Here is a 56,815-nt window from a genome sequence, read left to right on the forward strand (position 1 = left end):
ACCCGCCGGTCAGCGCGGTTTCGTCGTCATCCCACGACGCTGGGCGGTCGAACGCAGCCTGGCCTGGTTGACCGCCCACCGTCGCTTGGCTCGCGACTACGAACGTCACCGGGCGACCTCCGAGGCGATGATCCGTTGGGCCGCGATCAACACCATGACCCGCCGCCTCGCCCGCGGCGGACCTGCCACCCGACAGCAGCGACGCACCTTCACCCAAACAAGTTGATCTTCTCAAACACGCTCTCAGTGTGGCGGCGGACGAGGTGAAGCGGCGTGAACAGTTCGTGCTGGTCGACGAGCAGAAGGTGGCCTACACGCTCGTCGAGCACGCCGTCGACCGCGCGCACCGGCACAACACGAAGACCGCGGTGATCGTCCTCGGTGGACCGGGCTCCGGGAAGAGCGTGCTGGCGCTGAGCCTGCTCGGCGATCTGTCCCGCAAGGGCCGGGAGGTCATGCACGCCACCGGGTCGAGCGCGTTCACCCAGACCCTGCGCAAGATCGTCGTCGGGTCACGCTCCGCGCGGTCGCAGAAGATCTTCCAGTACTTCAACAGCTTCATCGGGCTCGAACCGAACTCGCTCGACGTCGTCATCTGCGACGAGGCGCACCGGATCCGGGAGACCAGCGTCAATCGGTTCACGAAGGCCGAGAAGCGGGCGAAGGCCCGCCCGCAGGTGGACGAGCTGATCGGTATCGCCCGGGTGCCGGTGTTCCTTCTCGACGAGCACCAGGTCGTGCGCCCCGGCGAGATGGGCACCGAGGCCGAGATCCGGGCAGCCGCGGAACGCGCCGGGTGCCGGGTCGAGGTCGTCCGGCTCGCCGGGCAGTACCGGTGCGGCGGTTCGGAGTTCTACGAGCAGTGGGTGCTGCGCCTGCTCGGGCTCGATCCCCGCCCCCCGATCCGCTGGTCCGAGCTGACCGGGACCGCGCGGGACGAGACATACCGGGTCGCGGCGTTGCCGTCCCCCACAGCCTTGGAGGGATGGCTCCTCGCGAAGGCCGAGGGCACGTCCGAGACCGCACGGCTCGCGGCCGGCTACCGCTGGCGGTGGAGCGACCCCGTCACCGACGACGGCGGGCGCCGGCTCGTCGACGACGTCGTGATCGGTGGGTGGTCCCGGCCGTGGAACGCCAAACCCGAGAAGGCCGTGCCGGACGTCCCGCCGTCGCACTTCTGGGCCAGCGATAACCGTGGGTTCGGGCAGGTCGGCTGCATCTACACCGCGCAGGGCTTCGAGTACGACTGGTCCGGCGTGATCATGGGGCCGGACCTCGTACGACGGGGCGCTGCCTGGTTGGCCGACCGGTCGTCGTCGCACGACGGGCCGGTGCGGAAGGCGGGCGACGACGAGTTCCCCGCGCTCGTCCGCAACACCTACAAGGTGCTGCTCACCCGCGGCATGAAGGGCACGGCGGTGTTCTCCACCGACCCGCAGACCCAGGCGTTCCTCGAGGAGATGTGCCGCTGATCAACCCGGCTCGGCGCTGCCGCCCGCTCCCTTCCCGGCACAGTCCAGCGCGAGCCGGCTCAGGTCGGAGCCTCGCAACCCCGGCCACCCGTGCACATCCCGGCGCCACGGATCCGGTACCGCCGAGGCACCGAACCCGGCCCCGAGCAGCGCCCCGGCGATCGCGGCGACGGTGCCCGTCTCCCCACCACCGCGGACCGCGGTGACCACCCCCTCGGAGAACGACGACGCCGGCTCGACCGCCGCCCACGCCCCGAACAGGGCGGCGACCACCCAACCGTTGTTCCGCGCGTAGGACCTCGGCGGCAGGTACTCCGACTCCTCCACATAGACCGCCCACTGCGGATCGAGCCGGTCGAGTCCGACGCGCAGGTCCCGGGTGCCGGTACGCACGGCGTGGTCGACCGTCAGGCACCACAACGCGCAGGCCTCCCCCGCGACCGGGTCGTGGTGGGTCAGCGCGCTGACCGCGTGCGCGGCCTCGACGATCGCGGCCGGGTCGCCGAGGTGGGCGAGCGCGACCGGCGCGGTGCGCATCAGCGATGCGTTGCCGGCGCTGCGTCCGGTGCGCTCAGCAGCGCGGGCAGCCCCAGGACCGCGGCCCGCACGGTGCAGCTCGGCAGCCCGGTCCCGCATCCGCGCCGCCGACCCCGGACCGGGCTGCAGGCCGGTGAGCACCGCGCGGGTCCGGGGATCGACGGCCGTCGGGTCGGTGGCGAACCACTCCAGGAACCCGTCGGCGATCGCGTCGAGCGCCTCGGGACTGCGCAGGTCCGCGCCGGTCGCGGCGACCTGCGCGATCACGCACATCGTCGCGATGCCGTCGCTCCACTGCCCGGGCGCCCGGTCGCCGACACCGCCGCCGAGCATCTCCGGGGCATCGGTGAGTGCGCGCGAGCCGTGCTCGTAGGGCGCACCCAGCGCGTCCCCGACCGCGGCGCCCAGCAGTGCGCCGGCGGCCCGGTCGCGCACCCCGTCCACGCCTTCACCGGCCATGACGACGCGGACTCTACCGGCGCCTGCCCGACCCGACCCGGTTCCCAGCACGTACACGAGGCCGTCCTCGGCGGACGTCTGCAGACGAAACCCTTCCCCGGCACATGGCACCGGGCTCGGCGACCGGCGTGAGCACGGTCGGCAGGCCGGCCCGGACGTTCCGGCGGCGCGTTCCGCGGAACGCGCGCGCCGTACCCAGCAACGAGCCCGGCGGCGCGCGGACACCCCACCCCTACTCCCGACCTGCCCCGGTTTCCACAGACCGCACCTGATGTCTCGTGGCCCGATCCGCGTTCCGCGGAACGCACGCACCGGCCACGCCACGGGCCCGGGCACCACAAGGGAGCCCACCTCGCCATCTGACCGACCGACGTTCCGCGGAACGCACCCAGCCCCTCGGAGCCTCTCCCGACGACCAGCCCACCCGGCCTGGGTGCCGTGGACCGGACACACCGGCCGAACAACTCGGGCACCGCGAGGGCACCCCGCTCATGACCACGCTGCGTTCCGCGGAACGCGCCCAGTTTCGACCATGCCGCGTTCCGCGGAACGGACACACCGAGCCCTGACCGACCGAGAAAGGCGCGACTGCCGGCCGCATCGCGGCACCCGATCGGCCCCGGTGCCCCGCCCGTCTGCGTTCCGCGGAACGCATCCCGGACACGTGCAACGGCCTCCCGACCGGCCGATGCCTGGCGACCCATCTGCCTCCACCTCGTGGTCGTTCCGCGGAACGCGGGTCGATGCCTCCGGCGGCGCCGCGCTCGCCCCGGCTACACACACTCAGGGAGCCTGAGTTCACCGGGCCCGCGGACGTGCCCCGGCCGCTGCTGCAACCGGCTGCGCCGCGCGTCGCTCCCGTCGAACACGGCAGCCCTGCGTTGTTCGCTCAGCTGATGCAGCCGCCGGCTGACCGAGCGCCCTCATGTCGGAGCGAACGCACGACACGACATCGGGTCTGATCGATCGGCCGGCCGGATTTCCGGTCGCACGGCACAGCCTGGTCTGTGATGCCTCGCGAGGACGTACTTCGCCGGGGAACTGATCGAGAGACGCTCTCATTCGCCTGGAGAGCGCCGACCGGGAACCCGCGACCGGCCTGCCGACGTTGTCACGGCATGTACGAGTACAAGGTGGTCGAGCTCCGCGAGGGGCTCATCGGCGGCAAGATGTCCGGCGACAAGCTGGAGCGGATCCTCAACGACCATGCCGGCAAGGGCTGGCAGCTGAAGTCGATCACCTCGACCGAGGTGAAGGGCCGGGTCGGGCCCGGCGGCGTCGACGGCATCTTGGTGACCTTCGAACGGCAGCGCTAGCGAGGCTCCTCACCACGCCCAGCTCCCCGTCACCAGCGCGACGCCGGTGAGGGTGAGCAGCCCGACGACGATGTGCTCGCCCGGTCCGCCGGTCCGGAAACGCAGGAAGTCCGGCCAGCGGATCCAGGCCAGCGGCCAGAACGCGAACCGGTTCCCGGCCGAGGTCAGCTCGTCGCCGATCGCCCCGATCCAGCACCCGGCGCCCGCGGCGACACCCGTCCAGACCGCGGTGTCGCCGGGCACCAGGAACCCGGTCCCCCACCAGGCGAGCAGCCCGACCAGCGCCGCGAACGGCGGTGAGTGGGACAGGCCGCGGTGCGAGATCCCGGTGAGCCGTTTCGACAGCCACCGGATCACCCGGCACAGCAGCCAGGTGATCGGCCCCAACGCCCGGGTCGCGGTGCTGGACGGGTGGTCGAGGTCCGGCGCGAACGCCGCCAGTGCGCACACCACCACGACGACCGGGACCAGGATCGGCGGCGGTGGGACGACCGTGCAGACGGCCAGTCCCAGCACCGCCCCCGACAGCGCGTGGGTACGGCCCATCACCTCGTCATCACGGCGGCGGCACTCCCGGGGTCGGCGGACGGGTCACGGCGCGCGCGACCGGTCCCGGCCAGGGACGGCGGCCGGGCGGGCCGATACCCACCCTACGTAACCGTCACGGACGGTGACCGTCGCGACACGCGGGTGTCCTCCGCGGACCCGGATGATTCGGCCCGGGCACGCGAGGTACCCCGAGGGCATGACCGACGATCTGCCGATTCCCGACTACGACCAACTACCGGAGAACTCGATCGCCCACCGGGTGCGCACGCTCGACGCCGACGGGGTGGCACGCCTGCTGGAGCACGAACGCGGGCATGCGAACCGCGTCCAGGTCGTGCAGCTGCTCGAACGCCGGCTCGACGACCTGCGCTCCGGAGCCGCGGAGCCGACCGGCGGCGACCCTGCCGGTGCCCAGCCCGAGGTTCCGTCCACACCGGACCGCGGTTCGCCCGTCGAGGACAGCGACAAGCAGGCGAACAACCAGCCGCTGCGCCACGGCGTCGCGGGACAGACCCCGAACCGCCCGATCCGCTGAGCCGGCACCGCGTACCGAGGAGGACCGATGACCTTCCGCGACGACCTTCGTGTCGACAAGGCGCTGCAGGGCGCCGACTTCCCGCGCACCCGCCAGGAGGTGCTCGACTACGCCCGCGACCGCGACGCGGACGAGAAGACCCTGGAAGCCATGCGCGGGCTGCCGGAGCGCACCTACGAGAGCATCGGCCAGGTGGTCGACGCCGTTCCGCAGGAGCCCGAGGGCGACAGCCCGGGCGGCACCGACCGCTGAGTGCACGCCACCTGCCGTCGCGCCGGTCGACCGGACGCGACGGCAGGTTCCTCACGCGGGTGCGGACGTCACGAAACCCTCGTAGTCCTTCTGCGCGACGTCGTCACAGATCCCCCGGTACACCCCGACGCCGCCGACGTAGGGGTAGAGCCGGCGCGGCTTGCCGGGGATGTTGGCACCGACCCACCACGAGTTCGCCCGGGGCAGCAGTGTCGCCCCGCTGACCTCGTCGTGGTGGGCGATCCACTCCTGCTCCGCCTCCTCCGACGCCTCGATCCGGTGCTGCCCGTTGTCGCGCAGGTGCCGCAGCAGATCGGTGATCCAGTCGACGTGCTGCTCGATGGACACCGGCATGTTCGACAGGACCGACGGGCTCTGCGGACCAGTGATCATGAAGAGGTTCGGGAACCCGGCGGCGGCGACACCGAGGTAGGTGCGCGGGCCGTCCGCCCAGCGCTCGGCGAGCGGGACATCGTCGCTGCCCGTGATCCCCAGCTTGAACAGGGTCCCGGTCATCGCGTCGAACCCGGTGGCGTAGACGATCGTGTCGGCGTCGTACTGCTCCGCCGCCGTCCGGACACCGCTCGGGACGATCTCCTCGATCGGGGCCTGCCGGAGGTCGACCAGCGTGACGTTCTCCCGGTTGAACGTCTCGTAGTACCCGTTCTCCAGCGGCGGGCGCTTGGTGAAGAACGGATGGTCCGACGGGGAGAGCAGCTCCGCGACCGCCGGGTCCTGCACCCGCTCCCGGACCTTCTCCCGGAGGAACTCGGCCGCCGTGTCGTTGGCCGCCTCGTCGAGGAGCAGGTCGTTGAACGTGGTGCCGAGCCGGAAGCCACCGCGCTGCCACGCCTCCTCGAAGATCTGCCGGCGCTCCTCGTCGTCGACCGACAGGGCCGTCCGGTCCGGTGCGTCGTAGGGGAACCCGAACCCGGTCTCCCGGGTCCGGGCCCAGATGTCGGTGTAGTTCTCCTTGATCTCGCGGGCGTCGTGCTCGGTCATCGGGCGGTTGCCGCCTGCGATGTCGTAGTTGGGTGTGCGCTGCAGGACGTGGACGTGCTCCGCCTCGGCCGCGATCTCCGGCACCGCCTGCACCGCCGTCGCCCCGGTGCCGATCACGACCACCCGGCGGCCGGTGAAGTCCACGCCCTCGTGCGGCCACGCCCCGGTGTGGAAGCTGTCGCCGGCGAACGTGTCCCGGCCGGGGAACTCGGGCAGGTTCGTCGTCGACAGGCACCCGACGGCGGTGATCAGGTAGCGGGCCGAGAGGCGCCGGCCGTCGTCGGTGTCGACCAGCCAGCGCGTGCCGTCCTCGTCCCAGGCCGCGGACGTCACCGTGGTCCCGAAACGGATGTCGCGGCGCAGGTCGAACCGGTCGGCGACGTGCTGCAGGTAGCGCAGGATCTCCGGCTGCGCGGCGAACCGTTCGCTCCACGTCCACTCCTGCAGCAGGTCCTCGGACAGCCGGTCGGAGAAGCTGTAGAAGTAGCTCTCCGAGTCGCACCGCGCGCCCGGGTAGCGGTTCCAGTACCAGGTCCCGCCGACGTCCTCGGCCCGCTCCAGCACGAGCGCACGCATGCCGAGGGTGTCGCGCAGCCGGTGGAGCATGTAGAGCCCGGACATCCCCGCGCCGATGACGATCGCGTCCAGGTCAGCGGTGTCGATGGGCTGGTCGGTCATGACGAACCTCCGCACGTGCCTGCAGCACTCGGGGACGCCACCCCGTCGTGACGCCCGTCACCTTCGAATGTGCCTGACGGACGGCCGGTAGGCAATGCCGCCGGTGTACCCGGCCCGGGCGGACACGAGGTGAATTGACCGGGTCGGTCGTGATCCGGATGCTGACACCGTGACGGGGCGATGGCGGAACTGGGCGGGCAACCAGCGCACCCGGCCGGTCCGCACGGTCCGGGCCCGCGACACCGGCGAGGTCGCCGACGCCGTCCGCGCCGCGGCGCTCACCGGCCTGCGGGTGAAGGCGCTCGGCAGCGGTCACTCGTTCACCGGCATCGGGGTGCCCGACGGCGTCGCGATCCGGCCGCCGTCCGACCCGGCCGGGATCCGGGTGGACGGCGACCTGGTGCACGTCCCGGCGGGCGTCGGGCTGCGGGAGCTGAACCGCAGGCTCTGGGCGCACGGGCGGGCGTTGCCGAACCTCGGCGACATCGAGCAGCAGACCGTCGCCGGTGCGATCTCCACCGGCACGCACGGCACCGGCGCCGGGTACCGGAGCATCGCCGACGGCGTCCGCGGCCTGGAGGTCGTGCTCGCCGACGGGACCGTCCGCCGGGTCACCGAGGGTCCGCTGCTCGACGCCGCCCGGGTGGGCCTCGGCGCGCTGGGTGTGATCACCGAGGTCACCCTCGCCACGGTGCCCGCCTTCCACCTGCACGCGCTCGAGTCGGCCCGGCCGCTGCCGGAGGTGCTCGAGGGGCTCGACGACCTCGCCGCACGCCACGACCACGTGGAGTTCTACTGGTTCCCGCACACCGAGGTCGCCGCGCTCAAGGTGAACGACCGCACCGACGAGCGGGAACCGCGCCGCGGCCGTGCGGCCGCCTGGATCGGTGACGAGCTGCTGGGCAACGCCGGGTTCGGGCTGGTGTGCCGGGCCGGCGAGCTGCTCCCCCCGCTGGTCCCCCGGCTGAACGCGGTCCTGGCCGGCCGGATGGCGTCCGCGGAGTACGTCGGGCGGTCCTACGAGGTGTTCTGCAGCCCGCGCCGGGTCCGGTTCCTGGAGATGGAGTACGCGGTCCCCCGCGAGGCACTGCCCGAGGCGTTCGCCGGGCTGCGCGCCGCCGCCGAGCGGCACGCCCGCGACGTCACGTTCCCGGTCGAGGTCCGGGTGCTCGGCGGGGACGACGCATGGCTGTCGACGGCGCACGGACGGGACACCGCCTACCTCGCCGTCCACGTCCACTCCGGACGCCCGCACGATGCGTACTTCGGCGCCGTGGAGTCCGTGCTGTCCGCTCTGGATGGACGCCCGCACTGGGGCAAACTCCACGGCATGACCGCGGCGCAGCTGCGCCCGCGCTACCCCCACTTCGACGCGTTCGTCGAGACACGCGACCGGCTCGACCCGGAGGGCCGGTTCCGCAACGCCTACCTCGACCGGGTTCTGGGAGTGCCGTGCGCCTCGCCGACCTGACCACCCCCGCCCTGCTCGTCGACGCCGGCGCGCTGGAGGCGAACCTCGCCGACATGGCCGCGGCGCACCCGGGCCCGCAGCTGCGCCCGCACGTCAAGGCGCACAAGACGACCGCCCTGGCCGCCCGGCAGACCGCGCACGGCCACCACGGCTTCACCTGCGCCACGGTCCGCGAGGTCGAGGGCATGGCCGCGGCCGGGCTGGGTGCGGACCTGCTGCTCGCCAACGAGGTGCTCGACGCCCGTCGGCTCGGCGCCGTCGTCGCGGCCGGCGCCCGGGTGACATTGGCGATCGACTCCCCCGAGACGTTGCGGGCCGCGGTGGACGGCGGCGTGCGCGAGGTGCTGATCGACGTCAACATCGGGCTGCCGCGCTGCGGGATCGCACCGGAGCACGCCGGCGCGCTCGCCGACACCGCCCGGGCCGCGGGCCTGAGCGTGCGCGGGGTGATGGGTTACGAGGGCCACCTGCAGCTGCTCACCGACGCCGCCGAACGCGCCCGGCTGACCACGGAGTGCACCGACCGGTTGCTCGCCGCGCACGCCGACGTCGGCGGGGACGTGATCTCCGGCGGCGGCACCGGCACCCACGCACACAACACCGCGTGCACCGAGATCCAGGCCGGTTCCTACGCGCTGATGGACACCGCCTACACCGCCGCCGGACTGCCGTTCCGGCAGGCGCTGACCGTGCTGTCCACCGTGGTCTCGACGACCGCACCGGCCGGGGACGCGCCCGGCTGGGCCGTCGCCGACGCCGGGTTGAAGGCCTTCGGGATGGACCACGGGAACCCGTCCGTCCCCGGCGCGGCCGTGTGGTTCTGCTCCGACGAGCACCTCACGTTCGCGGCGGACGTCCCGCCCCGGGCCGGCGACCGGGTACGGGTCGTGCCCGCACACATCGACCCGACGGTCGCGCTGCACGAGCGGATGCACGTCGTCGACGGTGCCGGGCCCGACGCCGAGGTCCTCGACACCTGGGCGGTCGACCTCCGAGGCTGGTGACGGGGCCCACCGCTTCGTACCCTGGGCGGGTGCGCAACCCGCTCACCGGCACCGGCACCGGCACCGGCTCCGCCGACGTGGACACCCTCGTCCCGTACGAGGATGCCGTGACCGCGCTGGGGCGGGACGGCGACATGATCGAGTACCCGGACGACGTCCCGGTGGCACACATCGTCGGCACGGTCGGCCGGGCCGGTGACTTCGACGGGTCGTTCCGGCTGCGCAACCGTGACCTGCAGGAACGGTGGGACGCGGTCGCGGCGGCGATGGCGCGCCCGGGCGGCGTGCCGCGCGTCGAGTTGATGCGGCTCGGCGAGATGTACTTCGTGGTGGACGGGCACCACCGGGTCTCGGTCGCGCGCACGCGGGGGCACCTGGTCGTGCCGTCGCGCGTGCGCCGGATCTGCACGATCGCCTACGCCATGGCGTGCCTGCGGGCCGCGCACCTGCCGAGCAAGGCCGCGGAGCGGGAGTTCCTGCTCCGGATCCCGCTGCCCGACGAGGTGCGTACCCGGCTGTGGCTGGACCGGTCGTCGGACTGGATGCGCCTCGCCGACGCCGCGGAGGCGTGGGGCTACCGGGAGTCCCTGCGCGGCGACCCGGTCACCGACCGGCGGGACCTCGCGGCCCGGTGGTGGACGCGGGAGGTCGGGCCGCTGGTGGAGCACCTGCGCCGGGCCGGGATCGGGGTCGGCCTGCGCGACGTCCAGCTCTACGCCACCGCCACCGCGGCCCGGGACCGTCGCGGGCACAGCGGATGGCCGGTGCCGATCCGCTGAAGATCAGGCGTACCGCTGCGCCAGCGCGGCCAGCCCCGTCCCGAACACCCCGTTCGCGAACAGGTCGACCAGGCTGCCCTCGTCGGCGGCGTCGGCGTCGAACTCCACCCACCACTCGGCGAAGGTGTGCCCGACGGCCGTCACCGGGGCGAGCCGCACGGTGGACACGTAGCGGCGCACCGGGAACGGCGACTCGACGATCTCGTAGGTCAGTGCGTGCCCGCGGTCGTCGAGGGCGAGCAGGTCCTCGACGACGACACCGCCGTCGCCGAGGCGCAACCGGCGCTGCGCCCCGATGTCGGTGGCCGACGCGCCGCGGGTCAGCTCGCAGGACTCGATCGCGGGGTGCCAGCGGTGGATGCCGCCGAAGTCGCGGATGTGCGGCCAGATCTCGGCCAGCGGCGCCGGGATCACGGCGCTGGAATAGGGGCGGGGCATCGGGTCTCCTCCTCGGGAGCGGTCAGGTCGGTTCGGTGCGCAGGTGCGGGGCCTGCGCGGCGAGCACGTCGAGCTGGGAGCGGACGGCCTCGAAGTTGTTCCCGGTCCGCAGGTCCAGCGCGATGGACGCGGCGTGGGTGGTGGTGTCGTGGAACGCGGCCCGGGCGACCTCGAGCTGTGCCCCGACCGAACGGGCGACGTCGCCGCCCGGCGCACCGATCTCGACGCTCTCGCCCAGCTGGGCCGTCCGCAACGCCCGGGCGAGCTTTCCGTCCAGGCGGCGGCCGATGTCGAGCAGCCAGTCCTTCGCGGGACCGTCGGGCACGGTCCGGACGACGCCGTGGAAGGCGGTGACCGACCCGACACAGCCCTCGTAGGCGAGTGCCCAGCGAGAACCGGGCGTCAGCCCGTCCGGGAGGACCGCCGGTGCGTCCGCGGTGGCCTGCTGCATCGCCTGTCGCTCCTGCGGGCTCGCCGAGCGCAGGTACGAGCGTGCGAGGAACTGGCCGGGAAGCCCGACGAACAGCACCGACGGCACCGCGCAGAAGATCACTCCCGCGATCGCGGACCCGATCGTGCGCGCGATCAGCTCACCGGCCGGGTACTGCCCGGCTTCCGAGACACCGATGGCGATTCCGAGCACGATCCCGACCGCCACCCCGACCAGCAGGAACACCAGCCAGCCGTGCGCGGCGATCGTGTGCGACACGCGGCCACCGCGCACCGCCATCCGGCGCCGCCAGTCCCCGCCCGGCGGTGGCCCTGGCCGCTTCGTCGCCATCATCGCCCCAGCGCGTTCTTGAAGGCACGGGTCTGCTCGGTCAGTGCCCGCTCGACCGGCAGACGCTCCATCGACGAGGCCCCGTAGAACCCGTGGCAGACCCGCGCGTTTCGCAGCACGTACGCGGCGTCGTCCGGCATCGCGATCGGCCCCCCGTGGCACAGCACGAGCACGTCGTCGCGAACCTCCAGCGCGGCCGCGGCCCACTCGTCGACCATCTCGACGCACTCGTCCAGGCTCGGCGCGACCGCAGCACCGATCGAGCCGCCGGTGGTCAGGCCCATGTGGCACACCACGATGTCCGCCCCGGCCCGCGCCATGGCACGGGCGTCGTCGGCGGAGAACACGTACGGCGTCGTCAGGAGGTCCTTGGCGCGTGCCGCGGCGACCAGGTCGACCTCCAGCGCGTAGCCCATGCCGGTCGCCTCGAGGTTCGCCCGGAAGTTGCCGTCGATCAGCCCGACGGTCGGGAAGTTCTGGATCCCGGCGAACCCCAGCCCGGCGAGCTCGTCGAGGAACCGGTCGGTGAGCAGGAACGGATCGGTCCCGTTGACCCCGGCCAGCACCGGCGTGTGCCGCACCACCGGCAGCACCTCGGCCGCCATCTCGACGACGATGTCGTTCGCGTTGCCGTAGGCCAGTAGGCCCGCCAGCGAGCCACGGCCGGCCATCCGGTAGCGGCCGGAGTTGTAGAGGACGACGAGGTCGATCCCGCCCTCCTCCTCGCACTTGGCCGACAGCCCCGTCCCGGCCCCGCCGCCGACGATCGGCTCGCCGCGCGCCGCCATGCCGGCGAAGCGGTCCATCAGCTCGGCCCGGGTGAACCGCCTCATGCCTGCACCTCCCGCCACGCGGCCAGGACCGCGTCGGCGAACTCGGGATCGTTGACGTGGTGCGGTACCAGCCGCACACGGTCCGCATCGGACACACCGGATCCGATCACGGCGAACAGCGCGGCGTCGGCCTCGGGATCGTGGAACGCCTGCGCGGGCGCGTCCAGTGCGGACACCCCGCCCATCGGGAGCAGGAACAGCCACGGCCCGGTCAGCGCGTTCAGCTTGCGCGCCAGCCACTGCCCGATCGCCCGGTTCTCCTCCACAGTGGTCCGCATCAGCGTGACGTTCGGGTTGTGCTCGTAGACCAGCCGACCGGCGAAGCGCTCCGGAAGCGTCGCGATCCCGCCGAAGTTGACCATGTCCAGGGCTCCGCAGGACCCGACATAGGGCACGCCGGTGCGGGCGACGGCGTCGAGCCGGTCCTCGCCCGCCGCCATGATCCCGCCGACGAGCAGGTCCGCGACCTCGGTGGTGGTCAGGTCGAGGACCGAGTCGATCAGGCCGGAGCCGACCAGCTTCTCCATCGACGCCCCGCCCGAGCCGGTGGCGTGGAAGACCAGCGCGTCCACCCGGTCGCCGAGCCGCTCGCGCACCGCGTCGACACACGGGGTGGTGACGCCGAACATCGTCACGCCGACGGCGGGCAGGTCGGTGTCCGCGGGTGCCACCGGAGCCGCCACCGCCCCGGCCAGCATGTGCGCGGCGTTGCCGAGGACCCGTCGCGAGATCCGGTTCAGGCCCGCGATGTCGGTGACCGCGTACAGCATCGCGATGTCGCTCGCGCCGACGTAGGGGGTGGTGTCGCCGGAGGCGACGGTGGAGACCATCACCTTCGGCACGCCGACCGGCAGCGCACGCATCGCGGGTGTCACCAGCGCCGTCCCGCCGGAGCCCCCGAGCCCGAGCACCCCGCCGACGTCCTCGCGGGTGGCCAGCAACGCCCGCAGTGCCTCCGCCATGGCGACGACGGCGCTGCCGCGGTCCCCGGTGAACACCGCCGCAGCGCCGTCCGGGTGGTGCGCGGCGACCTCGGACGCCGGGACGTCGACCCGCGCCGCCGCCCGCTGCGGGTCGTGCGTGGACACGTCGACCCGGCACACGGGCACCCCCGCCGCGGTCACCAGGTCCGCCACGAACTGCAGCTCGTCGTGCTTGGTGTCGTACGTGCCGATCACGTATGCGGTCCCCACACCGGAGTTCTACCGGTACTGCCCACTCCGGGGCGAGGATCGGGACCGGATCGACGCAGGGCACTATGACACCAGCGCCCTCGTCCCCCGGGCTCGCGACTCGTGGCCCCTGACGTCGTTGGAGAGACATGCTCGGTCACCCGGACGACCCACGTGGCATCGTGCTCCCGCTCGACGGGCGGCCCGCTGTGGCCGACGCCCCGGAACGCAACGGCGGTCCGCGACCCGCACGGGGCTTCTCCCCCGGCCCCGCGCTGCTGCTGAGCTGGCAGCAGGCCGGTCCCGCGGAGGCGGACCGCAGCTGGGGCACGACGCTCTCGCCGTCGAGTGAGCTGGCGCGCCGGCTCGGCCCGAGCCCCTCGCGGGGCCCGGAGCGGGGCCTGACCTTCCGGCTCACGCTCCCCGAGGCGTTCGGCGCCGAGCCGCTGCTGCGCCTCGCCGGGGCCGAGCCGGCCATCGCGTACCCCGGCCCGTCGGCGCTGGTCCCGGTCGGCGTGCCCGGTTCCGGCCCGGGCCCCGGAGCGGACCTCGGCCTGCTCGCCCTGACCCTCGCCGTGGAGATCGCCGCGACCGACACCCAGCACCGGGTGCTCGACGAGCTGACCGCCGCCGTCGGGGACCTCGCCCCGTCCTGCGGGACGGGGCTGGACTCGCGGCTGCGCGCGGCCGAGGAGTCGCTGCGCGCTGCGCAGACCGAGCTGCTGGAACACGGGGCGATCACCTCGGCCGCCGGGCTGGACACCGCGGTCGCGAACCTGTCCGTGCTGCGCCACCGGACGCACGCGTGGATCGCCGGGTGGGAGCGCGTCGTCGCCACCACCGACCACGCGGGGACGCCCGGGATCGGGCTGCGCGAGCTGCTCGGCGAGGTCGGCAAGCTGGGCTGGACGGGCTTCCCGGGTGCCGTGCACAGCGCCTACCAGGGGCTCGTCCTGGACGCGCGGCGGATCCTGCTCACCGCAGCCGACGACCTGCTGCGCTCGCCGAATCGGTCGTTGCCGGCGCTGCGGCCGATCGTGGAGTCGGATCTCGCCGGGCGGGTCGCGGACGTCGGGCGGCTGCACCGGCTCCTCACCCAGCTCTCGGTGCTGCCGCTGACCGTGCGCAAGCGCTCCGGCGCGATGATGCCGAACCTGATCGCCGACCAGGCCGCCGCGAACGCGCGCACCCAGGCGCTGTTCACCCGGATGGCGAACGCGTTGCGCCCGCCGTCGTGGTCGGGCCATGTCGCCGTCGAGGTGCGGTCGCTGGAGACCGGCGAGCTGCAGGTCCTGCGCCCCGCCTGAGTCCGGCGCACAGACGACTCGATCCGGCGCACAGACGGCTCGAGGAGCCCCGGTCCGGCGACGACGACCGGTCCGGAGCTCCTCGGAGCCGAACGGAGGGGGCTCAGCGAGCGGCGGCCTCGGCCCGCTTGCGGGCGTCCTTCGCGGCGCCCTTGGCCTGCTTCGCCGCGTCGGCCCCGGCCGTGGCGGCGCGGTCGGCCAGGTCCGAGCCGAACCTCGCGGCCTGCGCCTGGGCCTGGGTCGCGAGCGTGGAGATCCGGTCGGCGTACTCCGGGGCACGCTTCTCGGCACGGGCGACGGCCTTCTGTGCCTGCTTCTCCCAGCGGGCCCGGCGGCGCTCCGCCTCCTGGATCCACCGGTCACCGGTCCGGTCGGCCGCCTTGCGGTAGTGCGCGCCGCGCTTGTCGACGGCCTTCTCCAGCTTCGCGCCCTTCTTGTTCGCGACCTTGGCGAGCTTGGCGCCCTTCTTCTCGGCCACCTTGGCCCGCTTCTCCGCCTTCTTCGCGGCGCTCTCCGCCGCGACCGAGAGCTGGTCGGACCAGGTCGACGCCTTGGTCGAGGCCACCTCACCCAGGTGCGCCGCCTGCTCGGACGCCCGCCCGCTCCACTCGGTGGCGCGCTCGCGCACGACCGGGCCGTACTCGTCGACCGCGTCGTGCAGCTTCTCCCGGCCACCTGCCGCGGCCGCCGCGATGGACGAGCCCGCCCCGGCCAGCCCGGCCGCGAGCTGGGCACCGGTCTCGGAGTCGGCGTCGGAGGAGAACCGCGCCTGCACCTGCTCGGCGGTCCTGCGGGCCCGGTAGGCGTTCGACGGTTTGCCGTGGGTGTCGGCCGCCGCGATCAGCAGCCCGCCCAGCAGCCCGACGTTCTTCAGGAAGTGGATCTGCTGGTCGGCCCGGCGCTGCTGGTCGGTCTCCTCCCAGAAGCGGTGCGCGGCGAGCGTCGTGGGGATGATCGACGCCGCGAGCGCGGTGGCGGCGAGCCGGGGGCACTTGCCCACGGCCAGCAGCGAACCGGCGGCGATCTTCACGCCGGCGTCCACCTTGATCAGGGTCTCGTTGTCGGGGCGCCGGTCCATCGGCGCGTTCTCGACCACCCGGTCGATGACCGGGGCGGCCTGGTCCAGGACGGGCTTGGCGGCCTGCGCGTGGCCTTCCGCCTGACGGAACGCGTTGACACCGCCGTAGATGAAAATGGCCGCGAGCATGGGCCGGGCAACTCGTCGCAAGACTGGCATGGGTCACCTTTCCCCGGTCTGGCACGTCCGCAAACCCGGGGCCGGGTGTGGCACCACGACAGTGGTGTCGCAATCATGGCTCGGGTGACGAACGGACGGCGGGCGATCGGGCTCGACATCGGAGGAACGAAGGTCGCCGGAGCGATCGTGAGCGAGGATGGCACGGTCCACGCCGAACTGCGGCGCAACACCCCGGACACGTCCGACGCGGGCACGATGAACGGTCTCCTGCGGGACATGGTCTCCGAGCTGCGCGCGCACGAGGCCGGTACCGGCGTCTGCGCGATCGGGGTCGGTGCGGCCGGGACCGTGGAGTGGCCGGACGGACGGATCCGCTGGGCACCCAACAGCAGCTACCAGGACTGGGACCTGCGCGCGGACCTCGAGGCGGCGACCGGGCTGCCGACCGTGGTCGACAACGACGGCAACGTCGCCGGGCTCGCCGAGGCCCGGCTCGGGGACACCCGCAACGACGACATGGTGCTGCTGACCGTCGGCACCGGCGTCGGTGCCGGGATCATGCTCGGCGGGCGGATCTACCGCGGGCCGCACGGGCTCGGCGCCGAGGTCGGGCACATGACGATCAACCCGGACGGCCCGCGGTGCGGCTGCGGCAACCACGGCTGCCTGGAGTCGATGGCCTCGGGCACCGCGCTGGCCCGGATGGGCCACAACGCCGCCGCGCACGACCCGGACGGCATGATCGCCGGCCTGGCCCGCGAGGCGGACGGCGAGGTGACCGGCCGGCACGTGACGACGGCCGCGATGGCCGGCGACCGGACGGCGCAGTCGTTGTTCGAGCGGCTCGGCCGGGCGCTCGGCATCGGGATCGCCGGCATCAACGCGATCTTCGAGTTCGAGGTCGTCCTGATCGGCGGCGGCCTGGTCGACGTCGGCGAGCTGCTGCTCGGGCCGGCCCGTCGGGCGGCCAGGGAGTTCCACTACGGCCCGCCGGGGGTCCGCCCCGTCCCGCCGGTCCTCCCGGCCACCTACAAGGGCGACGCCGGCAAGATCGGCGCGGGCCTGCTGGCACTCGAGGAGGCGTGAGCACGGAACAGGGCTACGCTCCTCCGGGTGACACTTCTGCTCGGACCGGTCCTGCGCCACGTCGACGAGACCTCCGCGCTGGTCTGGGTGCAGACCGACCGGCGCTGCCGGGTCGAGGTGCTCGCCTGCGCCACCGAGACCTTCGAGGTCGCCGGGCTGCACTTTGCCCTCGTCGTGGTCACCGGGCTGGAACCGGACACGCGCTACCCGTACGACGTGCACACCGACGGCACCCGGGTCTGGCCGCAGCCCGGCTCACCGTTCCCGCAGAGCGTGATCGCGACGCGGGGGCCGTCCACCGAACGGAACCAGCGGATCGTCTTCGGGTCGTGCCGGTACGTGAAGCTGGCCGATCCGCGACAGGCCCGGCGGTACGGCCTGGACGCCCTCGACGCCTACGCGACCCGGATGACCTCGCTACCCCCCGAGGAGTGGCCGAGCGCGCTGCTGATGCTCGGCGACCAGGTCTACGCCGACGAGCTCACCCCGCAGACCCGGCGCCGGATCGCCGGGCGCGGGGAGCGGCATCCCGAGTGGCCGGACGACGAGGTGGTGAGCTTCGGGGAGTACTCCGGGCTCTACCGGGACTGCTGGTCCGATCCGGAGGTGCGGTGGATGATGTCCACCGTCCCGACGGCGATGATCTTCGACGACCACGACGTCCGCGACGACTGGAACACCTCGGGCACCTGGCGGGCGCAGGTGGCGCAGCTGCCCTGGTGGCCCGACCGGATCCGGGCCGGGCTCGTGGCGTACTGGGTGTACCAGCATCTGGGCAACCTCGCGCCGGCCGAGCTGGCCGCCGACACCGACTGGCAGGCGGTCCGCGCGCACGAGGGTGACGCCTGGCCGCTGCTCGCCGAGCGGGCCGACCGGTGGGACACCGAGACCGGTGAGGGCCCGGACCGGCACAAGGACGAGCGGTTCACGTTCTGCTGGGAGCTCGGCCGCACCCGGCTGATCGTGATCGACTCCCGGAACGGCCGGATCGTCGAGTCGGTGCCGCGCAAGATGGTCTCCGACGAGGAGTTCGACTGGATCACCGGGCGGGCGCTGGGCCCGGACGAGATCGACCACCTGGTGCTGGCGACGCCGATCCCGTGGCTGCTGCCGCAGGTCATCTCGGACCTGCAGGCCGCGGTCGAGAAGGCCGCGTACCGGCCGGGCCGGATCGGGCGCTTCGCGGAGTCCCTGCGCCAGGAGGCGGACCTCGAGCACTGGCCCGCGTTCGGGCACTCGTTCGCGCGGATGGCCGACCTGGTGCGCGAGGTGTGCCGGCCGCACGACGGGCGCCCGGCACCGGCCACGGTGTCGATCGTGTCCGGCGACGTCCACCACTCCTATGCCGCGGTCGCCGACGTGCACACCCGCGCCCCGGGTGACCGCCCCGGTCGCGGTGCCGACGGCACGCGGGTGCACCAGCTGACCTGCTCGCCGGTGCACAACATCGTCCCCGGGTTCATGCGGGTGCTGTTCCGGATCTCCTGGTCCCGGGCGATCGCGCGGTTCTCGAGGGCGTGGCTGCGCGGGACCAGGGCCGGTCGGGCCGGGGTGTCCTGGGAGCGGACGACGGGGCCGTTGTTCGGCAACCTCGTCGCGACGCTGGAGCTGGACGGCCGCCACTCCGCGGTCCGCTTCGAACGACCGCGGACCGCGTCCACCCTGGACACCGCGGCCGAGGTGGTGCTCACCCCGCAGGCCCCGGCACCCCGCACCCCGCTGACGGCCGCAGGCGCTTCCTGACGCGGTCCGCCGCGGTAGCGCTCAGCAGGTCGCGGTAGGACTCAGCACGTCACGGTAGGGCTCAGCACGTCGCGCGGTCGCTCAGAACTCCGTGCCCGACAGCCAGCCGCGCCAGACCTGCGGGTCACCGAGGACCTGGAGCCGGTCGTCGTCGGCCGGGATCCGGCGCAGCACGCCCTGCAACAGGTCGGCGGCGGTGCCGCGCACGGCGGCGTCACCCTTGCCGTGACCGTGCTCCCACCCGATCCGGCCGCCGTCGGCGCGGATCATCCACTCCCCGGCGACGCCGAGCTCGTCGTCGGTCGCGTGCAGGTGCAGCGTCGCGCCCTCGGCCAGCGGCGGTTCGGCACCGGCCGGGCGGGCCGCCACCAGGTCCAGCCACTCCGACAGGCCGTCGGCCGCGAGCTCCGGCGCGATCCGGAACGGCTCACCGAGCGCGATCGCCGCGTCCGCCCGGTGCACCGTGGCCTCGTGCAGCCGGCGCCGCACCCACCAGGCGGCCGGCCGCGGCCCGGTGAACGTCCACACCGGAGCCTGGGGACCGGCCTGCGTCACCGCGTCGAGCAGCTCCGTGACGCCGTCGCGCAGCCACCGCGCGGCCACCTCGGGCCCACCCTCCGGTGGTTTCCCGCCCGCGACGTCCCGCGGGTTCAGCACCTCGGTCGCCCCGGAGGCGATCATCTGCGCGGCCCAGCGGTGGCCGCGGCCGACGTGGCGCAGCAGCTGCTGCAGAGTCCATCCAGGACAGGTCGGCACCTCGAGCGCGGGGTCGGCCGTCGCGAGGAGGACGGCCAGCCGGTCGTTCTCCGAGATCAGGACTTCCGCGTAGGGGTCGACGGTGCTGCGATCCGGTGTCTCGGACATGAATTCACCCTCCTATTCGCCCGGACCCCGGCGCGTCGTGCATAAGGATCTTGCCGGTCGGGTAGTGATAGATCATGCCGCCTCACCGCGACTGGACGCGACGGGGAGCCGGGCGTGCGCTGTTGTACTGGCCGCTGGTCGCGTTCCTGCTGGCGGCGGCCTTTCCCGCTCTCGCGATACCGCTCGTCGTCGGCTCCGGGGTCGGGCTGCTGACCATCGGCATGATCGGCGGCGCCGCCGGGAGGCGTTGGCGGGCCCGGAAGCTGGCCAGGGCGCGCCGGGCCGTCGCCGAACTCGGCGAGCAGGCACGGCCGGGTTCCGGCCGCACGGCCGCCGCCGACGCGCGGGCGCGGACGGCCGAGCAGGTGCGGGAGCCGTGGCCCACCGGGCGGCACGCCCGCCGCCCGCGCACCCGGCCCGCCCTGGCTCCGGCGGTCGCGGCGACCCCGGCACCCGAGGCCGCCGAGGAGCCCGTCCGGCGCGACGCGGCCTGACCCTCGCCGACGCTCTACCCCGGGTGATCGCGATGTGACGCGCGCCTATTTCCTTGTACGTCCGATACTAGGATGTCAAACTAAATTGGCCGGGATCACCGCCGTCACCCCGGCGCGAGGAGCGGGCCATGGTCGAGAGCAGTGCAAGCGGAACGGGCGTCAGCACCGAACTGCACGTCCCCACCCACCCGGTCCGGTTCGTCACCGCGGCCAGCCTGTTCGACGGGCACGACGCGGCGATCAACATCATGCGGCGGATCCTGCAGAAGCAGGGCGCCGAGGTGATCCACCTGGGGCACAACCGCTCGGTGGACGAGGTGGTGACCGCCGCGATCCAGGAAGACGTCCAGGGCATCGCCATCTCCTCCTACCAGGGCGGCCACGTCGAGTACTTCTCCTACCTGGTCGAGCTGCTGCGCGAGCGCGGCGCGGGCCACGTGCGGGTCTACGGCGGGGGCGGCGGCGTGATCGTCCCCGAGGAGATCGAGCTGCTGCACTCGCGCGGCGTCGCCCGGATCTTCTCCCCCGAGGACGGCCAGAAGCTCGGCCTCCCCGGGATGATCAACATCATGATCCGGGAGTGCGACACCGACCTCACGGAGCAGGAGGCGTCGGCGGGTGGCTACGCGAGCCCCGCCTTCGCCGACGCGATGCTCTCCGGCGAGACGGCCACCCTCGCCCGCGCGCTGACCCTCGCCGAGGCGGGGAAGCTCCCCGACGAGGTCCGGGAGCGGATCGCCGCCTCCGAGCGGCCGGTCCCCGTCCTCGGCATCACCGGTACCGGCGGTTCCGGCAAGTCCTCGCTGACCGACGAGCTGGTCCGCCGCTTCCGGCTCGACCAGGAGGACAAGCTCCGGATCGCCGTGCTGGCCGTCGACCCGACCCGGCGCAAGGGCGGCGGCGCGCTGCTGGGCGACCGGATCCGGATGAACGCCCTTTCCGGCGACAGGGTCTTCTTCCGCTCGCTGGCCACCCGCGGCAACGACGGCGGGTCGCTGCCGGAGAAGCTGGGCGACACCATCTCGGTGCTGCGCTCCGCCGGGTTCGACCTGGTGCTCGTCGAGACCCCGGGCATCGGCCAGGGCGACGCGGGCATCGTGCCGTTCGTCGACCACTCGCTGTACGTGATGACGCCCGAGTTCGGCGCCGCGTCGCAGCTCGAGAAGATCGACATGCTGGACTTCGCCGACGTCGTCGCGATCAACAAGTTCGAGCGTCGCGGCGCCGAGGACGCCCGCCGCGACGTCGGCCGCCAGCTGGTGCGCAACCGCGAGGAGTTCGGCGCGAGCTGGGAGGACATGCCGGTCTTCGGCACCTCCGCCGCGACCTTCAACGACGACGGCGTCACCGCGCTCTACCAGAACCTGCGCGACATGCTCGCCGCCGACGGCCTCACCGTCGGCGAGGGCCGGCTGGCCCGGGTCGAGACCAAGACCTCGAGCGACTACGCCGCCGTCATCCCGCCGGAGCGGGTGCGCTACCTGGCCGAGATCTCCGAGGCGCTGCGCGGCTACCACGCCGACACCGAGCGGCACGCACAGGCGGCCCGGACCGCGCAGCACCTGCGCACGGCTCGCGAGCTGGTCGGCGAGTCGGTGCAGGAGGCGCTGGACCGGGCGGAGAAGGAACTGCCCGCCGAGTCCGCCGAGCTGCTGGCGCAGTGGCCGTCGCGGGTCGCGGACTACTCCGGCGACGAGTACGTCTACACCGTGCGGGACAAGGAGTTCCGCACGAAGCTGACCCGGGAGACGCTGTCCGGCAACAAGGTCCGCCGGGTCGCGCTCCCCCGCTACGACGACCACGCGGAGCTGGTGCGGTTCCTGCGCCGGGAGAACCTGCCGGGCCACTTCCCCTTCACCGCGGGCGTCTTCCCGTTCAAGCGTGCGGGCGAGGACCCGGCCCGGATGTTCGCCGGCGAGGGCGACCCGTTCCGCACCAACCGCCGGTTCAAGTACCTGTCGCAGGACTCGGACGCGAAGCGACTGTCGACGGCGTTCGACTCGGTGACCCTCTACGGGCACGACCCGGACACCCGGCCCGACATCTACGGCAAGGTCGGCACCTCCGGCGTCTCGATCGCCACCCTGGACGACCTCAAAGCGCTCTACGACGGCTTCGACCTGTGCTCGCCGACGACGTCGGTGTCCATGACGATCAACGGCCCGGCGCCGACGATCCTGGCCTACTTCCTCAACACCGCGATCGACCAGCAGGTCGAGCAGTTCCGCGCCGAGCACGACCGGGAGCCGGACGCCGCCGAGCGCGAGGACCTGACCGCCTACGCGCTGGCGAACGTGCGCGGCACGGTGCAGGCCGACATCCTCAAGGAGGACCAGGGGCAGAACACCTGCATCTTCTCCACCGAGTTCTCGCTGCGGATGATGGCCGACATCCAGGAGTGGTTCATCGCGCACCAGGTGCGCAACTTCTACTCGGTCTCGATCTCCGGCTACCACATCGCCGAGGCCGGGGCGAACCCCATCTCCCAGCTCGCGTTCACCCTCGCCAACGGCTTCACCTTCGTCGAGAGCTACCTCTCGCGCGGGATGGACGTCGACGAGTTCGCGCCGAACCTGTCGTTCTTCTTCTCCAACGGCATGGACGCCGAGTACACGGTGCTCGGCCGGGTCGCCCGGCGGATCTGGGCGGTCGCGATGCGGGAGCGCTACGGGGCCAACGAGCGGTCGCAGAAGCTGAAGTACCACGTCCAGACCTCCGGACGGTCCCTGCACGCGCAGGAGATGAACTTCAACGACATCCGCACCACGCTGCAGGCGCTGTGCGCGCTCTACGACAACGCGAACTCGCTGCACACCAACGCCTACGACGAGGCCATCACGACGCCGAGCCAGGAGTCGGTGCGGCGCGCGATGGCCATCCAGATGATCATCAACAAGGAGTGGGGCCTGTCGCTGAACGAGAACCCGCTCCAGGGCTCGTTCGTCGTCGACGAGCTGACCGACCTGGTCGAGGAGGCCGTGCTCCAGGAGTTCGAGTCGATCGCCGAGCGCGGTGGCGTGCTGGGTGCGATGGAGACCGGCTACCAGCGCGGCAAGATCCAGGACGAGTCGATGCTCTACGAGCACCGCAAGCACTCGGGCGACCTGCCGATCATCGGCGTGAACACCTTCCTCAAGCCCGATAACGGCGACGAGGAGCCGCAGGAGATCGAGCTCGCCCGGGCCACCGAGCAGGAGAAGCGCTCCCAGCTCGACCGGCTGGAGGACTTCCAGTCCCGCAACCGCACCGAGGCCGAGCAGGCGCTGCGCCGGCTACAGGACGTGGCCACGGGTGACGGCAACGTGTTCGACGAGCTGATGAAGGCGGCCCGGGTGTGCTCGCTGGGTCAGCTCACGACCGCGTTCTTCGAGGTCGGTGGGCAGTACCGCCGCAACATGTGACCGCGACCGGTGCGGCCGCCCGCTCGGGCGGCCGCACACCGGCGGTGACACCGCCGGGACCGTTTGATTGCTTAACGCTAAGCAACTAGTGTCGGCGTCACCCTTCAGGAGGTGACACCGACCCGTGTCCGACACCCTGCGCGGCGTTCCGTCCGGCAGCCCGGCCCCGCGACCGGACGAAGGCCCGCCGGCACCGCTGCCCCGCCGCCATCTCGTGTTCGGTGCGGTCTCCCTCGCCCTGTTGATGTTCTCCCTGGACCAGACGGCGGTGGCGACGGCGCTGACCACGGTCAGCGACGACCTCGGGGTCGACCTGGCCTGGACGGCCTGGATCGTCACGATCTACGCCGTCGGCCAGATCCTCGCCCTGCCGCTGGGCGGCCGGCTGGCCGACCGGTTCGGGAGCCGCCGGGTGTTCCTGGTCGCCGTCGCGTCGTTCGTCGTGTTCTCCTGCCTCTGCGCGGTCGCCGGCTCGATCGGGCTGCTGATCGGGGTCCGGTTCCTGCAGGGTGTGGCGACCGGGCTGATGCTGCCGGCGGCGAACAGCATCGTCGCGCACCACTACGGCCGGGACCGGGACCGGGCGCTCGCGGCGTTCGTGAGCGTGATCCCGATCGGGGCGATCCTGGGCCCGCTGGTCGGCGGGCTGGTCCTGACAGTGTGGTCCTGGCACGCGATCTTCCTGGTGAACGTGCCCCTGGGGCTGGTCGCGGCACTCGTCGGCGCGGCGCTCGTGCAGGAGCCGCCACGCCGCTCGACGGCTCCGGTCGACGTCCGCGGGATCACGCTGCTGATCGTCACGCTGGTCGCGGCGATGGTCGCGATCACCGGGACCGGCCGGGGTACCTCCGGGCTCGCGATGACCGGGATCGCCGCCGCCGTCGCCGTGGGGGGCGTCTGGGCGTTCACCCGGCACGCGCGGCGCCGGGAGGACGCGGTGGTGCCGTGGCGGCTGATCACCGGCGGCGGGCTCGGCATCATGAACGTGACCAACGTCCTCTTCGGTGCCGCGGTGATCGGGTTCTCCGCGGTGCTGCCGCTCTACGCGCAGACCCGGTACGGGCTGGCACCGTTCGCCGCCGGCGCGCTGCTCACCGGGCGGGCGGCAGGGACGATCGCGTCGTCCGGGGTGTCGGTCGCCCTGCTGCGGCGGACCGGGCACCGGCCGCTGCTGATCGGCGGGATGGCGGTCATCGTGCTCGGGTTGCTGCTCAGTGCGATGTCGCCGGTCGCCGCGACACCACCGGAGATCTGGCTGCTCGTGGCGGCGACGGTGCTCGGTGTCGGACTGGGCCTGACCGGCCCGGCCGCGAACAACGCCGGCATGCACCTCGTCCCGGACGACGTCGCGGCGGTGACCGGCCTGCGCATCATGTTCCGCCAGATCGGCGGCATCGCCGCGGTCTCCGCGACGACGGCGGCGATCGCCGCGTCCGCGACACCCGGCCTCGCGGGTGCGGGCGCGATCGTCGTGCTGGCCGTGCTGCTCGCCGGTGTCACCCTGCTCGCGGCGCGGATCCCCAACCAGCGCGGCCGGTGGTGACCGGCGGCCCCTCCGACCCTCCGACGCCGTCAGCGTCGGGAGCGCGGTGCCCACCCGCCCCGACCCGGGCGGACACCGATCAGCTCAGCGCCGTGTCCTGTTCCGGCGACGACCGCGGTTCCAGCCACCGATGATGCCGATGGCCTCGACGAACGACTCTGCGGCCTTGGAGAACTTGCGACCGGCCTTCCGCATCGGTTCCTCCTGGGGATGTTCTGCTGGGGGCGCCATCACGGTCCCAGGCCCCGGTTCGTGAGGAACACGGGGGCCTTGGGGCATCCGGGTGGCGAACCACCCACCGTTGCTTCCATATCGGTAGCGTCTTCCCTCTCACGGAGCACACCCGTCCGGCGTGTCCTGCTCGCGTCCCGTCGCCCGGAGCAACGCTCCCCGGCACTCGACAGCACCTCGCGTCCGTTCGGGGGTAGTCCGTTCAAGTCGGCCTGTTGGTCCGGCGCCGCACCCGGGTGCGGCGCATGCTGGCCGTACGGGTGAACCGACCGGAGGGAGTCACCGGGTGTCACCGGACGTAGTGATGTGGGTCGTCGTCGCGGCCGTCGTGCTGCTCGTGCTCGGCGTGGTGCTGGTCGTGGGGTCGCGGATCCGCGGCCGGCGCCGGACGGCCGCCCTGCGGCGGCACTTCGGGCCGGAGTACGACCACGTCGTGGAGCAGTCGAGCGGACGCTCGCAGGGCGAGGCGGAGCTGCGACGACGGCTGAGCCGCCGTCGCGAGCTGGACGTCCGTGAGCTGGACGCCGACGAACGCGAGCGGTTCGCCACCCAGCTGCAGCAGGCCCAGAACTCCTTCGTCGAGACCCCGCGCACCGGGCTGCGCGACACCGACCTGCTCCTGCAGCAGGTGCTGCGCGAGCGCGGGTACCCGGTCGAGCACTTCTCCGAACGCGAGGCGATGGTCTCGGTCGACCATCCCGACCTGGTCGGGCACTACCGCGACGCGCACGCGATCGCCGTCGCGGACACCCGGGACGACGCGGACACCGAGCAGCTCCGGCAGGCGATGGTCGACTACCGGTACCTGCTCGACGAGCTCATCGGGCCCGGGCACCCGGAGAGCACGCAGCGCGGCCTGCCGGCGTCGTGACGGGGACCGCCGCGCTGCCCGACCCGGATCGCGGCGGTGACACCGGCGCGGCGGCCGCCGAGGGCGATGTGCTGGACGGTCGCTACGAGCTGCGGGAGCTGGTCGGCGAGGGCGGGATGTCCCAGGTGCACCTGGCCCACGACCGGGAGCTGGACCGGCCGGTCGCGGTGAAGATCCTCCGGTCCGACGATCCGGACGAGCGGGCCCGGCTACGCGACGAGGCCCGCGCCGTGGCCGCGGTCGACCACCCCGGCGTGGTGGCGGTGCACGACGTCGGCGAAGGTCCCGGCGGCGTCCACATCGTCATGTCCTACGTGGCCGGTGAGACGCTCGCCCGGCGGCTCGACCGCGAGGGCCCGCTGCAGCCCGACGAGGTCGTGCGGATCGGGCTGGCCGTCTGCGACGCGCTCGGCACCGCCCACCGGGCCGGGATCGTGCACCGGGACGTGACCCCCGGAAACATCATCCTGGGGGCGGGCGGACGGGTGACCGTCGTCGACTTCGGGATCGCCAGGATCGGCGAGGGCGCCGGGCGCACCCGCACCGGGCACGTGATCGGGACGCCGCTCTATCTCGCGCCGGAGCAGGGACGGGCGACCGGGACCCTGGACGGGCGGACCGACCTCTACTCGCTGGCGTGCACCCTGTTCACCGCACTGACCGGGCGGCCCCCGTTCACCGACCCGGACCCGTTCACCGTGGTGCTCGCGCACCTGCGGGAGACGCCGCCACGGCCGTCGTCGTTGCGTGCGGGCGTACCGCCCGCCCTGGAGGAGGTGCTGTTGCGGACCCTCGCGAAGGACCCCGCGCTGCGCCCCGCCGACGCCGACGCCCTCGCGGCGGGCCTGGCGTCGAGTGTCGGCGCCGCCGCCCCGGGGCGGGCCCGCACCCGCGAGTTCCCGGCCGGGGAACCCGGGGCGGCGGACGTCGATCCGCCGCCCGCATCCGGGCCGGCCGGGCGTGCCGGCCCCGGAGCGACCGGGCCGCACGCGCTCGAACACACCCTCGCCGATGTCGAGCACGACGACGGCAGACGATCCGACCGCCGCCGGGGAGCCGGGCTCGTGCTCATCTCGCTGGCCGTGCTGCTCGTCCTCTGCGTGCTCGTCGCGGTGGTCGTGTTCGGCTGACGCACCGACGGGCCTGCGTGCTCAGGACGGGTCGACGAACGTGTCGAGGGCGATCCCGGCCGACAGGATCGGCCCCACCAGCGCCTGCATCCCGCGCCGCGGCAGTGCCTCGATCCGGGCGGCGAGCCCGGGCAGCGCACGGTGCGCACCGGCCTCGACGACGTGCGCGACGTTCAGGGCGGCGAGCTGGTGGTTGTCCGTGGCGCTGTGCCCCTGGGCCGAGAGCGGGACGAGGACGGCGTCCGGCAGCCGCGCGACGACGCGCTCGGCGATCGACCGGGGCGTGCGGACGTCCCGCTCGCCGGAGATCACCGCGACCGGCCAGGTGAACCCCGGCAGCTCGGCAGCCAGGTCGTACGGCGGCGTGTGCCCGGTCTGCCCCGGGTGGTCGCCGTAGGTGCGCTGCAGGTCGAGCACCTCGCCGTCCGGCGGGACCGCGAAGCCGAGCTCGCCGAGCCCGATCGGCCGGACGAGATCACCGTCGAAGATCATCGGGATACCGTCACCGGTGGTCTCGCCGGCGCCCAGCCCGGCGATGCGCGCCCACGAGCGGCGTGCCCCGCCGCGAACCCGCGCGGCGAGCAGGCGCTCCAGCCGGGCCGGGCCGGCGAACTCGTGCACGGTCCGTACGACGGCGGTCAGATCGCGCGGATCCTCCCCGTGCTCGGCGAGCGTCGCCACCAGCTCCGCGGCGCGTGCGGTCCGCGGGTCCCGCCCGTCCCGGTAGAGCCCGCGCAGGTGCGCGCGGACCGCGGGCACCGCGCCCGGGCCGGTGGCGGGCGAGTCGAGCACCATCGCCGCCACCCGGCCCGGGTGCCGCACCCCGAAGACCTGGGCCAGGTAGGCGCCGTAGGACGTGCCGAGCACGACCGCGCGCTCGACACCGTTCGCGTCGAGGACCGCGGCGAGGTCGTCGGCCGCGGCACAGGTGGTGACGTCGTCGGTCGTCAGGTCGGCCCCCGTCGCGTCGGTACGCGAGAGCCCCACCCCGCGGTGCTCGACCATGATCACGTCGAGTCCGCGGGCCTGCGCGGCCCGGCGCAGACCGCTGTACGGCAGCACGCTCGCCAGACCGGGCCCGCCGGGGACGACGACGATCGGCGTCCGGTCCCCGGCCCGGGCACGGACCCAGGCCAGCGGCAGGGTGCGGCGGCCGTCGAGGGGGCGCTCGACGACACCACCGTGCTTCGCCACCTGGTCGCGGGCCGAGCGCAGCCGGACGGCGGCCGCGCGCTCGGCCCGCCGATCCCGTTCGGCGTCGGCGGTACCGGCCCCGCTCCCCTGCCGGTCCTGCCGCTCCGCCGCCCCCGTCGCGCTCCGCACCACTGTGGTCTCCCCCCGGTTCGTGTGTCCCCTGTCCACGAACGGGATGCGGCCGCGGTTCCCGGAGCGCTGTGTCCCCCGTGCCGCGCCGCCGTGGTGTGTCCTCGGCTCGGCGCAGCGGTGGTGTGTCCTCGGGCCGGCGCGGCCGTGCTGTGTCCCCGGGCCGGGCGCGGCCGTGCTGTGTCCCCGGGCCGGCGCGGCCGTGCTGTGTCAGGCCGGGGCCGGTGTCCGCCGCAGTACCAGGGCGAGCGCGAGGGCGCCGGCCAGCAGCGCGCTGACGTAGCAGACCACGCCGAGCCAGCCGGCCTGGTCGTAGGCGATCCCGCCGACCGCTCCGCCGGCGCTGGAACCGGCGTAGTAGCCGACCAGGTACAGCGACGACGCCTGGGCCGGCACCGCCCCGGTCAGCAGCGCGGACCGGCGTCCGACCCAGCTGCTGGCGACCGAGTGCGCGCCGAAGAACCCGACGGTCACCAGGAGCAGCCCGAGCAGGACGGTCACGAGCATGTCGGCGACGGTCACCCAGATGCCGGCCAGCGCGAGCAGGGTCGCGACCCACAGCACCGGACGGCGGCCGAACCGGTCCCCCAGCCGCCCGGCCCCTGTGGAGGCCCAGCTACCGGCGAGATAACCGAGGAACACGAGCCCGACCAGCGTCCCCGGCAGCGCGAACGGCGGCGCCAGCAGCCGGAACCCCAGGTAGTTGTAGACCGTCACGAACGCGCCCATCAGCAGGAACGCCATCCCGGTCAGGCACAGCAGGCCGGGATCGGCGAGGTGGCGGCGCAGTGGCCCGCCGACCTCGCGCAGCCGGGTCGGCGGCGGGGTGGGTGCGGTCGCGGGCGGCAGCAGCACCCGGAACAGGACCGTCGCCGCGACCGAGACCGCACCGACCGCGGCCAATCCGGCCCGCCATCCGCCGAACTCGGCCACCCAGGTCGCGATGAGGCGCCCGGAGAGCCCGCCGAGGGTGTTGCCTGCGATGAGCAGCCCGACCGCGCCGCCGAGATGCCGGGCGGCGACCTCGTGCGTCAGGTGCGCCATCGACAGGGCTGGCAACGCGGCGAGCGCGATCCCCTGCAGCGCGCGGACGACCACGAGCACCTCGAAGGTGGGCGCCAGCGGTGCGAGCAGCGCCAGGACCGCGGACACGCCCAGCGCCCACGTCATCACCCGGGTCCGGCCCCAGGACTCCAGGACCGCCGACAGCGGGAGGACGGCGAGGGCGAGCGTGCCGGTGGTCGCCGACAACGCGAGGCTGGCCGCCGACGAGCTGACGCCGAACTCCGCCGAGAGCGTCGGCAGCAACCCCTGCACGCTGTAGACCAGCACGAACGTCGCCATGCCGGACAGCCACAGCGCCGCACCGAGCCGCCGGAAGCCCGGGGTGCCGCGCTCGTGCGCGGGCGCGAGACGGGAGGCGACGCCCGCGGGATGTTCGGTCGTTGTCATCGCACATGACCGTAGAGGCGCCTCAGAGATGCGTCCAATGCATACGTCCGTCAAGTAGCATGCAGATGTGCATGAGTCGTTGGCGCCCGCGCTGCACCGGTTCGCCGCCGTCGCCCGGACCGGGCACCTCACCCGGGCCGCGGAGGAGATCGGGGTTCCGCAGCCGACGCTGTCCCGGGCGATCGCGCGGCTCGAGGACGAGCTCGGTGTCGCGCTGTTCCACCGCGTCGGGCGCGGCCTGCGGCTCACCCCGGCCGGCCGGACGTTGCTGCCGCGGGCCGAGGCCGCGCTCGCCGAACTGGCCGCTGCCGCGGCGGAGCTCGCCGGGGACGCCGACCCGGCGAGCGGACGGGTCGCGTTCGGTTTCCTCGGCACGCTCGGCACCGAGGTGGTGCCGCGGATCCTGAGCGGTTTCCGGCAGGCGCATCCACGGGTCCGGATCGAGCTGGTGCAGAACCCGCACGCGGAGCTGCTCGACCGGGTCCGGGACGGCACCGTCGACCTCGCACTGACCTCGCCGATGCCCGACGAGCCGGGCCTCGCGGCCACGGCGCTGGCCGAGGAGGAGCTGCGCCTGGTGGTCCCCGCGGGGCACCGGCTGGCCGGGCGCTGTGCGGTGGACCTCGCCGAGGTCGCCGAGGAGCCGTTCCTGCTCTTCGCCCGCGGGTACGGGCTGCACGGCACCGTCGAGGCCTGGTGCGAGCAGGCCGGGTTCCGGCCGCGCCGGGCGTTCGAGGGTGGCGAGACCGGCACCCTGCGCGGGCTGGCCGGGGCGGGGCTCGGCGTGGCGTTGCTGCCGCTGGGCCCGGACGTCCCCGGCGTGGTCCAGCTGCCGGTGCGGGCGCCGCGCACCGTGCGCACCCTGGGCATGGTGCATCCGGCGGGCGACCGGCCGGTGCCGCCGGTGCGCGATCTGCGCGCGTTCGTCGCCGAGCACGGGCCACGGTTGCTGGCGCACGGGTTACCGTCGTCGTCGTGGAACGCGTGATCGACGACGAGGGCCGCGAGGTCCCGGTCCCGGCCCGGGTGCGCCGGGTGGTGTCCCTGGTGCCGTCACTGACCGAGGCCGTGGAGGCGACAGCGCCCGGCCTGGTGGTCGGGGCGACCGACTGGTGCACCCATCCCGCCGACCTCGCCGCCGAGCGGGTCCGCGGCACCAAGAACCCGGACGTCGGGAAGGTCGTCGCGCTCGCCCCGGACCTGGTGCTCGCCAACCAGGAGGAGAACCGGCCGCCCGACCTGGACGCGCTGCGCGAGGCGGGCCTGGCCGTCTACGTGACCGACATCCGCGACGTCGACGGCGGCATCGCCTCGCTCGCCCGGATGCTCGCCGCGTGCGGGCTGCCCGAACCGGCCTGGCTGCGCGAGGCCCGGGCGCTCTGGGACGCGATCGAGCCCGCGTCCCCGCGACGGCGGGCGGTCGTGCCGATCTGGCGCAAGCCGTGGATGGCGGTCGGCTCGGACACCTTCACCGGCGCCGTCCTGGACCGGCTCGGGATCGACAACGCGCTCGCCGACTCCCCCGAGCGGTACCCGAAGATCGACCCCGCCGCGCTGCCCGAGCACGACCTGGTGGTGCTGCCCGACGAGCCGTACACCTTCACCGCCGATGACGGCCCGGAAGCCTTCGCGGCACCGTCCGCCCTGGTCAGTGGCCGGTTGCTGACCTGGTACGGGCCCAGTCTGGTCGACGCGGCCCGCGAGCTCCCGGCGGCGCTCGGGCTCGCCGACCCGGGACCCCCGTCTCGCTGATCCGCGTCCGACGGGCCGTCCGGCGTCCGCGGGGAGAGTTTCGACGAGCGCGACCCGTCGCTGTCGCTGCCGTCGTCGTCGGCGCTCGGCGCGACCTGGGACCCGGCTGCCGCTCGCCGGTACGGCTCCGCGCTCGGTGCGGAGGCCCGGCGGCAGCACGTCCACGTCGTCCTCGGCCCGACGATCAACCTGCACCGGGCCCCGTACGGCGGGCGGCACTTCGAGTCGATGTCCGAGGACCCGCTGCTGACCGGTGAGCTGGCCGCGGCCTACGTCGAGGGCCTGCAGGCACACGGCGTCGCCGCCACCCCGAAGCACTACGTCGCCAACGACGCGGAGTCCCAGCGGTTCACCGTCGACAACCACGTCGACGACCGTGCCCTGCGCGAGCTGTACCTCGCCGCGTTCGAACCGGTCGTCACCCGCGCCGGGGCGTGGGCGGTCATGTCCGCCTACAACGCCGTCAACGGTCCGACGATGAGCGAGAACCCGCTGCTCACCGAGCCACTGACCGGTGAGTGGGGGTTCGACGGGCTCGTCATGTCCGACTGGGGTGCGGTCCGCAGCACGGAGGCGTCGGCGAACGCCGAGCAGCACCTCGTCATGCCTGGCCCGGTCGGCGCGTGGGGCGAGCGGCTGGTCGCGGCGGTCCGCGCCGGGCGGGTGCCCGAGGCGGTCGTCGACGGCAAGGTGCGACGGCTGCTGCGCCTCGCCGCCCGGGTCGGCGCACTGGACGGCGTGACGCCGGCGGACGGCACGGCGCCGGAACCGGTGGCCAAGCCGGGGCCGGAGTCGGGGGCTGTGCCGGGGCCGGAGGATGGCGCCACGGCCGCCCGCGAGCTCGCCGTCGCCGGGAGCGTGCTGGTGCGCAACACCACAGGGAGCCGCGCGAGCGACACCGCGGCCGGCCGCGTGGGCAACGCCGCCGAGCTTCCCTGGGACGCTGCCTCGCTCGGTTCGGTCGCGGTGCTCGGCCACAACGCCGCGCTGGCCCGCACCCAGGGCGGCGGCAGCGCGACCGTCCGGCCGGCCGCCGTCGTCTCACCGCTGGAGGGGCTGCGCCGGGCCCTCGGTGAGAGCCGGGTGCACTACCGGCTCGGCGCCCGGGTCGCCGAGGGGGTCCAGCCGTTCGACCCCGCCGCGATGACCAACCCGGTGAGCGGCGAGCCCGGCCTGCGTGCGCTGTTCCGCGACGCCGCCGGGACCGAGCTGCGGGTCGAGGACCGGCGGGGCGCCTCGCTGATCTGGATGGGTCCCGAGGTCCCGTCCGGTACCGACCACGTGGAGGTCGCGGTGCGGTGGGACGGGCCCGGCGGCACCCACCGGCTCGGCGCGTCCGGCGCCGGGCACGTGACGCTGGAGGCGGACGGGCGGACCGTGCTCGACGCCGAGGGAGTGCTCACCGGCGACCAGGGGCCCGGAGCGGCGATGTTCGAGGCACCGTCGGTGACCACGGAGCTGTCCACCGACGGCCCGGTCGATCTCGTCCTGCGGTTCCGACCGTCCGGATCGGAGGCCGGGATGCCGCTGGTGGCGGTGACGCTGGGCGAGGAGACGGTCGTCGAGGACCCGGCGGCCGAGATCGCCGAGGCGGCCCGGCTCGCCGCGGAGTGCGACGTCGCGGTCGTGGTCGTCGGGACGAGCGACCGGATCGAGAGCGAGGGCTTCGACCGGTCCTCGCTGGCCCTGCCAGGGCGTCAGGACGACCTGGTCCGCGCCGTGGCCGCGGCGAACCCGAGGACCGTCGTGGTGGTCAACTCCGGGTCGCCGGTGCTGCTGCCGTGGCGCGGCGACGTCGCCGCGATCCTGCTCGGCTGGTTCGGCGGGGAGCGGTTCGGCGAGGCGGTCGCCGACGTGCTGCTCGGCGCCGCGGAGCCCGGCGGACGACTGCCGACCACGTGGCCTGCGACCGGTGACGAGCGCTCCGTGCTGTCCGGGGTTCCGGACGGTGGTGTGCTGCGCTACGCGGAAGGCATCCACATCGGGCACCGGAACTGGCTGCGCCACGGCGAGACGCCGGCGTACCCGTTCGGGCACGGCCTCGGGTACACGAGCTGGACCCTCGACGGCGCGACCGTCACCGGGCACGAGGTCGAGGTGACGCTGACCAACACCGGCGACCGGCCCGGGCGGCAGGTCGTGCAGGCCTACCTGTCCCGCCCGGACTCCGGCGTCGAGCGCCCGGTGCGGTGGCTGGCCGGCTGGGCCGTCGTCGACGCCGCGCCGGGACCGACGACCGCCCGGATCACCCTGCCGGACACCGCGTTCCGCCACCGCGAGCACGACCGCTGGGTGACCGAGCCGGGCGTCTACACCCTGCACCTGGGGTTCTCGGTGACCGACGTCCCGCTGCGGGCCGAGGTGGTCGTGGAGGCAGCGTGACCGGACGAGGGGCACAGGAGCGCTGTCATCGCTTGATCGACAGCGTCTCCTGTGCCCCTCGTGGACCCGTCAGGCGCGCAACAGGTCAGAGCACTTCTCACCGATCATCATCGTGGTGATGTTCGGGTTGATCGCCGGCAGCAACGGCATCGCCGAGCCGTCGGCGACGCGCAGGTTCTGCACGCCGCGCACCCGCAGCTGCGGGTCGAGGACGGCCATCGGGTCGTCGTCGGTGCCCATCTTCGCCGTGCAGGCCGGGTGGTAGACGGTGTTGTGGGTCTTGGAGATGTAGTCGGCCAGGTCGTCGTCGGTGACGGCGTCCGGGCCGGGGGCCAGCTCGGCGGCGATCCACTCCTTCAGCACCGGCTGCTCGGCGATCCGCCGGGCCAGCCGGATGCCCTCGGTCATCACGCGCATGTCGTGCCCGTCGGGGTCGGTGAAGTACCGCGGGTCGACGCGCGCCCGGTCGCGGAAGTCGCGGGTGCGCAGCCGCACGGTGCCCCGTGACCGGCCGCGGGTGACGTTCGGCGTCAGGCAGAACCCGTTGTCGGTGGTCGGGTAGCCCCAGCGCACCGTGTTCATGTCGAACGGCACCGACCCGTAGTGCATCATCAGGTCCGGCCGGTCCAGGCGCGGATCGGTGCGGTGGAACAGCCCGATCTCCCACCACTGGGTCGACTCGGTGACCATCGGCTTCGCCGCGTCCCAGAAGACCAGGCCCTCGACGTGGTCGTCCAGGTTGGACCCGACGCCCGGCAGGTCGGAGCGCACGTCGATGCCGAACTCGCGCAGGTGATCGCCCGGCCCGATACCCGAGAGCATCAGCAGCTTCGGGGTGTCGATCGCGCCGGCGGAGAGGATCACCTCGCGGTCGGCGTGCACGGTCTCCCGGCCCGGCGCGATGCCCCGCTGGTACTCCACCCCGGTCGCCCGGGTGCCGTCGAAGAGCACCTGCGACGCCCAGCAGTCGGTGCGCACCTCGAGGTTCGGCCGGGAGTCCAGGATCGGGTGCAGGTAGGACACCGACGCCGAGGACCGGGTCCCGTCCGGCTTCGAGTTGATCTGGAAGTAGCCCGCGCCGTCGGTGACGGTGTGCCCCTCGTTGAAGCGCGTGGTCGGCATCCCGACCGCGGCGGCGGCCTCGAGCACCGCGTTGCCGCAGGGGTCGCGCGGCGGGACCTGCACGAGGTTCACCGGGCCGGAACGCCCGTGCCCGTCCCACTCCCCGTCGTTGGTCTCCAGGCGGGTGATCAGCGGCCAGCACTCGTCCGCGGACCAGCCGGTCAGTCCCATCGACGCCCACTCGTCCAGGTCCTCACGCGGGGTCCAGAACGCGATGCAGGAGTTGTGCGACGAGCAGCCCCCGAGCACCTTCGCGCGGGCGTGGCGCATGTGCGAGTTGCCGCGCTCCTGCGGCTCGATCAGGTAGTCCCAGTCGTAGCCGGAGTCGAGCAGGTTCATCCAGTCGGCGAGCTTCAGGATGTTCGGGTCACCGACGTCGGACGGTCCGGCCTCCAGCAGCAGCACCCGGGTCGACGGGTCCTCCGAGAGCCGCGCGGCGACCGCGCACCCGGCGGAGCCGCCACCCACGACGACGTAATCGAATCGCCCACCCACGGCCCGCCCGCTGTCGAAACGGTCGCTCATGCCTGCTGCCCCTCGGTGCCCCCCGCGAACCAGCGCTGCGGCTCCGGCTCGGTGTTCTGCCAGATGTGCTTGATCTCCTGGTACTCCGCCAGGCCGGTCGGGCCGAGCTCGCGGCCGTTGCCCGAGCGGCCCATGCCGCCCCATTCGGCGGCCGGGAAGTACGGGTGGAAGTCGTTGATCCACACGGTGCCGTGGCGCAGTGCGTTCGCCACCCGGTTGGCCCGGCCCATGTCCTGGGTGAACACCGCGCCGGCGAGGCCGTATTCGGTGTCGTTACCCAGCCGGATCGCCTCGGACTCGGTGCTGAACCGTTCGACGGTGAGCAGCGGGCCGAACGTCTCCTCCCGGATCAGCCGCGAGTCCGGCGGCAGATCGGTGATCACCGTGGGCAGGTAGAAGTAGCCCTTCTGCAGCTCCGGCGCGTCCGGGCGGGCACCGCCGCAGCGGATCGTCGCGCCCTCGGCCCGCGCCGAGGCCACGAAGTCCTCGATCTTGGCCAGGTGCGCCGCCGAGACCAGCGGACCGACCTCGACGCCGTCCGCCAGGCCGTCGCCCAGCCTGATCAGCCGGGCCCGCCGGACGATCTCGTCGACGACCGCGTCGGCGATCGAGTCCTCGATGATCAGCCGGGCACCCGCCGAGCAGACCTGCCCGGAGTGCAGGAACACCGCGAGCATCGCGTAGTCGACCGCGACCTCGAAGTCGGTGTCGGCGAAGATGATGTTCGGGTTCTTCCCGCCCAGCTCCACCGCGGTGCGCTTCACGGTCTCCGCGGACGCCCTGATGATCGCCTGCCCGGTGCTCAGGCCACCGGTGAACGACACCATGTCCACGTCCGGGTGCGTGGTGAGCGGGGCGCCCACCGACGGCCCGTCACCCAGCAGGATGTTGACGACACCGGCCGGGATCCCCGCCTCCGCGCAGAGCTCGACCAGCGTGACCGAGGTCAGCGGCGTGACCTCGCTGGGCTTGATCACCATCGTGTTGCCGGCCGCGATCGCCGGGGCGACCTTCCAGGACAGCTGCAGCAGCGGGTAGTTCCACGGCGTGATGAGCGTGCAGACGCCGACCGGCTCGTGCACGATCCGCGACACGACCGTGTCGCTTCCGGCGTCCACGATCCGCCCGGAGTCCTTGCCGGCGAGGCCCGCGTAGTAGCGGAAGACGGCAGTGACGTCGTCGACGTCCTGGCGGCCCTCGGCGATGGTCTTGCCGGTGTCGAGGGTCTCGGTGCGGGCGATCTCCTCCCGGTCCCGCACGAGCAGATCCGCGATCCGTCCGAGGATCGCGCCGCGCTCGCCGGCGGACGTGGCACGCCACGGACCGGTGTCGAAGGCGCGCCGGGCGGCGGCGACCGCGCGGTCGACGTCGTCGGGTCCCGCCTGGTCCACCTCGGTCACGATGGACGCGTCGTAGGGGTTGATCACCGGCGCAGTTCCCGCGGACCCGGCAGTCCAGATTCCGTCGATGTAGAGGCTCGGCACCGCAGCAGCGTTCACCTGCGGCGGAGCGAACGCAACCCGGGCTCCACCGTGGATGATCATGCTCACCTGAGCGAGGGTATGACGCAACCTCGGCGACACCCCACCCGGCGCGCTAGGGTTGCGCCATGAGCAACCCGGTGCGCAGCCGTGAGTCGGGGGTCCAGTCCGTCGACCGCGCGATCACCGTCCTGGAACTGCTCGCCGGGCGGGGCGAGGCGGGGGTCAGCGAGCTGGCCACCGAGCTCGAGGTCCACAAGTCCACGGCGTTCCGGCTGCTCGGCGCGCTGGAGGAGCACGGCCTGGTCGAGCAGATCGGTGACCGCGGCAAGTACCGCCTCGGCTTCGGGTTGATCCCGCTCGCCGGGCGCGTCGCGGAACGGCTGGAGGTCACCACCCAGGGCCGCCCGGTGTGCGAGGAGCTGGCCGCCCGGCTCGGCGAGACCGTCAACATCGCGATCCCGGACCGCGGCTACGCCGTGAACGTCGACCAGGCCCGCGGGCCCGCGATGGTCACCACCTACAACTGGCTCGGCCGGATCACCCCGATGCACAACACGTCCAGCGGAAAGGTCCTGCTCGCCGCCGCCATCGCCGACGACCCCGCGGCCATGCCGGACGACCTCGGGCCGAGGCGGCGCGCGGCGCTCGCCGCGGAGCTCGTCCGGGTCTCCGAGCTCGGCTACGCGTGGTCGATCGAGGAGTTCGAGACCGGGCTCAACGCCGTCGCCGCGCCGGTGCACGACCACGCCGGGACCGTCATCGCGGCGCTGTCGCTGTCCGGGCCCGCCTACCGGATGCCCGCCGAACGGATCGAGGAGATCACCCCGGACGTCGTGGCGGCCGGCCGGGAGCTCAGCAAGCGGATGGGCTTCTGGAACGGGTGAGGAACCGTGCTCAGCCGGGGAGCCGCTCGAGCACCGGTGGCAGGAGCCGTTCCACCTCGTCGCCGTGCCGCTCGAACTCGCGCCGCAGCAGTGGCGCGGCGAGCTTCAGCAGTCCCTTGAACTTCCGGTCGGCCCGGTAGGTCACGGTGCTGCCGCCGTCCTCGGTCGGCTCGACGAGGAGGTCGTCGGTCGCCGTGACCGTGCTGTTCTCACCGACGAACACGAGCCGGGAGCCGCTGCGGTCGACCAGGGTGTAGGTCAGCTCGGTCTCCCGGCCGTTGAACACCGAGACGTTGTGCCAGGTGGCACCGGCCTCGATCGGACCACCGTCGTCGGACCGGGTGCAGGACTTCGTCCAGGGGTCCCAGACCTCGCTGTGCCCGAAATCGGCAAGATAGCCGAGCACGGTCTCCGCAGGGGCGGACACCGTCATCACCCGCGCGACGCCGACCACGACGCTCCTCTCACCCCGACCCGGACGGCGAGGATGGTCTCACGTCACCCGACCATGATCGAGAGCGACGCCCCCGTTCGGGCGAGGTGATCGCGGCCGTGACCCGGACGGGCCGTTCCGCCGCGGGGGCGGTGCCACCCGGCGCACACTCCGGACCGCCCGGTGGGTCGTCCCGCGAACCCGCCGGCGGAGCGGGAGGAGCGCCGGTGCACCACGGGTACGGAACCGGGTCGTCGCCCGCGGAGTCACGGGTGGCACGGGTCGAACCGGACCGGCTCGACGCGGCCGCGGTCCGGTTCGCCGAGATCGCGGCCGAGCTGGAGGCAGGCTCAGCGTCCGTCCCGGTGTGGGCGCCGGCCGCCGGGTTCGCCTCCGCCGCTGCCGCCGCGGAACGCGACGCCGACCTGGTCGCGGCGACCCGCGCGCACGCCGGCCGGGCACGGGCCCTCGGCGACGCGCTCCGCGGAGCGGCGGCCGCGTGGCGGACCGCCGACGACGCCGTCGCCGCGACGTTCACCCGCTGAGCCCGCCGTGCCGTCGCTCGCCGACCTGCTCGCCGCCGATCCCGGTGCCTGGCTGCGCCGGGCCGCCGCATGGGACGCGCTGGCCCGGTGCCTCTCGTCGGGCGCCGACGATCTGGACCGTCGCGGCTCCGCGGCACCGCCCGCGGACTGGCAGGGCGCCGATGCCGACCGGGCCCGCGCCGGGCGGGACGAGCTCTGCCGGCGGCTGCGCGCCGATGCCGGAGCCGCCACCCGCTCCGCCGAGGTACTCGGCAGGCACGCCGGGGAGGTACTGGCCGCACAGCGCCGGGTCGTGGTCACCGCGCTGACGGTGCACCCGCTGCTCGACATCGACTTCGCCACCGGAGCGGTCGGCGCCTCACGGGTGGCACGGTTGCTCGGCGGGGCCCTCCCGGCGCCCTGGCTCGCGGCGCAGCTCGCCGGGGACGCGACGCGGTTCGCCGCCGCGGTCCGGGCGGCGGTCGCCGAGGCGGCCCGGTCCGACGCCGACGCCGAGGCGGCGCTGCGGGCGCTGCGGCCCGGACCGGCACCGGGCACGCCCGCGGTCGCCGTGCCACCGGGCCCGGTAGCCGCCCGCAGCTGGTGGGCGGGGCTGACGCCCGACGAGCGGGAGCGCCTGACCCGCACCCGTCCGGATCTCGTCGGGGGCACCGACGGCCTGCCGGCCGCCGCCCGGGACCGGGCCAACCGGCTCCGTCTCGAGTCCGAACGCGACCGGCTGCGCCGGCTCGTCGCGCGGGAGCGCGGGACCGGCGACGCGGCCGGGGCGGCCCGCGCCGGGGCCTCGCTGGCCGGGCTCGACGCCGTGCACCGCAGGCTCGACGCCGGCGACGCGTTCCTGCTCGATCTCGCCCCCGGTGCCGGCGCCGGGCGGGTGGTTCTGGCGGTCGGCGACCCCGAGCGGGCGGCGCACGTCGTCACGCACGTCCCCGGGACGGGTGCGGGCTGGAGCTCGGTGCCCGAGGACCTGCGCCGGGTCGAGGCGACCCGCGCCGCAGCCGTCGCGGCCGCGCCGGGCGCCGACGTCGCCGCCGTGCTGTGGGTCGGCTACGACGCGCCGACCGGCCTGGGCGCCGCCGCGGACGACGGACCCGCCCGGCGCGCCGGCGAGGACCTGCGCGGGTTCCAGGAGGGGCTGCGCGCGGGACACCGGGGCGGTCTGCGCGCGGAGGACGACAGTCCCGCGCACCTGACCGTCGTCGGGCACTCGTACGGCTCGGTGGTCACCGGCCGGGCCGCGGGACCGGGCGTCGCCGCGGACGACGTCGTGTTCGTCGGGAGCCCGGGTGTGGGGGTGCGCGACGCCGGGGAGCTCGGCGTCCCGGCGGAGCGGGTGTGGGCGACGACCGCGCAGCACGACCCGATCTCCCGCGTCCCCGGCAACGAGCTGTTCGGCACCTCGCGCGGGCTGGGCGAGACCGGCCTGGCGCACGGGGCGAACCCGGCGGCCCCGGGGTTCGGCGCCCGGGTGTTCGACTCCGCCCCGGGCTCCGCGGTCCCGCTGCCGGACGATCCGGCGACCCCGACCGACGAGTCCGCGTTCGCCGCGGCACACAGCGCGTACTGGGATCCCGGCTCACCCGGTCTCGCGATGCTGGGACGGATCGTGGCCGGGACCGCCCGCCGTGACCACGAGTGACCGTAGGACCTCTTTGCGATACGCCCGTCCCGCCGTCCGGCCGAATGAGCGACCGCTCAAAGAACCAGCGATGGTGCAGGTCACAGATAGTCGTCAGATCGTGCGCGACTACCCTCCCATCCGGTCGGGACCGGGCAGTAGCATGCGGGCGTGACCGACACCGAGAGCAGACCGGCGCGGCGTACCGGGCGGCCCCCGCTGACTGACCGGGCGACCTTGCTCGCGGCCGCACGCGAGATCGGCTTCTCCGATCTGACGGTCGGCGCGGTGACCACCCGCGTCGGAGTCAAGTACTCCACGTTCTACCGGCACTTCCCCAGTCTCGAGGCGCTCGTCGCCGCCCTGGTGGACGATGTCGTGACCGACGCCGTCTTCCCCGACGTCGAGGGCCGCTGGCAGGAGCAGCTGCTGGCGTTCGCCGCGGCGACCTTCGACCTGATGGCCGAGCACCCGGGGCTCGCACCCGCGATGGTCCGGCTCCCGGACGAGCCGGACGCGATCATGACCGCGTTCCGCAGGCTCTCCGACCAGCTGCTCGCCGTCGGCTTCACCGCCGAGGACGCCGTGCTCGCCGCCGGCACGGCCGCGCAGATGGGCATGCAGCCGTGGCTGTGCTCCAACGGCCGGGGCGCGGGCGACCTGCGCAGGCGGGAGCAGGTCCTGGAGTCGGCGCAGGCGTTCGACCCGCAGGTCCGCGGGGTGTTCCGCGACCGGATCGACGACCCGCCCCGCAGCTGGACGCTGCGCCGGGTCGAGCTGGTGATCGCCGGGCTGGAGACCCGGCTGCCGGCCTGACGCGAGGCACGACGTACGAACGCCCGGGGTGCTCAAGGCACCCCGGGCGTTCTGCTTCGATCAGCCGATCAGGCGGGCACGACCTGGTCCGCCTGCGGGCCCTTCTGACCCTGGGTGACCTCGAAGGTCACGGCCTGGCCCTCGTCCAGGCTGCGGTATCCGGAGGACTGGATCGCGCTGAAGTGGACGAACAGGTCCTGCCCGCCCCCGTCCGGCGTGATGAACCCGTACCCCTTCTCCGCGTTGAACCACTTGACGGTTCCCTGTGGCATCCGGATGTCTCCTCGCGTCTTGCCGGTACCTACCGGATCGACCCTAGCCGTCCATCCCCCCGAGAGGGATGTAGCGACGGCATCAAAGTACGGCGCGTCGCCGGAAAGGTCCGCTTCGTCCTGATCTTGTGCAGGGCCGCACCGCCGCTCGGCCGAGTGATCACGACCGGTCCGCCGCGACCGGCCCCGACGGTCCGGCGAGTGCCCGGATTCCGTACACGGCGGAGGGCCCGGGCCGTCCTAGCGTCGGTGCCCCGAGGGTCGACGCGGACCCCGGGAACACCGGGAGGTCCGATGTCGACACGAGGGACGTCCGTGAACGCCGCGGCCCGGGTCGCCCGCGCCGTCGCGGCGATCGGTGCGGGACGGCCGGTGGTCGTCGCCGACGACGCCGACCGCGAGGACGAGGGCGACCTGGTGTTCGCCGCCACCCACGCCACGGCCGGGCTGCTGGCTTTCACGGTGCGGCACACCTCCGGGTTCGTCTGCGTGGCCCTGCCCGACGACGAGTGCGACCGGCTCGCGCTGCCGCCGATGGCCGCCCGCGGCGGGGACCGGTTCGGCACCGCCTACCGGGTCACCGTGGACGCCCGCGGGACCGGGACCGGGATCTCGGCCACCGACCGGGCACGCACCGTCGCGCTGCTCGGCTCGCCGGCAGCCGCCGCGGAGGACTTCGTCCGCCCCGGGCACGTGGTGCCGCTGGCCGCGCGGCCCGGTGGCGTCCTGGAACGTCCCGGGCACACCGAGGCGGCCGTGGACCTGGCGCGCCTGGCCGGGCTGCCGCCCGCCGGGGCGCTGTGCGAGATCGTGTCCACCGAGCGGCCCGGGGCGATGGCGCGCGGCGCGGAACTGCACCGCTTCGCCGCCGAGCACGACCTGGTGCACCTGACGATCGCCGACCTGGCCGCGGTCCTGGGCGAGCGGCCGCGCCCGGTGCGCCGGGCCGCGACGACGACGCTGCCCACCACGCACGGCACCTTCCGGGCGATCGGGTACGCCGACGGTGCCGCCGAGCACCTCGTGCTGGTCGCAGGCCGGCCCGCACCGGGTGTCGCGGTGCACGTCCACACCGAGTGCCTCGCCGGGGACGTGCTGCGTTCCACGGGCTGCCGGTGCGGCGCCGAGCTGGACGCGGCGCTGGCGGAGCTGGCCCGCGACGGCGGGGTGCTGGTGCTGCTCCGCCCGACCGGGCGGGCGCGGGCCTGCGGCCTCCTCGGTGACGGGCCGGGCACCGGGGACCCGGCGGTGGTGCGGGCGATCCTGACCGACCTCGGGGTCGGCCGGTACCCGGCCGGTCAGCCGGTCTCGACGTGGGCGCGCACCGCGGTGCCGTCCGAGCTGAGCCAGCCCTTCCGCTCGGCGTAGGCGAGCATCCCGGCGAAGCCGTCCTCCCACTCCGGCCCGACCCGGCCGGTGGCGAGCTCGCGGACGGCGGCGACCCGCACCAGGACGTCGTCGCCGTCCGGCTCGCCGACGCCGTGCGCGGCCAGCGCCGCGGTGAACTCGTCCGGGGCGACCCCGGCGGGGCGCACGACGTGGAACGCGGTGAGCACCTCCGGCTCGGCGAGACGGGCGTCTGCTCGGGTGATCTCGAGGTACACGTGTGGCCCTTCAGATGCGGTAGGAGCGGATCTTGGAGTAGAGCGCGGTGCGGGAGATGCCGAGCTCCCGGGCCGCGGTGGACTTGTTGCCGCCGTGGGCGTGCAGGGTCGCCGCGATGACCCGGGCCTCGGCCACCTGCAGCGGGGTCAGCGCGGACCGGGAGGCGGAGGCACGGACGTCGGCGGGTAGCGCGGTCGCCGTCACGACCGGGCCGGTCGCGCCCGCGACCGCGTCGGTCACGACCCGGGAGAGCTCGGCGAGGTTGCCCGGCCAGTGGTGGCGGCGCAGGGCCGCGAGCGCGTCCGGGGCGAACGACGACCCGCCACCGCGCCGGCGGAGCAGGGCCTGCGCGAGCCGGCCGACGTCGTCGGGCCGGCTGCGCAGCGACGACAGCACGACGGTGGCGGCGCCGAGCGCGTCGCACAGCAGGCTCGCGGACGGCGCGGGGATCTCGCCGTCGGGTGCGGTCACGGTCAGCCCCACCGGCGGGCGCCCCGCCGGGTCGGCGAGGAGGGCGGCGGCCGTCCGGGCGGCCGCCACGTCGAGCAGCTCGGTGTGCCGCAGGATCAGCGGGCCGTCGCCGCGCAGCGCCTCGCGCAGCCGGTCGAACCAGGAGCCGGGCCCGTCGACGGCGTGCGTGGCGGCGTCCAGCACCGTGCACGTTCCGCCCGGCTCACCTGTTCCGCCCAGCCCGCCCATCAGCACGCTCGCCTTGCCGGTGCCGGCCTCCCCGCGCACCGCGACCGGTCCCGCGGCCGCCAGCTCGGCGACCCGGCCGGTGGCGGCCGTCCACGGGTCGGTCCGGGGCGCCGCCGGCCGGCGCGGCACGGCGGTCACGGTCCGGGGGCCGGGGCCACTCACGGTGAGCACCGCACCCGCCGTCGCCCCGCCGGCGCGGACCAGCTCGACCCGGGCGGTGAGGTCGGCGGGAAGCCCGATCGTCGTGCCGTCCTTCTTCAGGCCGCGCAGCTCGTCCCAGAGATCGAGCCGGTCGAGCCCGAGCCCGCCGGCCGCGGCGTTGGTGATGAGCACCCCGTCCCCGACGACGGCGACCGGCCCGCTGCCCCGCCGCTGGGCGTCCAGGAACGCGTCGACCAGCCGTCGCTCCCGCAGGCTCGCGTGTTCGAGCAGCGCCCGGTGGATCTCCTCGACCAGCTTGCGCACGACGACGGTGATCAGCGAGTTCGTGTCGGCCGCCCGGCAGGTGACGTTGACGGCGCCGACGGTGCGCCGGGTGACCGGGTGGCGGATGGGTGCGGCGACGCAGGTGACGTCGTGGAAGCGCTGGACGTAGTGCTCGGCCCCGCGGACGACGGCGAGCGTGCCGGTCTCCAGCGCGGTGCCGAGTCCGTTGGTGCCGACGAACTCCTCGTCGAAGCAGAAGCCCTCGACCACCGACAGATCGTCCAGGGTCTCGCGCAGCATCGGCTCGGAGACCCAGCGCCAGATCACGCTGCCGCGCTCGTCGGACAGGGCGAGGCAGGAGCTGTCCCCCACCAGCAGCTCGGCCATCCCCGTCATGATCGGGACGGCGACCCGGGCGAAGGCGGTGTCCAGCTCGGTCTCGACGTAGGGGACGTCGACGTGCTCGGGGTCCACTCCGCTGAACCGGGAGCGACGCCAGGAGGTCAGGAGGTCGCCGCGCAGGTCGGGCGGCTCCTCACCGGCCTGGAACAGCTCCCAGGGGCTCCTCGTCATCACCCCTCCCTTCAGTGCACATCCTCACCACACCGGGGGTCACGCCGCCAGGGCCGGGTCCCCCTCGGCGGTGGGGACCCGGCCCTGACGGGTGCGGATCAGGCCTGCCCGGCCTTCTCCTGCTCGTAGCGCTTGGTCATGGTGTCGACGGCGTCGAGCTGGGTCTGCGCGTGCTTCTCCCGGGTCGACTGCGCCCGGTCCTTCGCCGCCAGCGTCCCCGCGGCCTGGCCCTGGAACTCCGGCATCACCTGCTGGGCGATCAGCTCGTAGCTGCGCTTGGTGGCCTCCGGGTTGGCCCACTCGTGGCCGAGCAGCAGCATGGCGCCGAAGCCGCCGGACTGGTCGACGAGCTTCTGCACCTGGGCCTTGGCGTCGTCGACCGTGCCGATCGCCCCGATCCCGGCCTCGTTGATGAAGTCGATCATCTCCTTGGCCGTCGAGCCGTCACCGACGGCCATCTGCGGGAACGCGGCGACCTTCTGGAAGTAGTTGAACCAGTGCTCGATGCCGTACTCGACCTCCCGGTAGGCCTGCTCCCGGGTCTCGGCGATGTGCATCAGCCCGACCAGCCGCCACGAGCTGCGGTCCGGCGCCGGCTGCCCGTGATGCGCCGCCCGCTCCTCGACCACGCTCCAGTGATGGGCCAGCGCATCGAACCCGTCCTGGGTCAGCGTCGCCCCGATCGACAACAGCCCCACCCCGTGCTGGCCCGCCATCCGCGGCCCGGTCGGCGACGCCACCGCCGCCACCGCCACGTCGAAACACGGGTCGCTGTAGGGCGCCAGCTGCAACTGCGCATCGATCAGCTTGTGGGTGCGGGTCTCGGCGTTGACCACCTCACCGCGCAACAACCGCATGATGATGTCGAGGTTCTCCGCGAGCAGCTCACGGGTATCGGTCGGGTTCAACCCGATCATCGCCGAGTCCGTCGGCAACGACCCCGGCCCACAGCCGAGCATGGTGCGCCCGCGGGTCAGGTGATCGAGCATCACCATCCGGTCGGCCACCCACAACGGATTGTGGTACGAGATCGAGGTCACGCCGGTGCCGAGCTTGATCTGCCGGGTCCGTTCGGCCGCCGCGGCGATGAAGATCTCCGGCGAGGCGATGATCTCCGAACCGGCCGAGTGGTGCTCCCCGATCCAGGCCTCGTCGTAACCGAGCCGGTCCAGGTGCTCGACGAGCTCCAGGTCCCGCTGCAGCGCCAGGGTCGGGTTCTGCCCCGGCTGGTGGAACGGGGCGAGAAATGTGCCGAAGCGGAGTCGGGTCACGGGGGTCCCTCCTGAACAGCTGTGGAGCGGCCGTGGGTGTGATCCCGACCGCATCGTCCGGAGCGCCAGCATGGCCCCCGCCACCCGTCCGGAAGTGTGCGGAAACTGGACAGCGGCGCCGCATCAGCGGGTCCCGCGGTCGCGCAGCTCGATCCCGGCCGGCGTCGTGGCCCCGGCGAGCCCGCACACGAGGTCGAGCTCCGCGACGACGTTCTGCACGACCTGCGCGACGCCGCGGGCGCCGTCCAGGGCGAGCCCGTGCACGTACGGGCGCCCCAGCAGCACCGCCCGGGCACCGAGACGGACCGCGGTCGCGACGTCCGCCCCGGTCCGGACGCCGCTGTCCAGCAGCACCGCCAGCCGGTCCCCCACCGCCTCGGCGACGGCGGGGAGCGCGTCCAGCGACGCGACCGAGTGGTCGAGCTGCCTGCCCCCGTGGTTCGAGACGACGACGCCGTCGGCCCCGGCGTCGGCGGCGCGGCGGGCGTCGTCGGGATGCAGGACGCCCTTGACGACGATCGGCAGCCGGGTCCGCTCCCGCAGGCCTGCGAGGTCCGCCCAGGACAGCTGCGGTCGCGAGTAGACCCGCAGGAACGTCTCGACCGCGGCCCGCGGTACCGGGGAGCGCAGGTTCTCCAGGAACCGGCCCGGCGCGTTGCGGGTGATCTCGACCAGGGTCCGCAGCGCCGCCGCGGTGACCTTCGGCGGTGGCCCGGCCGCGGGCTCCGCGAGCTGCGCCTCGACCAGCCGCCGGAACACGGGGTCCGAGGTGTACTGGGCGATGCCGATCCCGCGGGCGAACGGCAGGTGCCCGAGGTCGAGGTCGCGCGGGCGCCAGCCGAGCATCGTCGTGTCGAGCGTGACGACGACCGCCTCGCACCCGGCCGCCTCGGCCCGGGCGAGGAAGCTGTCCACCAGCTCGTCCGATGTGGACCAGTAGAGCTGGAACCAGCTCGGCCCGGCGGCCGCGGCGATCTCCTCCATCGGCGCCCCGGCCTGGTTCGAGATCACCATCGGGACGCCGGCCGCCGCGGCGGCGCGTGCCACCGCGGTGTCGGCGCCGCGCCGGACCAGGTCGAGCGCACCGATGGGGGCGAGCAGGAGCGGTGCGGGCAGCCGCCGCCCGAACAGCTCGACGGACAGGTCGCGCTCGCCGACGTCCCGCAGGATCCGGGGCACGATCTCCTTGCCCGCGAACGCCTCCCGGTTCGCCCGCAGGGTCGTCTCGGCGCCCGCTCCCCCGGTGACGTAGGCGTCGGCGCGGCGGCTCATCGCCCGGCGGCCACGCCGTTCCAGCTCCTGCGGACCGGTGGGGACGCGCGGACGCGCACCGGACACACCGTCGCGGTAGATCCGTTCCTGGCGTGCCCGCCCCGGTGCCGGCAGCGTCATGGGGCCTCCCCGTCGTCGACCTCGGTCGAGGTCAGGCTACGGCCGCACAGGGGTGCGCGAGCCGTCCGTTCTGGGTAGAAATGTTCGATATGGACGGTTTCTGGGCGACGGCCCTGCTCTGGGCCGGCGCGCTGGGATCGTGGCTGTTCGTCGGTACGTTCCTCGTCGACGGCCTGCTCCGGCCGGGCTACCGGCCGGTCCGGCACGCGGTGAGCGCGCTCGCCCTCGGGCCGCGCGGCCCGATCCAGACGGCGAACTTCCTGGTGTGCGGTGCGGCGGTCACGGCGGGTGCGTTCGTCCTGCCCGCCGCACTGGGCAGCGTGCTCCCCGCCCTGGCCGTCGGCGTCTTCGGCGTGGCACTGATCGCCTCGGGGGTGTTCCCGATGGACCCGATGCGCGGCTACCCGCCCGGTGCGCCCGACGACACGCCGGCGACGACGTCGCGACGCCACGACCTGCACGACCAGGACGGCATGGTGGTGTTCCTCGCGCTGCCGGTGGCGGCCGTGATCGCGGCGGTCGTGCTGCCCGCAACGGGCTGGCGGTGGTACTCCGGGATCACCGCCGCCGTGCTGTTCGCCGGGTTCAGCGCGTTCGGCAGCGCGTGGGAACGCGACGACCCGCGCACGGGACTGATCCAGCGCGCCGTGATCGGCGTCGGCTGGCTCTGGCTCGGGCTGCTGTTCGCGAGCGCGGCCGGGTGACGGCGCGCGGGCCTCAGATACGGACCGGAAGCCGGGTGAGCCCGTGGATCAGCGTGCTCTCCCGGTACTGCCCCGGCTCGCCGCCGAGCGTCATGTCCGGGAACCGGTCCAGCAGGGTGCGGAAGGCGACCTCGCCCTCCAGCCGTGCGAGCGGGGCACCGACGCAGTGGTGGATGCCGTAGCCGAACGCGAGGTGCCCGGACGTGTCGCGCTCGATGTCGAGCCGGTCGGCGTCGGTGTAGCGCTCGGGATCGCGGTTCGCGCCGATCAGGGACACGAGCACGAACTCGTCCGCCGGGATCGTCGTGCCGGAGAGCTCGATCGGCTCCGTGGTGAACCGGAAGGTCGCGAGGTTGACCGGGCCGTCGTAGCGGAGGAACTCCTCGACGGCGTTCGGGACCAGGTCCGGCTGTGCCTGCAGCCGGGCGCGCTGCTCCGGGTCGCGCAGCAGGGCGAGCATGCCGTTGCCGATCAGGTTGACCGTCGTCTCGTGCCCGGCGACGAGCAGCAGGAACGCCATCGCCGTCGTCTCGGCGTGGCTGAGCGAGTCGCCGTCCTCGGACGCGCGGACGATCTCCGAGAGCATGTCGTCGCCGGGGTTCGCGGACTTGTCGGCGACCAGCTCGGCCAGGAAACCGGCCATCGCACCCCCGGCGGCGGCCCGCTCGGTGTCGGAGGCGCCGGAGAGCAGCGTGTTCGACCAGTCGCGGAACTCGTCGCGGCGGCCCGGCGGGACGCCGAGGATCTCGCAGATCACCGTCATCGGCAGCGGGAACGCGAACTCGTCGAGCAGGTCCACCTCGGGCCCGGCCGCGGCCATGGCGTCGGCGAGCTCGCCGGCGATCTGCTCGATCCGCGGGCGCAGCCGGCCGATCGCACGCATGGTGAAGGCGCGGCCGACCAGCTTGCGCAGCCGGGTGTGGTCGGGCGGATCGGCGTTGAGCATGTGCGCCACGAGCGACTCGGCGAACGCGCGGGGCGGCGGCGCGTCCTCGTGGCGGGCGACGAGCTCCGGGATCCGGCGGGCGTCCTTGGCCAGGCGGGGATCGTTGAGCGCGGCCCGCGCATCGGCGTAGCGGGTGATCATCCAGAAGGTCAGGCCCTGCGGTCCGCGCACGCGCACCACGGGCCGGTCCACCCGCAGCTCGCGGTAGAGGGCGTCCGGGTCCGCGAAGAACTCCGGGCCGATCCGCAGGGGCTCGGTGTCCTGGCTGGTCGTCATCGCCTGCTCCTGCTCCGTCCACGGGGTCGCTGCACCCGATGGTCGCATGATCGGGGCCCGGCGGGACGCCGGTGATCGTCGTGCTGCCGCCGACAACCGCACGAACGAGGCCGCTGTCGCCCCGTGACAGGTGCCGCGTGGGCGGGTGAGACTCGAGCGCACCACGACATGGAGCCTGCGCACCGCGGGTACGCCGCCGCCTGGGTCGCCCAGCAGCGCCGCTCGTTCGTGGCGTCCGGGCCCCTCGTGGCTGTCGTCTGGGGTCAGGTGATGCTCACCGCCGGCCGGGGGGACGCGCCCGTGTGGCTCCGGTTCATGTTCGCCGCCGCCGTCGTCTTCACGGTGATCGTCGCCGGCTCCGCGGTCCTGCAGCTGCGCCGGGAACGGGCCGTGCGGCCCTACCTCTCGGATCCGAGACGGAGCTGATCCGCGTCCGTTGGACGGGCCCGGGCACGCGCGTTGAGATGGCGTGATGACGGGTGGAACGACGACATGACGATCGGCTGCGCGACCGGTACCGGCACTGTGGAGGTCGGCACCGGCCCCCTCGCCCCGCATGACGTGGTGGCCGTCGCCCGCGGTGGCGCCCGGGTCCGGCTCAGCGACGACGCCCTGGCGGCGATCGGCCGGGGCCGCGCGGTCGTCGAACGGCTCGCGGTGGCCGAGGACCCCTACTACGGCGTGTCGACCGGGTTCGGGGCGCTGGCCACCCGGCACATCCCGGCCGACCGGCGGGCGGCACTGCAGCTGAGCCTGATCCGCAGCCACGCCGCGGGGTCCGGACCCGAGGTGGAGCGCGAGGTCGTCCGCGCGCTGATGCTGCTGCGGCTGTCGACGCTGGCCACCGGTCACACCGGGGTCCGCCCGGAGACGGCGCTGGCGTACGCCGGGCTGCTGAACCACGGCCTCACGCCGGTGGTGCACGAGTTCGGGAGCCTGGGGTGTTCGGGGGACCTGGCACCGCTGGCGCACTGCGCGCTGGCGCTGATCGGTGAGGGCCGGGTGCGCGACCCGTCCGGCCGGCTCCGCGACACCGCGCCGGCGCTCGCCGAGATCGGCTCGACGCCGGTGACCCTCGCCGAGAAGGAGGGCCTCGCCCTGATCAACGGCACCGACGGGATGCTCGGCATGCTGGTTCTGGCCGGGCACGACCTGCTCGGGCTGCTGCAGGTCGCCGACGTCGCGGCGGCGATGAGCGTGGAGGCCCTGCTCGGCACCGATCGGGTGTTCGCCGAGGACCTGCAGACCATGCGACCGCACCCGGGACAGGCCCGCTCGGCGGCCAACGTCCGCGCGCTGCTCGACGGATCGCAGATCGTGGCCAGCCACCGCGGCCCGGACTGCACCCGGGTGCAGGACGCCTACTCGCTGCGCTGCGCACCGCAGGTCCACGGGGCGGCGCGGGACACGCTCGACCACACCGAGCTCGTCGCCGGCCGGGAGCTCGCCTCGGTGATCGACAATCCGGTCGTCGCCCCGGACGGCCGGGTCGCCTCCAACGGCAACTTCCACGGGGCGCCCCTCGGGTACGCGCTGGACTTCCTCGCGGTCCCGGTGGCCGACGTGGCGTCGATGTCCGAGCGTCGCACGGACCGGATGCTCGACGCGGGTCGCAGCTCCGGCCTGCCACCGTTCCTGGCCGCGGACCCGGGCGTCGACTCCGGTTACATGATCGCCCAGTACACCCAGGCCGGGATCGTCTCCGAGCTGAAGCGCCTCGCCGCGCCCGCGTCGGTGGACTCGATCCCGTCCAGCGCGATGCAGGAGGACCACGTCTCGATGGGCTGGTCCGCGGGGCGCAAGCTGCGCCGGGGCATCGACGGCCTGGCCCGGGTGCTGGCGGTCGAGCTGCTCACCTCGGCCCGGGCGCTGGACCTGCGGGCGCCGCTGTCCCCCGCGCCGCGGACACGGGCGGTCCGTGACCTCCTCCGGACGCGCGTGCCCGGTCCGGGACCCGATCGGCACCTGGCGCCGGAGATCGACGCGGTGCTCGAGCTCGTCCGGTCCGGCGCGGTGGCCCGGGCGGCCGGCCCGCTCGCCTGATCCCGGCGGGACCTCACGGGATGCGGACGGCGAACGCGACGACGTCGTCCCGGGCATCCCGGGCCAGCGTGTCGACGACGGTGTCGACGATGTCCTGCGGGGTGTGGTCGTGGACGGACTCGAGCAGCCGCAGGAGCCGCCCGGTGCCGGCGTCGATGTCGCTGTCGCGCCGTTCGACCAACCCGTCGGTGTAGAGGAACAGCACCGAGCCCGGCGGGATCTCGCGACGGTGGTCGACCCGCTCCCCCGGGCCGGCGAGCCCGAACCCGAAGAGGACGTCGTGGGCGTCGAGCAGCTCGCCCGTTCCGTCGGGGCCGAGCAGGATCGGTGGCGGATGACCGGCGTTGGTCCAGGTCATCGACCACACCCGCTCCGGGGACCGGCGGAGCTCGGCGATGATCGCGGTGCCGGCGGCGCCGAGACCGAAAGCGGCGTCGGCGGCCTCGAAGGACTCGAGGATCACCGACGGCGGCCCGCCGGCGTGGTCGGACGCGGCCTGCCGCAGCATCGACCTGGTCTGTCCCATCAGCGTCACGGCGCGCAGGGAGTGTCCGATGATGTCGCCGACCGACAGCAGCAGTACGTCCTCGTCGGGGTGTGCCGGATCGGTGAGCTCGGCGGCCTCGTACCAGTCGCCGCCGACCGACTCGCGGGAGTCCGCGGGCGCGTAGCGGGCGGCCATCGGCAGGTCCGCGACCGTGGGGAGGGTGGCGAGCATGGCCTCCTGCATCTCGCGGGCGACCCCGGTGCGGTGCAGGAGCCGGTGGGCCCGCCCGAGCGCCTGCCCCGCGTAGCCGGCCAGTGTGGTGATCGTGAGCAGGTCGGCGGGTTCGATGGCGTCGGGCACCGGCCAGCCGAGCACCACGGCACCGACGATGCGGTCGTCGGAGGGCAGCGGTGCGACCACGACGCAGTGCAGCCCGAGCTCGCGCAGCTGGTCACCGGCCCCGCCGGGATGGGCGTGATCGAACGCGGCCCGGTCCGGGTAGTGCAGGATCCGGTGCTGCTCGAGCACCAGGGCGGCGGGGGAACCGGTGCTGAACACCGCGGCCGGGCCGGGCACCGCGCTCGTGCGCTCCCACGGCCGCAACCGGTCCCGGCCGTCGAGGATGGCCACGTCGAGGTGGGCGGGCGCGAGAGCGGCGGTCAGCAGGTCGGTGATCTGCGTGTGGACGTCGACGACGGTGACCGTGTCGGTGAACGCCTGCGACGCCGTGAGCAGGGTCTGGCTGCGGTCGAACGCGCGCTGCTGGCCGGCCTCGAACTCGTCGCGGCGGTTCACCTCCCGCCCGGCGTCGTGCTCGGCGAGCCGCAGTCGCAGCTCGGTCGAGCAGGCCCGGGCGATGCCGGTCATCGTCTCGATCTCGGCGTTGCTCCACCGACGGGGCGCGCCGTCGAGCGCGCACAGCGACCCGAGCACGTTCCCGGCACGATCGGTCAGCGGCATCCCGATGTAGGCGGCACCGCCCGGACCGGCCGGTGCCCCCGCCCACCGCGGGTCGTCGCGGGTGTCGGGGACGATCACCGGCTCCGCGGTCTCGACGACGTGGCGGCACGGCGAGTTCGCCAACGCGGCGGACCGGGTCGACGCCACGGGCTCCGGCAGCCCGGCCGCGCCGGGGACCACCAGGCGGTCCCCCTGCACGAGCGACACCGCGGCGCCGCCCGCACCGAGCGCCCGGCGCAGCCAGTCGGCGAAGAACTCCAGCTCCGCATCCGGTTCGGCACCCAGGCCCGCCCGTTCGAGCGCCCGCAGCCGCTCCGGGTTCCGCCGCACGACATCCGGGACCCCCGGCGGGCAACGCCGCTCCACGACGCGCGCCACCGTCCGTTCCGTCATCGCCCGCTCCGAGCCCTTCTGAGTCCGAGATCACAGTCTGCCGACGAGTACAGCGGTTGAACACCACCCGGCCGGGGTACGCGCCGGGGTACGCCGGTGATCCCCGCCGTCTCGTCCGCCCACCGACAGCACTCTCGCCCGGAGGCGCCCAGTGGTCCACCCCGACACGGCCACCTCGCTGTGTCTCACACAGTGCGACGCCGCGGGGCTCTCCGGGATCCGGCAGTGGCTCCGCGGGCATCTCACCAGCCCCGAGCACGCGCTGGACGCCGAGCTCGTGGCCACGGAGCTGATCAGCAACGCGATCGACCACGGTGGCGGTGCTCACGAGGTCCGGATCGTGGTGGGTCCGTCCGACGCCGTCCGGGTCGAGGTCGACGACACCGCCCCGGCGGCCCGGCTCACCGTCGGCCGGTCCCGGCTCGGTGGCGCGCGTGGCAACGGCCTGCGGATCATCGATGCGATGTCGTCCTGGGGGGTGCGCCGCACCGGGACCGGCAAGACCGTCTGGGCCCACCTCTGACGGCGCCTGGTCACCCGCTCTCGTTCAGCTCCCGGTGCGCGATCTTGCCGCTGGCCGTGAGCGGCAGCCGGTCGCGGAGATGGAACCGGACCGGGATCTTGTAGGCCGCGATGCGGTCGGCGAGGAAGGCCGCGAGCTCGTCGCCCGTGACCGTCCGGCCGGGCCGGGGCACCACGAAGGCGACCGGCACCTGGCCCTCGTCCGGGTCGGGAACACCGATCACCGCGGCCAGGGCCACGTCCGGGTGCCGGTCGAGCGCCGCCTCCACCTCGCCCGGGGTGATCTTGGAGGTGCGGCGCACGATCAGGTCCTTGAGCCTGCCCTCGAACCACCAGTCACCGTGGGCGTCGCGCCGGCCGCGGTCGCCGGTGCGCAGCCAGCCGTCCTCCAGCGTGGCCGCGGTCAGCGGTTCGTCCTCCCAGTAGCCGCGCATCACCATGGGCCCGCGCACGAGCAGCTCGCCGGTCGCCGCGTCCGCGCGGACCTCGACCCCGGACAGCGGCGCGCCGATGCACCCGTCGCGTTCCGGCCGGGACTCCCGCACGACGGTGAGCCAGATCGCCTCGGTCATGCCCCAGCCCACCGCGATCGGGTGGCCCGCCACCTCGAGGAACTCGACGGCCAGGGCCGCCGGCACGGTGTCCCCGCCGGTATAGACCCCGCGCAGCGAGGAGAACCAGTCCCGGCAGGCGCCCGGGGCGCGCACGACCTGGGCCAGCACGTCGATGTGGGTGCACACCAGCGTCGGGCGCCGTTCGCGCAGCGCCGCGACGTACCGCTCGACGTCGAATCCCTCGAACAGGGCCACCGTCCCGCCGCAGCACAACGTGCCCAGCGTCGCGATGAACCCGCTGACGTGGACCAGCGGCTCGAACACCTGCGTCACGTCCGAGGTGTCGACGCCACCGAGCGCCTCGGCCGTGCTGGTGAGCACCGCCAGGGCCGAGGCGTGCGTGTGCACGACACCCTTCGGCTCCCCCGTCGAGCCGGAGGTGAAGAACAGCACGGCCGGGGCGTCGGCGGCCGGCTGCACCGCCGGGAGCGCCGGGCCGTGCAGCAACGGGTCCAGCGACTCGCGCCCGGGCGCGTCGCCGACCACCAGGATCCGGACGCCGTCGAGCACGTCCGGATCGACCCGGCCGAGCCGCTCCAGTCGATCGGCCTGCACGATGATCCAGCGCGGGCGGGCCCGGCGCAGTGCCCGCTCGATCTCGGGTGGGGCGTAGCGCGAGTTCAGCGGCGTGGCCACCGCACCGGCGTCGAAACAGGCCAGGTAGGCGAGCACGACCTCCGGCCCGTTCGGCAGCAGCAACGCGACGCGCTCGCCGGCCAGCCCGTCCCCCGCCATCGCGGCGGCCAGCGACCCGGACGCCGCGGTCAGCTCGGCGTAGCTCCACCGCCGATCGGCGTGCACGAGTGCGTCCCGGTCGCCGGCGTGCACGCCGAGCAGGCCGGCCAGCGCGGACGGACGGTGTGACGGCGGTGACGTCCCGGCTTCCACGGACACGGTCGGCCCCTTCCCCGGTACGCCACGCGGTCCGTGGCCGGACGTCGAGCGTGCCAGGGTCCCGGCCCGGCGCTCTCGTCAATCCTGACGATTCCCGGCCATCCCGCCCGGCCGCGCGGCGCCAGGATGGCCCGCGACCACGTCCGGGAGGTCCGCCGATGACCGAGCCGTCCGCAGGCGTCGACATGCACCGTCGCGTCGTGGTCCCGGTGCTGGTCGCCCTGACCGTGGTCACCGGTCTGGTGGACGCGGTGAGCTTCCTCGGCCTCGGGCAGGTGTTCGTCGCCGTCATGACCGGCAACGTGGTGTTCCTCGGCCTCGGGCTGGCCGGTGCGCCGGACACCCCGGTGCTCGAACCGCTGTGCGCACTCGCCGCGTTCGCGCTCGGCGCCGCAGGCGGCGGCCGGGCGATCACCCGTTGGGCCGGGCACCGCGGCCGGGTGCTGCTCGTCGCGATCGTGCTGGAGCTGGTGCTGGTGCTCGGCGCGGCGGTGATCGCGCTCGCGGAGCTGCACCTGACCAGCCGGGCCGCTGCGCTGGCCGTCGTCGGGCTGATGGCCTGCGGCCTGGCGGTGCAGAACACGGTCGTCCGGCACCTCGCGGTACGGGACTTCACCACGACGCTGCTCACGCTGACCCTGACCGGGATGGTCGCCGACTCGCACCCGGCCGGCGGGTCCGGGGGTCACGTGCTCCGGCGCGGCACCTCGGTGCTCGCCCTGTTCGCCGGTGCGCTGGTCGGCGGGCTGTTCGTGGTCCGGGCGGGCGTCGGCCCGCCGTTGCTGCTGGTCGCCGCGATGCTGGTCGTGGTACTCGGGGTGCTCGGGCGGAGCCTGCGGCGCTCGGCCGCGGCGGACTGGGAGGCGCCGACGGTCTGAGCTACCCGGCTGCGGGCTTCTCCCGGTGTCCCGGCGCAACTCGACCCCGTCCGGGGCGCGTTCCGCGGAACGTGCTGTGTGCCGGAGGACGGGCCGCACTGCGTTCCGCGGAACGCTCGGTGGACGCGGGACCCGCTGCCGCGTTCCGCGGGACCCGCTGCCGCGTTCCGCGGAACGCGCCGGTCGTGGACGGCACGGTCGCCCCGGCCACCCGTGACCGAGGTCGACGCCCACCGCTTCGGCCTACGCCGGGTGGGGGCGGCACCGGGCGACCGGGCCCTCCGCCGCCAGGTGGGTGTCCAGCCAGCGCAGGATGCGGTCGGGCTCGCGCTGGAAGTGCAGGTACCCGTCCCAGCGCCGGGTGCTGTCCTCGATCCA

Annotated in this window: 52 protein-coding genes (2 of these 52 only partly in view); 29 read left to right on the forward strand and 23 right to left on the reverse strand. The window is 73.9% G+C overall.

Annotation, left to right across the window (positions count from 1 at the left end; translation table 11 throughout):
* On the forward strand, positions 1 to 226 hold the 3' end of the coding sequence (locus JOF36_RS26410; protein ID WP_372447464.1) for a transposase. It extends 371 nt beyond the left edge of the window; the window shows 226 of its 597 coding nt (coding positions 372–597); its start codon lies beyond the left edge, outside the window; its stop codon occupies positions 224 to 226.
* A 22-nt stretch (positions 227 to 248) separates the two neighbouring features.
* The gene (locus tag JOF36_RS26415) at positions 249 to 1,472 is read left to right on the forward strand and encodes a DUF2075 domain-containing protein (protein ID WP_307862609.1); all 1,224 of its coding nucleotides are present in this window, start codon (positions 249 to 251) and stop codon (positions 1,470 to 1,472) included.
* Here JOF36_RS26415 and JOF36_RS26420 read toward each other — a convergent pair whose 3' ends face one another.
* Positions 1,473 to 2,468, reverse strand: coding sequence for an ADP-ribosylglycohydrolase family protein (locus JOF36_RS26420; protein WP_210031954.1), 996 nt, complete (start codon positions 2,466 to 2,468; stop codon positions 1,473 to 1,475).
* 1,118 nt (positions 2,469 to 3,586) lie between these two features.
* Between JOF36_RS26420 and JOF36_RS26425 the strand changes: the two genes are divergently transcribed.
* Positions 3,587 to 3,784: a DUF4177 domain-containing protein gene (locus tag JOF36_RS26425; protein ID WP_210031956.1), complete on the forward strand. Its 198-nt coding sequence runs from the start codon at positions 3,587 to 3,589 to the stop codon at positions 3,782 to 3,784.
* 9 nt (positions 3,785 to 3,793) lie between these two features.
* Here the strand turns inward: JOF36_RS26425 and JOF36_RS26430 are convergent, their stop codons facing one another.
* Complete coding sequence (locus JOF36_RS26430; protein WP_210031958.1) at positions 3,794 to 4,330, reverse strand: metal-dependent hydrolase; 537 nt, start codon at positions 4,328 to 4,330, stop codon at positions 3,794 to 3,796.
* A gap of 199 nt (positions 4,331 to 4,529) precedes the next feature.
* Here JOF36_RS26430 and JOF36_RS26435 point away from each other — a divergent pair, with 199 nt between their 5' ends.
* Positions 4,530 to 4,868 (forward strand): DUF8129 domain-containing protein, encoded by a 339-nt coding sequence (locus tag JOF36_RS26435; protein ID WP_245350989.1) that lies wholly within the window; start codon positions 4,530 to 4,532, stop codon positions 4,866 to 4,868.
* Between the two features lie 27 nt (positions 4,869 to 4,895).
* Complete coding sequence (locus tag JOF36_RS26440) at positions 4,896 to 5,120, forward strand: DUF2795 domain-containing protein (RefSeq protein WP_210031960.1); 225 nt, start codon at positions 4,896 to 4,898, stop codon at positions 5,118 to 5,120.
* Between the two features lie 51 nt (positions 5,121 to 5,171).
* Here the strand turns inward: JOF36_RS26440 and JOF36_RS26445 are convergent, their stop codons facing one another.
* A complete protein-coding gene (locus tag JOF36_RS26445; protein ID WP_210031962.1) occupies positions 5,172 to 6,800 on the reverse strand; it encodes a flavin-containing monooxygenase in 1,629 nt (542 codons plus the stop codon).
* 169 nt (positions 6,801 to 6,969) lie between these two features.
* Between JOF36_RS26445 and JOF36_RS26450 the strand changes: the two genes are divergently transcribed.
* From JOF36_RS26450 to JOF36_RS26460, 3 genes are read left to right on the forward strand one after another with little or no spacing between them, the layout of a single operon-like run.
* Positions 6,970 to 8,271 carry a D-arabinono-1,4-lactone oxidase gene (locus tag JOF36_RS26450; protein WP_210031963.1) on the forward strand — a complete coding sequence of 434 codons (1,302 nt, stop codon included), beginning with the start codon at positions 6,970 to 6,972 and terminating at the stop codon, positions 8,269 to 8,271.
* Entirely contained in the window at positions 8,253 to 9,275 is a 1,023-nt protein-coding gene (locus JOF36_RS26455) for an alanine racemase (protein WP_210031965.1), read from the forward strand. The genes JOF36_RS26450 and JOF36_RS26455 overlap by 19 nt, the downstream gene beginning before the upstream one ends.
* Positions 9,276 to 9,304: 29 nt before the next feature.
* On the forward strand, positions 9,305 to 10,054 hold the full coding sequence (locus tag JOF36_RS26460) for a hypothetical protein (RefSeq protein ID WP_210031967.1): 750 nt from the start codon (positions 9,305 to 9,307) through the stop codon (positions 10,052 to 10,054).
* Positions 10,055 to 10,057: 3 nt separating this feature from the next.
* Here JOF36_RS26460 and JOF36_RS26465 read toward each other — a convergent pair whose 3' ends face one another.
* From JOF36_RS26465 to JOF36_RS26480, 4 genes are all read right to left on the reverse strand, one after another.
* The gene (locus JOF36_RS26465) at positions 10,058 to 10,492 is read right to left on the reverse strand and encodes an SRPBCC family protein (protein WP_210031969.1); all 435 of its coding nucleotides are present in this window, start codon (positions 10,490 to 10,492) and stop codon (positions 10,058 to 10,060) included.
* Positions 10,493 to 10,514: 22 nt separating this feature from the next.
* Entirely contained in the window at positions 10,515 to 11,201 is a 687-nt protein-coding gene (locus JOF36_RS26470) for a hypothetical protein (protein ID WP_210031971.1), read from the reverse strand.
* Positions 11,202 to 11,272: 71 nt separating this feature from the next.
* On the reverse strand, positions 11,273 to 12,106 hold the full coding sequence (locus JOF36_RS26475; protein WP_210031973.1) for a phosphoenolpyruvate hydrolase family protein: 834 nt from the start codon (positions 12,104 to 12,106) through the stop codon (positions 11,273 to 11,275).
* Positions 12,103 to 13,299 carry a Tm-1-like ATP-binding domain-containing protein gene (locus JOF36_RS26480; RefSeq protein ID WP_210031980.1) on the reverse strand — a complete coding sequence of 399 codons (1,197 nt, stop codon included), beginning with the start codon at positions 13,297 to 13,299 and terminating at the stop codon, positions 12,103 to 12,105. Before JOF36_RS26480 ends, JOF36_RS26475 begins: the two co-directional genes overlap by 4 nt.
* Positions 13,300 to 13,427: 128 nt before the next feature.
* On the opposite strand from JOF36_RS26480, the gene JOF36_RS26485 reads away from it, so the two are divergent.
* Entirely contained in the window at positions 13,428 to 14,585 is a 1,158-nt protein-coding gene (locus JOF36_RS26485; protein ID WP_210031982.1) for a hypothetical protein, read from the forward strand.
* 103 nt (positions 14,586 to 14,688) lie between these two features.
* Here JOF36_RS26485 and JOF36_RS26490 read toward each other — a convergent pair whose 3' ends face one another.
* On the reverse strand, positions 14,689 to 15,792 hold the full coding sequence (locus JOF36_RS26490; RefSeq protein WP_245350990.1) for a DoxX family protein: 1,104 nt from the start codon (positions 15,790 to 15,792) through the stop codon (positions 14,689 to 14,691).
* Positions 15,793 to 15,897: 105 nt separating this feature from the next.
* Between JOF36_RS26490 and JOF36_RS26495 the strand changes: the two genes are divergently transcribed.
* Both JOF36_RS26495 and JOF36_RS26500 read left to right on the forward strand, forming a co-directional pair.
* Entirely contained in the window at positions 15,898 to 16,869 is a 972-nt protein-coding gene (locus JOF36_RS26495) for an ROK family protein (RefSeq protein WP_245350991.1), read from the forward strand.
* Between the two features lie 27 nt (positions 16,870 to 16,896).
* On the forward strand, positions 16,897 to 18,612 hold the full coding sequence (locus tag JOF36_RS26500; protein WP_210031988.1) for an alkaline phosphatase D family protein: 1,716 nt from the start codon (positions 16,897 to 16,899) through the stop codon (positions 18,610 to 18,612).
* Between the two features lie 81 nt (positions 18,613 to 18,693).
* Here the strand turns inward: JOF36_RS26500 and JOF36_RS26505 are convergent, their stop codons facing one another.
* Positions 18,694 to 19,476, reverse strand: coding sequence for a maleylpyruvate isomerase family mycothiol-dependent enzyme (locus tag JOF36_RS26505; RefSeq protein WP_210031990.1), 783 nt, complete (start codon positions 19,474 to 19,476; stop codon positions 18,694 to 18,696).
* Positions 19,477 to 19,550: 74 nt separating this feature from the next.
* Between JOF36_RS26505 and JOF36_RS26510 the strand changes: the two genes are divergently transcribed.
* The 5 genes from JOF36_RS26510 to JOF36_RS26530 all read left to right on the forward strand — a co-directional run bounded on the left by JOF36_RS26510 (position 19,551) and on the right by JOF36_RS26530 (position 27,146).
* Positions 19,551 to 19,970, forward strand: coding sequence for a hypothetical protein (locus JOF36_RS26510; protein WP_210031992.1), 420 nt, complete (start codon positions 19,551 to 19,553; stop codon positions 19,968 to 19,970).
* 128 nt (positions 19,971 to 20,098) lie between these two features.
* A complete protein-coding gene (gene icmF / locus JOF36_RS26515; protein WP_210032001.1) occupies positions 20,099 to 23,371 on the forward strand; it encodes a fused isobutyryl-CoA mutase/GTPase IcmF in 3,273 nt (1,090 codons plus the stop codon).
* Between the two features lie 124 nt (positions 23,372 to 23,495).
* Positions 23,496 to 24,914 (forward strand): MFS transporter, encoded by a 1,419-nt coding sequence (locus tag JOF36_RS26520; RefSeq protein WP_210032004.1) that lies wholly within the window; start codon positions 23,496 to 23,498, stop codon positions 24,912 to 24,914.
* A 517-nt stretch (positions 24,915 to 25,431) separates the two neighbouring features.
* Complete coding sequence (locus JOF36_RS26525) at positions 25,432 to 26,016, forward strand: hypothetical protein (protein ID WP_210032006.1); 585 nt, start codon at positions 25,432 to 25,434, stop codon at positions 26,014 to 26,016.
* Positions 26,013 to 27,146 (forward strand): protein kinase domain-containing protein, encoded by a 1,134-nt coding sequence (locus JOF36_RS26530; RefSeq protein ID WP_210032014.1) that lies wholly within the window; start codon positions 26,013 to 26,015, stop codon positions 27,144 to 27,146. The genes JOF36_RS26525 and JOF36_RS26530 overlap by 4 nt, the downstream gene beginning before the upstream one ends.
* 21 nt (positions 27,147 to 27,167) lie before the next feature.
* Here JOF36_RS26530 and JOF36_RS26535 read toward each other — a convergent pair whose 3' ends face one another.
* Together JOF36_RS26535 and JOF36_RS26540 are read right to left on the reverse strand one after the other, a co-directional pair.
* The gene (locus JOF36_RS26535) at positions 27,168 to 28,469 is read right to left on the reverse strand and encodes an alpha/beta fold hydrolase (protein WP_307862610.1); all 1,302 of its coding nucleotides are present in this window, start codon (positions 28,467 to 28,469) and stop codon (positions 27,168 to 27,170) included.
* 210 nt (positions 28,470 to 28,679) lie between these two features.
* Positions 28,680 to 29,921 (reverse strand): MFS transporter, encoded by a 1,242-nt coding sequence (locus tag JOF36_RS26540; protein WP_210032016.1) that lies wholly within the window; start codon positions 29,919 to 29,921, stop codon positions 28,680 to 28,682.
* A 67-nt stretch (positions 29,922 to 29,988) separates the two neighbouring features.
* Here JOF36_RS26540 and JOF36_RS26545 point away from each other — a divergent pair, with 67 nt between their 5' ends.
* The 3 genes from JOF36_RS26545 to JOF36_RS26555 all read left to right on the forward strand — a co-directional run bounded on the left by JOF36_RS26545 (position 29,989) and on the right by JOF36_RS26555 (position 34,055).
* Positions 29,989 to 30,909: a LysR family transcriptional regulator gene (locus JOF36_RS26545; protein WP_210032018.1), complete on the forward strand. Its 921-nt coding sequence runs from the start codon at positions 29,989 to 29,991 to the stop codon at positions 30,907 to 30,909.
* Complete coding sequence (locus JOF36_RS26550) at positions 30,906 to 31,673, forward strand: helical backbone metal receptor (RefSeq protein ID WP_210036260.1); 768 nt, start codon at positions 30,906 to 30,908, stop codon at positions 31,671 to 31,673. Before JOF36_RS26545 ends, JOF36_RS26550 begins: the two co-directional genes overlap by 4 nt.
* Positions 31,674 to 31,739: 66 nt before the next feature.
* The gene (locus tag JOF36_RS26555; RefSeq protein ID WP_245352632.1) at positions 31,740 to 34,055 is read left to right on the forward strand and encodes a glycoside hydrolase family 3 C-terminal domain-containing protein; all 2,316 of its coding nucleotides are present in this window, start codon (positions 31,740 to 31,742) and stop codon (positions 34,053 to 34,055) included.
* A 69-nt stretch (positions 34,056 to 34,124) separates the two neighbouring features.
* Here JOF36_RS26555 and JOF36_RS26560 read toward each other — a convergent pair whose 3' ends face one another.
* Both JOF36_RS26560 and JOF36_RS26565 read right to left on the reverse strand, forming a co-directional pair.
* Complete coding sequence (locus JOF36_RS26560; RefSeq protein WP_210036261.1) at positions 34,125 to 35,672, reverse strand: GMC family oxidoreductase; 1,548 nt, start codon at positions 35,670 to 35,672, stop codon at positions 34,125 to 34,127.
* A 26-nt stretch (positions 35,673 to 35,698) separates the two neighbouring features.
* Positions 35,699 to 37,186: an aldehyde dehydrogenase family protein gene (locus JOF36_RS26565; protein ID WP_210036262.1), complete on the reverse strand. Its 1,488-nt coding sequence runs from the start codon at positions 37,184 to 37,186 to the stop codon at positions 35,699 to 35,701.
* 125 nt (positions 37,187 to 37,311) lie between these two features.
* Here JOF36_RS26565 and JOF36_RS26570 point away from each other — a divergent pair, with 125 nt between their 5' ends.
* On the forward strand, positions 37,312 to 38,070 hold the full coding sequence (locus JOF36_RS26570) for an IclR family transcriptional regulator (protein ID WP_210032022.1): 759 nt from the start codon (positions 37,312 to 37,314) through the stop codon (positions 38,068 to 38,070).
* Positions 38,071 to 38,080: 10 nt separating this feature from the next.
* On the opposite strand, the gene JOF36_RS26575 is transcribed toward JOF36_RS26570, so the two are convergent.
* Entirely contained in the window at positions 38,081 to 38,524 is a 444-nt protein-coding gene (locus tag JOF36_RS26575; RefSeq protein ID WP_210032024.1) for an SRPBCC family protein, read from the reverse strand.
* A gap of 251 nt (positions 38,525 to 38,775) precedes the next feature.
* Between JOF36_RS26575 and JOF36_RS26580 the strand changes: the two genes are divergently transcribed.
* From JOF36_RS26580 to JOF36_RS26590, 3 genes are all read left to right on the forward strand, one after another.
* Positions 38,776 to 39,048: a hypothetical protein gene (locus JOF36_RS26580; RefSeq protein ID WP_210032026.1), complete on the forward strand. Its 273-nt coding sequence runs from the start codon at positions 38,776 to 38,778 to the stop codon at positions 39,046 to 39,048.
* Between the two features lie 7 nt (positions 39,049 to 39,055).
* The gene (locus JOF36_RS26585) at positions 39,056 to 40,687 is read left to right on the forward strand and encodes an alpha/beta hydrolase (protein WP_210032028.1); all 1,632 of its coding nucleotides are present in this window, start codon (positions 39,056 to 39,058) and stop codon (positions 40,685 to 40,687) included.
* Positions 40,688 to 40,837: 150 nt separating this feature from the next.
* Positions 40,838 to 41,482 carry a TetR/AcrR family transcriptional regulator gene (locus tag JOF36_RS26590; RefSeq protein ID WP_210032030.1) on the forward strand — a complete coding sequence of 215 codons (645 nt, stop codon included), beginning with the start codon at positions 40,838 to 40,840 and terminating at the stop codon, positions 41,480 to 41,482.
* A 68-nt stretch (positions 41,483 to 41,550) separates the two neighbouring features.
* On the opposite strand, the gene JOF36_RS26595 is transcribed toward JOF36_RS26590, so the two are convergent.
* Positions 41,551 to 41,754: a cold-shock protein gene (locus tag JOF36_RS26595; RefSeq protein WP_210032032.1), complete on the reverse strand. Its 204-nt coding sequence runs from the start codon at positions 41,752 to 41,754 to the stop codon at positions 41,551 to 41,553.
* Between the two features lie 294 nt (positions 41,755 to 42,048).
* On the opposite strand from JOF36_RS26595, the gene ribB reads away from it, so the two are divergent.
* Positions 42,049 to 43,122 carry a 3,4-dihydroxy-2-butanone-4-phosphate synthase gene (gene ribB, locus JOF36_RS26600; protein WP_210032034.1) on the forward strand — a complete coding sequence of 358 codons (1,074 nt, stop codon included), beginning with the start codon at positions 42,049 to 42,051 and terminating at the stop codon, positions 43,120 to 43,122.
* Here the strand turns inward: ribB and JOF36_RS26605 are convergent.
* From JOF36_RS26605 to JOF36_RS26620, 4 genes are all read right to left on the reverse strand, one after another.
* The gene (locus JOF36_RS26605; protein WP_210032036.1) at positions 43,053 to 43,358 is read right to left on the reverse strand and encodes a hypothetical protein; all 306 of its coding nucleotides are present in this window, start codon (positions 43,356 to 43,358) and stop codon (positions 43,053 to 43,055) included. The two genes, ribB and JOF36_RS26605, sit on opposite strands and share 70 nt — an antisense overlap.
* A 10-nt stretch (positions 43,359 to 43,368) precedes the next feature.
* Positions 43,369 to 45,057 carry a sigma-54-dependent Fis family transcriptional regulator gene (locus JOF36_RS26610; RefSeq protein WP_210032038.1) on the reverse strand — a complete coding sequence of 563 codons (1,689 nt, stop codon included), beginning with the start codon at positions 45,055 to 45,057 and terminating at the stop codon, positions 43,369 to 43,371.
* Between the two features lie 98 nt (positions 45,058 to 45,155).
* Positions 45,156 to 46,328: an LLM class flavin-dependent oxidoreductase gene (locus JOF36_RS26615; protein ID WP_210032040.1), complete on the reverse strand. Its 1,173-nt coding sequence runs from the start codon at positions 46,326 to 46,328 to the stop codon at positions 45,156 to 45,158.
* Between the two features lie 123 nt (positions 46,329 to 46,451).
* Positions 46,452 to 47,720, reverse strand: a complete 1,269-nt coding sequence (locus tag JOF36_RS26620) for an alpha-hydroxy-acid oxidizing protein (RefSeq protein ID WP_210032049.1) — start codon at positions 47,718 to 47,720, stop codon at positions 46,452 to 46,454.
* An 89-nt stretch (positions 47,721 to 47,809) separates the two neighbouring features.
* Here JOF36_RS26620 and JOF36_RS26625 point away from each other — a divergent pair, with 89 nt between their 5' ends.
* Positions 47,810 to 48,424 carry a DUF998 domain-containing protein gene (locus tag JOF36_RS26625; protein ID WP_210032050.1) on the forward strand — a complete coding sequence of 205 codons (615 nt, stop codon included), beginning with the start codon at positions 47,810 to 47,812 and terminating at the stop codon, positions 48,422 to 48,424.
* 13 nt (positions 48,425 to 48,437) lie between these two features.
* Here the strand turns inward: JOF36_RS26625 and JOF36_RS26630 are convergent, their stop codons facing one another.
* Positions 48,438 to 49,646, reverse strand: coding sequence for a cytochrome P450 family protein (locus JOF36_RS26630; RefSeq protein WP_210032052.1), 1,209 nt, complete (start codon positions 49,644 to 49,646; stop codon positions 48,438 to 48,440).
* A 168-nt stretch (positions 49,647 to 49,814) separates the two neighbouring features.
* On the opposite strand from JOF36_RS26630, the gene JOF36_RS26635 reads away from it, so the two are divergent.
* Positions 49,815 to 50,072, forward strand: coding sequence for a hypothetical protein (locus JOF36_RS26635; RefSeq protein ID WP_210032054.1), 258 nt, complete (start codon positions 49,815 to 49,817; stop codon positions 50,070 to 50,072).
* 66 nt (positions 50,073 to 50,138) lie between these two features.
* The gene (gene hutH / locus JOF36_RS26640) at positions 50,139 to 51,689 is read left to right on the forward strand and encodes a histidine ammonia-lyase (RefSeq protein ID WP_210032055.1); all 1,551 of its coding nucleotides are present in this window, start codon (positions 50,139 to 50,141) and stop codon (positions 51,687 to 51,689) included.
* Between the two features lie 13 nt (positions 51,690 to 51,702).
* Here hutH and JOF36_RS26645 read toward each other — a convergent pair whose 3' ends face one another.
* On the reverse strand, positions 51,703 to 53,529 hold the full coding sequence (locus JOF36_RS26645; protein WP_210032057.1) for a GAF domain-containing SpoIIE family protein phosphatase: 1,827 nt from the start codon (positions 53,527 to 53,529) through the stop codon (positions 51,703 to 51,705).
* A gap of 151 nt (positions 53,530 to 53,680) precedes the next feature.
* Between JOF36_RS26645 and JOF36_RS26650 the strand changes: the two genes are divergently transcribed.
* Complete coding sequence (locus tag JOF36_RS26650) at positions 53,681 to 54,052, forward strand: ATP-binding protein (protein WP_210032065.1); 372 nt, start codon at positions 53,681 to 53,683, stop codon at positions 54,050 to 54,052.
* Positions 54,053 to 54,062: 10 nt separating this feature from the next.
* On the opposite strand, the gene JOF36_RS26655 is transcribed toward JOF36_RS26650, so the two are convergent.
* Positions 54,063 to 55,559, reverse strand: a complete 1,497-nt coding sequence (locus JOF36_RS26655) for a class I adenylate-forming enzyme family protein (protein ID WP_210032067.1) — start codon at positions 55,557 to 55,559, stop codon at positions 54,063 to 54,065.
* A gap of 158 nt (positions 55,560 to 55,717) precedes the next feature.
* Here JOF36_RS26655 and JOF36_RS26660 point away from each other — a divergent pair, with 158 nt between their 5' ends.
* Complete coding sequence (locus JOF36_RS26660; RefSeq protein ID WP_210032069.1) at positions 55,718 to 56,437, forward strand: YoaK family protein; 720 nt, start codon at positions 55,718 to 55,720, stop codon at positions 56,435 to 56,437.
* Positions 56,438 to 56,680: 243 nt separating this feature from the next.
* Here JOF36_RS26660 and JOF36_RS26665 read toward each other — a convergent pair whose 3' ends face one another.
* On the reverse strand, positions 56,681 to 56,815 hold the end of the coding sequence (locus tag JOF36_RS26665) for an alpha/beta hydrolase (RefSeq protein ID WP_210032071.1). 837 nt of this gene lie beyond the right edge of the window; only the last 135 of its 972 coding nucleotides appear in the window; its start codon lies beyond the right edge, outside the window; the stop codon is at positions 56,681 to 56,683.

This window comes from Pseudonocardia parietis (genome assembly GCF_017876315.1).
Lineage (GTDB): Bacteria > Actinomycetota > Actinomycetes > Mycobacteriales > Pseudonocardiaceae > Pseudonocardia > Pseudonocardia parietis.

Excerpts from the sequence above, each read along its gene's own strand:
- JOF36_RS26435 (WP_245350989.1), top strand. The coding sequence starts at position 4,530 with ATGACCGACGATCTGCCGATTCCCGACTACGACCAACTACCGGAGAAC.
- JOF36_RS26645 (WP_210032057.1), bottom strand. The coding sequence starts at position 53,529 with ATGACGGAACGGACGGTGGCGCGCGTCGTGGAGCGGCGTTGCCCGCCG.
- JOF36_RS26425 (WP_210031956.1), top strand. The coding sequence starts at position 3,587 with ATGTACGAGTACAAGGTGGTCGAGCTCCGCGAGGGGCTCATCGGCGGC.
- JOF36_RS26630 (WP_210032052.1), bottom strand. The coding sequence starts at position 49,646 with ATGACGACCAGCCAGGACACCGAGCCCCTGCGGATCGGCCCGGAGTTC.
- JOF36_RS26490 (WP_245350990.1), bottom strand. The coding sequence starts at position 15,792 with ATGCTCGCGGCCATTTTCATCTACGGCGGTGTCAACGCGTTCCGTCAG.
- JOF36_RS26635 (WP_210032054.1), top strand. The coding sequence starts at position 49,815 with ATGGAGCCTGCGCACCGCGGGTACGCCGCCGCCTGGGTCGCCCAGCAG.
- JOF36_RS26570 (WP_210032022.1), top strand. The coding sequence starts at position 37,312 with ATGAGCAACCCGGTGCGCAGCCGTGAGTCGGGGGTCCAGTCCGTCGAC.
- JOF36_RS26505 (WP_210031990.1), bottom strand. The coding sequence starts at position 19,476 with ATGTCCGAGACACCGGATCGCAGCACCGTCGACCCCTACGCGGAAGTC.
- JOF36_RS26440 (WP_210031960.1), top strand. The coding sequence starts at position 4,896 with ATGACCTTCCGCGACGACCTTCGTGTCGACAAGGCGCTGCAGGGCGCC.
- JOF36_RS26625 (WP_210032050.1), top strand. The coding sequence starts at position 47,810 with ATGGACGGTTTCTGGGCGACGGCCCTGCTCTGGGCCGGCGCGCTGGGA.
- JOF36_RS26430 (WP_210031958.1), bottom strand. The coding sequence starts at position 4,330 with ATGGGCCGTACCCACGCGCTGTCGGGGGCGGTGCTGGGACTGGCCGTC.
- hutH (WP_210032055.1), top strand. The coding sequence starts at position 50,139 with ATGACGATCGGCTGCGCGACCGGTACCGGCACTGTGGAGGTCGGCACC.
- JOF36_RS26465 (WP_210031969.1), bottom strand. The coding sequence starts at position 10,492 with ATGCCCCGCCCCTATTCCAGCGCCGTGATCCCGGCGCCGCTGGCCGAG.
- JOF36_RS26610 (WP_210032038.1), bottom strand. The coding sequence starts at position 45,057 with ATGACGAGGAGCCCCTGGGAGCTGTTCCAGGCCGGTGAGGAGCCGCCC.
- JOF36_RS26540 (WP_210032016.1), bottom strand. The coding sequence starts at position 29,921 with ATGACAACGACCGAACATCCCGCGGGCGTCGCCTCCCGTCTCGCGCCC.
- JOF36_RS26510 (WP_210031992.1), top strand. The coding sequence starts at position 19,551 with ATGCCGCCTCACCGCGACTGGACGCGACGGGGAGCCGGGCGTGCGCTG.
- JOF36_RS26595 (WP_210032032.1), bottom strand. The coding sequence starts at position 41,754 with ATGCCACAGGGAACCGTCAAGTGGTTCAACGCGGAGAAGGGGTACGGG.
- JOF36_RS26495 (WP_245350991.1), top strand. The coding sequence starts at position 15,898 with ATGGCTCGGGTGACGAACGGACGGCGGGCGATCGGGCTCGACATCGGA.
- JOF36_RS26485 (WP_210031982.1), top strand. The coding sequence starts at position 13,428 with ATGCTCGGTCACCCGGACGACCCACGTGGCATCGTGCTCCCGCTCGAC.
- JOF36_RS26445 (WP_210031962.1), bottom strand. The coding sequence starts at position 6,800 with ATGACCGACCAGCCCATCGACACCGCTGACCTGGACGCGATCGTCATC.
- ribB (WP_210032034.1), top strand. The coding sequence starts at position 42,049 with ATGTCGACACGAGGGACGTCCGTGAACGCCGCGGCCCGGGTCGCCCGC.
- JOF36_RS26475 (WP_210031973.1), bottom strand. The coding sequence starts at position 12,106 with ATGAGGCGGTTCACCCGGGCCGAGCTGATGGACCGCTTCGCCGGCATG.
- JOF36_RS26420 (WP_210031954.1), bottom strand. The coding sequence starts at position 2,468 with ATGGCCGGTGAAGGCGTGGACGGGGTGCGCGACCGGGCCGCCGGCGCA.
- JOF36_RS26660 (WP_210032069.1), top strand. The coding sequence starts at position 55,718 with ATGACCGAGCCGTCCGCAGGCGTCGACATGCACCGTCGCGTCGTGGTC.
- JOF36_RS26620 (WP_210032049.1), bottom strand. The coding sequence starts at position 47,720 with ATGACGCTGCCGGCACCGGGGCGGGCACGCCAGGAACGGATCTACCGC.
- icmF (WP_210032001.1), top strand. The coding sequence starts at position 20,099 with ATGGTCGAGAGCAGTGCAAGCGGAACGGGCGTCAGCACCGAACTGCAC.